Source organism: Agaribacter marinus (genome assembly GCF_030160655.1).
Taxonomy (GTDB): domain Bacteria; phylum Pseudomonadota; class Gammaproteobacteria; order Enterobacterales; family Alteromonadaceae; genus Glaciecola; species Glaciecola marina.
Map to the genome: position 1 here is coordinate 1 of NZ_BSOT01000009.1, position 57,671 is coordinate 57,671.

Below are 57,671 nucleotides of genomic sequence, written 5' to 3' on the forward strand. Positions count from 1 at the left end.
CTTTGCTGATATATTAGCGGAATTTTCTAGTTATAAGTGCTACTTTTTTCGGGGAGGATTACATAAGCACTCTGTGAAGTAAATCCTGCATAAAATAGGCTGAACCCTGGTGAGTGCGATGAGCTAGAATTTAAGCGTTCACAAGCAAATAATTTTAATTTCCGTACGGAAGGCGAATAGTTACTTTCAAGCCTGTTGGGGAAGCGTTTTTAAGCATCACTTTTCCGCTTCTAATTTCGCAATAATGTTAATATATAGCAGATATAAAGCTAGCTTTACTCATTCACTAGCAAAGTAAAGAAACATTAATTAGAGATTAAGAGCTGATATGTTTTCAAAAATGCTAATTTTTGTTAGCTAGATAGCGTGTGTTAAATACGCTTTAATTGTTGCAGAATACTCTTTATCAGCTAAAGCTTCGTCATGAACCTTACGCATTAAGAAATTTTTTGCATCTCCTTCAGGAAAAGCTAGCGCTCTATCTAAAAGTGCCTTGACTCTGTCAATTCTTTCTTTTTTCCTCTCAATTATTGCTGGACGACTCAAATCAAGTAAATCGACTGTAATTTGACCTCTTACGCTCCCCCCTTTTGCTAGCACTAGTGGTCCAAAAAAAATCAGGGAATCATTTGGCGAGTCTATAAAAGGGTTTAATAAGGGTATATTTAAATCATGGTAATCTGACTTATTCATGTTGCACTCTTTACAGACATAACCAAGATTTGTCCATTCTACAATTCGATTATAATCTTTCGAAGCTGGAATAATATGATCAGTCTCGCCCGGGAATGTGTGAGATATTTTACTCTCACAGAATATACACTTGTCATTAGCTTCGTCTCTAAGTGCACTTTTTATGTCTTTGTGGCGATATCTAAATCTAGCGATTTTAGGAATTGATTCATCTCCATTCATTAACTTGATGTATTCTTCAGTCCAAATTTGCTCGTTTATTTCAAGAATTTCAGGTTTATTTCCTTTTATTATTTTTATCATCTACCATTTGAACCCATAACTTTATCTAACGCTTCAGGAAAATAATCACTCAGACCTATTCTTGAGAGTTCGACTTTAAGTTCTTTAAGAAGTGTTTCGCTGATTTGTTGATTTTTTAGTTTCTGAACGGTATATTCAATTTTTTCTTCCGCCCAGAGCGGCAAGGTAGTTTCTACACCTAAAACATCTCTAAGAATTTCATTGGATGAGCCAGATCTGTCTAGCAAATCTAGTCGCGAACTATCTACTTTTCTAAAATTGTTGTAATCCAACATATAAACATTTGAATCTGGTACTGAAGTAACCATAAAAGGATTGTGAGTTGAGATAATGAACTGTACTGATGGAAATGCTTTAATTAAACTTGGTAGAAGAGACCTTTGAAGTTTTGGATGAAGGTGGTTTTCTGGCTCATCCATTACTATTACGAAATTACTATATACCATAGAAGCCATAAATATCTGCCAGGTCACGTCAATTAACGATGCTATTCCTCCAGAAACTGAATCAAAAGAAAAGCTTCCAGTCTCAGTTTCGAATAATACTTCTGGCATATGGATGATAATTTTTTGGAACCCTAAAGACTTTGGTAAGATCGTCCTTAGCGCTTGTTGGAAACCTTCAAACATTTCGACAGCTTCATCATCTCTTGCAACTACCTCATTACCGTAGCCAAATGTTGCTAAAGATATTATTGCCTCTTTAATTCTAAAGCTTGCAGAAGTATTTCTAGCGTTAAAGCTATATCTTTGTTTCAGTTCATTTAAGTATTTATCTAATATCTGATTCTTGGCATCGAGTTTGGCTGGTATAGTTTGTACTTGTTGGTAAAAGTAAACTGGTCGATGTGAAGAAATATATATGCCTTGTACCGGCTGCTGGTTTTCGATGTGAATATTATATTGTTGCTGCACAGACTTTGGTACTGATAGAAGACCATGGTTTTCGGTATTAGAATAAAAAATTTCCCCTATTTTAATTTGATTTTGATTCGAGGGGAGTGTCTTATTGTCATGTTTAGTACTTAAACCAGTAAGATAGTCTAATATTCCTTTTTTCGCCTTACGAGGAGTACTTGCGAATAGTATGTTCCAACCAAAATGCCTACTCAAAACGCTTAGAATTGTAGTCTTTCCTGCCCCATTGGCTCCGGTAATCACTGTAAGATTAGGATGAAATTCGATATCTATTTTATTAAATTGCCTCCAATTGCCGATTTTTATTCTTTTAAACATACCTAACCTATATTTATTCTCAATTTTTCGATATTAGCAGTTAGTGACCAATAGTACAGTTATTTACAGAACTCCAAGTTAGAGCAAAAAGCACTATTTTCAAACATATTTCTTCGTTCAATAGACCAAACGTGAAACCGAGTTATGATGTCAATACCTTTGTAAACAATCCCCTTCAGCTTCATCAGAGGGTCTTCATCAAACCAACTGCTTTTTATCCAACCACTTTGTTTATCGAGAGTATGAGAAAGATTAACGCTATTTACTATCCTCTTTTACAGCTGACTTTAAGGCTTGTTTCATGTGATGCAAATTGAAGTCTTGCAATAAAGAAGTGAACTAAATATCCTCCAGATGGCTAAGTGTACTGACTATTGGCACTGAAATATTTTTCGTAACATGTCAAAGGTAGTGCCTCAACATATTAATGTTCAAGCTGTATTGATGGTATGGTTTTTAAGCGCCAAAGTTGAAATCTCTCTGAATAACGTAATCGTTAATTGCCGTTATTTGTTTTGACTCAATAAGTGGGGGCGCTCTGCACAAATTGGCCGTTGTCGGTGGAACTTGTTGATCCAAATGCGAGAGTATCTTTTGGATGACGGCAACCTCTGTAATGCAGGCGACTATATTTACATTCGTCTCTGTGCACGCTTCACAAATGGTAATGTCAATCTTCAAAAATGATGAAAGGTGTAACTTTTCCGAAACGTACGCCAGCATTAATATAGTATGCTGTAGTTTCCGGAAAAATAGAATCTTCAGTAGTAGCGTAAGTATACTCGCCACCGATAAACCAATTATTTACATCAATATCAAACCCAGCACCTATGAATACGCCGGGATCTTCCTCCACACGTAAATCTTCGGCTAGCTTGTTATACCCAGCTAAACTTAATGCATTCAGAAATTAGACTAGAGTGTCTTGACCGATGTGACCTAAAAGTAAAGCGCCTATGAAGGTGACATATACCGTAGCGAGCAACCGCTAACGAGTGGGGGTAAATACGCTAATAGTATTTCATGGGTAACTCTTATTTTTACTTAACTAAGATGCTCGAGACACACATAACACATAAATGCAGAGGACACAGATTATTGAACGCCCTCCCCTATTTTTTAGGGGCCTTTTTAGTTTGACAAGCGCACACATTCTTATATGTTTGTATTGAATACTACACTAGGATCAATTCTTTGATTATCTCTGATGATTTCAAAGTGAAGATGCACTCCTGTCGTTTTTCCTGTCTTGCCTATTACGCCAATGTCTTGCTGTGAGCTAACCCAAGTACCAGCCTTGACTTTGATAGACTTCAAATGTGAATACAGGCTTTGATAGCCACCTTTATGCTGAATTACTACAGTATTTCCATAGTTAGGATCTAAGGTTTTGTTATCTGCAACAACGACAATCCCTTCTGCGACAGAAAGTACAGAACTATCATTTTTAGTAATATAATCAACCCCTTGATGCGGTTTGTAATTCCGAATTTTATCTACACTGCGAAACGGAGAACTTACCGTATGGCCCTTTAGTGGGGGTTGCCAAGTCAACTTATCTGTTCCCGCAGATTCTTTTATGAACATGTATAGACCAGTAATGACAAGTATCGCAGAACAGAAGGTTATAGTTAATTTGAGATGACTTGTATTTGCTGAGCCAACTATGTTTGTAAGCCTGGTTTTATAATCGTCAGCACAAAGTGCACCTGAGTTAAATTGCGCGACCGGCTTACTGCTATCAAATTGCGTACTTCTTTTTAGTGATTGTAGTAGCGTTTTCGCATAGTCGTATTTATTTAGGTTAAACCGGCAAATAGTATGCTTATCACATCTGTGTTCAATAGCCCTTATGAATTGCCATTCCATTTTTTTTATAAATGGATTTATCCACATGAGAGTGCTCAATATTCTCCACAAGAGAATGGCAATGTGATCGTTGTTTGCAATATGCGTCAGCTCATGTTTAAGCAAAATGCTTTGTTGCTCTTTTTCTAGCGAATTGAAATAGTGTGGCAATATGATTTGAGGCGTGGTAACGCCGAATACAAAAGGGCTGTGGTTATGAGAGGAAATTGCAACTTTAGCTTTATAACTTGGCAGAGCATTAATTAACTCGGAGGCGTGTGAAATACTTGTGAGTTTTTGCCAAACTGCCATCAATCGGGCTAGTTTTATACAGGTAAAACAAAGATACATAAATATTAATGCAATTGCGATTAAATCCGCATTGTTCAAACTCGCGTGAGTGATACTGGCTTGTTTTACTACCTGGGCATTTTCCAAGCTTGAATTTATGTATTCAAGGTGGGGAATCGTTATCGTCCCGAAATCAACCGAAAAAGGTATAAAGGGCAAAAAACTGGCGAAGAGTGTAAACCACCAAATATTAGGTGAGATATTGTTACGCTTAGTCAAATATGACGAGCAGACGTAGACAACGCTGGAAAATAAAAGCCAAGGAAAAACGCTATTTACAATGAATTGAATAACTGAAGAATCCACTAGCTTTCCTTTTCATCTCCAGACGATTGATTCAATAACGCCGCTAGCTCATCGATTTCCTCTCTACTTATTAAACGACTGTCAGCAAACATCGAAACTGGGAGTGGCTCATCTAATTCGAGGACATTAGTTGCAAATGCCTGCATACAAGATGCTAGCGTAGGTATTTTTTCGAGTAGTGCTTTAAACGTTTTTTTGTTGCCCAATGAATCAATTTCCAAAATTCCCTTGTTGCCCATTCTTTCTAATGTTTTACGTGTAGATGAATATGACCACCCATACTTTACGCTTAGATGCACATGGATTTCTTTAGCTGTTTGAGGTTGCTTTTTCCAGAGCAGCTTCAGTATTTCTAACTCGGTTGAATTGGGTGTCATATGATTGTCTTTATCTGTGACTTGTGTCGCATTTTAACGTCATGTATGTTAAAAAACAACTATGTGACATATGTCACACTTTGGGTTTTGTGATAAGTGTTGGGCATACCGCAACTAAATGCTAACAATAAACTTATAAAATTTAGATAAAGGAAAAAACTTATGAAATTGTCTTTTGTGCGGCGTGTTGCCTTGTTTCTTCTTCTGTATACAGGCGTTAGCAAAGCTTTCTTGGCAGAAAGTGATGGTTTTCAGATTGTGAACAGCAAAGTAGTAACTATTGATTCTACGGTGTTAGGCAGAAAATATGATTTGTTCATTAAACTACCTCATGACTATTTTTGGGAGAAAAGTAGACTTAAGAAATATCCTGTACTTTATTTGAATGACGGCCCGCATACATTCAAGGTCGCTGCGGGCGTCACTCATTTTCGTGAAATGGATAGAGTAATTGTTGTGGGTGTTTCTTTTGCACACGGCGAAAACGGTCAGTACAGCAGAGTACGCGATCTTACACCCGTCGTTGATGACACTTGGACAAAATATAAAACAGGTGGTGCGCCAAGCTATTTAGAGTTTTTTGAGGATGAAGTTATTTCATATATAGAAGACAATTATCGAGCAAATTCAGATCAAAGAATTTTATCAGGGCATTCGCTCGGAGGATCATTTGGCACATGGGTGTTACTTACGAAGCCAGATTTATTTTCTAACTACATATTAACTAGTCCTTCACTTTGGTACAAAAACAATTGGATTTTTGATGTAGAGAAGAAATTTTTTTCAAAAAGTAAATTGTTAGACGCGAATGTGTATTTTGCTACAGGCGCATTAGAGACCTTAAAGCATGGTATGCGCCATAACATGGTGAACGGCCAAGTTAAGTTTGTTAAGCAGTTACGTTCCAGAGACTATCAAGGGTTAACCTTAGAAGAAGACGTTGTTAACGGCACGGACCATTATTCGACTTATCCAGTGGGTTTGTCCAAAGGACTAATGTTCATATATAAACAGTTGAGCTTACCTTGATTGTCAATACGCCTGTATGGATACACGTCAATATGCTGCGCGTTTCCCCCATTCATATTTACCTTGTGATTGCTTGTTCTTTGCGGCTAAATTTTTGAGCATAGAATCAATTATTTTGTCGCTAAGCCAACGCCCGTTTACTGCGACTCCATAGATGTCAGTGGTATTTGAGATGTCTATAAAGGGGTTTGAGTTGAGTAATATTAAATCAGCTATTTTATTTACTTCAATGGTGCCCGATGTTTTATGAATACCCAACCATTGTGCGGCTAAATTCGTTGCGGAGTTGAGTGCTTCCTTAGGCGTAAGACCGGCTTCAACAAGGAGTTTTAACTCGTCATGGACTGAAAATCCAGGCATTACTCCAGAGACCATTGCGTCTGTACCTAAAACAATAGGGACATCAAGAGACTTTAAGGCGCGAACTAGCTTTTTATTAAAATCAGCAATACGGTCGACATGAGCGATGAACTCGGGTGAAGATTGATAAGAATTGTTATTTATCCACTTATCTTGAAAAATAGGGTGTAAATATTTCAATGATGATAGTTGTTTAATATCGTCTAGTGTTCTTGCTTGCTTAGTTATCCAATCCATTACGGTGAGTGTGGGCGTGACCCAAGTATTGTTATTTTTCACCAACGTGGCGAGTCGCAAGGCTTCTTCGTCTGTATTCTTTTTTGCCCATCTTGCAAGTTCTTCGGCGTGAGCAATCATACCGAAGTGCGGGATAAACGCGTCATTGATTCGTGTTTTGAAACTTATTGGAATATGCCCGACTACTTTCATCCCAAGTTGTTGAGCTTCATCAATAATCGCTTCGTAAGTGGCAATATTTAAAAACGAATACACTTTAATAAATCCATAACCATCAAATTTCGCTAGTCTGACGGCCAGTCTGCCTTCAACAGGGCTATTGACTTTGTTTATGCCTTCACCGCCATCTATGAACTTGGCCAACGCGATTCTTGGACCAATGACGTTTCCTTTTTTTATTTCATTTCGTTGTGCAAAATTTTCTGGTCGAGCATCTAAGTCAAATATTGTCGTAACGCCGTTAGCAATGTACGGCGTCATCACGTCTTGTGTATCAAAAAATAAGTTTGTTTCTCTGTTGAGTTCGTCCTCGCCAAAATTGAAATCGGCAACACCATGCACATGCATGTCAATAAGGCCGGGTATTAACCATTTACCACGTCCATCGATGACTAAAATGTTATCCGGTATCGGCTCAGCAATAGATACGATTTTTTTGTTTTTTATGACGATGTTTGTATTTATTAGTGCTTCTTTTCCTTTCACCATTGTATGTATATTTACGTTTTTTATGGCAAAGGTTTGTTCGTTAAATAGGTTATTTTCGGGCGGTAGTGCGGCATTTACCAAAGGCGAAGTTACGGAGAATATACTTAGTAAGAATACAAAAAGTGCGTTTAAAAAAGTCGTTGTTTTCATTATTGCTCAGCGTCTATAGGGTTGAAAGCTAATTAGACGTTAAAGCTAAGCCAATGGTTTGTAGTTGGATAATACTCCCGTGTAAACGTTTATATTTAGTTTCCAAAAAACATATATTACGTTACTTTATTAGTGAGCGGCGTGACGCATGATTCACAACATTCGTTTGATTCGCCTACTACTGTTCGCATTATTCGTTCTTGGCATACTGATCAGATATGTTAAGCTCGATGAACTTGACTTCGCGAGATATAAAAAAACATTCGTCAGTCAAATATTCTAAAACTATGAATTCTAAATTCATGACCCTGAGGTATTTAAGGCAAATACATAAATGAGCAACACGTTTTTAGGTGAAGACAACAAGCGCCGATGCACATGGTGTGAGGCAACCCAAGAATATCAAGACTATCATGATGACGAGTGGGGCTATCCAGTAGTAGATGATCAGCGCTTATTTGAAAAGATTTGTTTGGAAGGGTTTCAATCTGGCTTAAGTTGGCGAACAATCCTGGTCAAGCGTGAAAATTTTAGAGCTGCCTTTGCTAATTTTGATTTTAATGAAGTGGCGATGTTTACCCAAGAAGATGTTGAACGGCTGCTACAAGATGCGGGTATTGTCAGGCATAGAGGCAAAATAGAGGCCGTTATTAACAACGCAAAATGTGCTCAGACGCTCATTAAAGAGATTGGCTCACTTGCTGCTTTTTTCTGGCAATTTGAACCGTCACGCGACGAAAGTATCGAGCCTGAAGTCATGGCCACGTGCGACGAGTCTGTCGCCTTGTCAAAAGCGTTGAAAAAGCGAGGTTGGAAGTTTGTAGGGCCTACCACTATGTATGCATTTATGCAGGCGATGGGGATGGTGAACGACCATTGCCTCGATTGTCATAGCCATGCTAAATCGAGACAGTTGCGAGGGGCTTTAGTCCGTCCGAGTGCTAAATACCCGCCACATCAGGACAATTAAGGCGCTTAAATAGCATTTACCTTTTATGTTTTTAGGAACTTTTTGCTAAAGCATGTTGGTGTCAATACAGATATAAAGACATAAAACATAGCAAGGACGGAACTGCTTGGTAAAATGGGTATACTAAAATCAATAAAAAAGAAGTATGTCGCGCATAAATTTTCCTCTGAAAATTTGAATATTATTCAGGATATTCAAGGTGATACCTTTGTTGACATCCTCAGCGCGTATCGTTGTGATGGTTGGGAATTAGTAACTGATTACCGTGATTTCGATGCGTCAATCAACAAGTGGCAGGGCAAGCTACGCAAGGGTTCCATAGTGCTCGTACTGGATTGGAATCAACACAAATTAGGACAGGTTGTCGGCCCTGAACGAGTGATAATGCCACTGAGCAAGGCCTTTAGTTTACAGGCACTTAAACGACCCAAATAAAACTTGCTTGGCGCAAACATCATTTGATATTCAGGTCTCTGGGCGCTCGGACTCAATACACCGCAACAGCACTTGTCTATTGCGGTGTATTACAAATACATATTACGCGCTGCGTAAAATATTCAACATACGCCTTAGTGGCTCTGCCGCACCCCATAACAGCTGATCACCTACGGTAAAAGCAGTTATGTATTCTGGTCCCATAGATAGCTTACGTAAACGACCAACGGGCACTGACAATGTGCCGGTGACTTTAGTAGGTGTTAGCTCTTCTAAACTGGCATCGCGGTCGTTTGGCACGACTTTAACCCAGTCATTTGCGTCAGCAAGGATGCGTTCGATTTCTTCAAGCGGTACATCTTTCTTCAACTTAATAGTAAGTGCTTGGCTATGACAACGCATTGCACCTATACGTACACATATGCCATCAATGGGCACCGGTGTTTCGCTTGCAAGGATTTTGTTGGTTTCTGCTTCTGCCTTCCATTCTTCACGGCTTTGACCATTCTCTAACTGCGTATCGATATAGGGTAATAAGCTACCTGCTAATGGCGCGCCGAAATTATCCGTGGTCAAATCATTTCGCATTGCGTCGGCTACTTTGCGATCGATATCTAAAATGGCGGTTGATGGGTTTTCAAGGTCGTCAGCGACAGCGGCGTTTATTTCGCCCATTTGACGAATTAACTCTCGCATATTGTTAGCACCAGCACCGCTTGCTGCTTGGTAGGTCATAGAAGACACCCATTCAACAAGCCCTTCGTTGAACAAACCACCAATGGCCATCAACATCAGGCTAACGGTACAGTTACCGCCAATAAAGTTTTTGGTGCCATTTTTAATGCCATCTTTAACTACTTGGTCATTTACAGGATCGAGTACAATAATGGCATCGTCAGACATACGTAGGCTAGATGCCGCATCTATCCAATAGCCTTCCCAGCCTTTAGCACGTAGGTCACCAAATACCTTGTTTGTATAGCTACCCCCTTGGCACGAAATAATGGCATCCAAATTAGCAAGAGCGTCTAAGTCGTATGCATCTTGCAAAACCGGTACTTCAACACCGACTTCTGGCGCTTTTCCACCAACATTTGAGGTGGTAAAAAATACTGGCGAAATACCTACAAAGTCATTCTCTTCAAGCATGCGCCCCATCAATACTGAGCCAACCATGCCGCGCCAACCTACAAATCCTACTTTCATTCTTCTTACTACCTTAATCAATTTAACTCGTGCGTCTAAACCGAACCTTGCCATTTCTGCACTGGCAATTCACTAGGGCTATATGTTTAGGCCTAGATGCTCATTATTTATTTTGTTATTTGAGTAGGTTTTGAGCGTTTTTCTTAAGCCACGAAGGATAAAGGCTAATGGACTTCGATACAACCGTGTTTTCTGACCCTTTTTTTATAATTCATGCAGCATAGGAATGGTAAGGTTCTGTAGATATTATCTAAATTGATTGATGATAAGTCAGACCTGGCTATAATTCTGCGGGTCGATAACGTATATCTTTTCAAATACTACCCGGAGAACAGTGTGAAAATAATTACAAAACGGATCGCCAAAGATAAAGAAACGCTTGCTGCGTTAAAGTCACGCGGTGACGACGAAGAGTTAGTGAGAATTATCGACCATTCATTTGTTGCCGAAGCTCACGATGCTCTTGTGCCCTTGGCGGATAACTTGCTTCACATGGGGTTTTCCGGTGTATCAATTGACAAACACCCTGAGTCAGACATCTTCGTACTAGAGTGCACTAGCTTTGACTGTACTGAATTTCACAGTGTGGTGAAATCGAGTGTGCTAATGGCCTTGCTCGCAAAGACCTATACGGTTAAGTATGAAGGCTGGGGTTGTTCGGTGGCGAAGGAAAGCTAGAATATGGACGAAGGCAGATCCTCCTGCCTTCGTATTCACGCTATGCGAAAATTTACATAGCATGTGCTTATGTTCGTGTTAGAACTTGTATGATGCTTTCACATAGGTGAACCGACCTTGACCACTATGAACGGTATTCACATAGCCAAAAAAGTCATGGTGACTAAAGGGAGGTTCTTCGTTAAGCAAATTTGTTACGCCTAACGACAATGTTGTATTGTCGATGCCTCGGTAATTAGCGACAAGGTCGACAGTCGTCATCGAATCAACCGTTTTGTCCCCAAAACCTGAATCAGCATCGCCATCAAATTCGCCGATATAATTGATTGCCAGTGTGGCACTAATGTCATCTTGCGACCAATCAACAGATGTTGTGTGGCGCACTTCAGGCTGCTCAAACTGGCCTTCTTGTAAGCTTAAACGTTGTCCGCCATTTGCATCAGGTCGCAGTTCTTCATACTTCAATACATAGTTCATGGCGAAACGAAATTTAAAGTCGCCAACATCTGATGGCAAACGATAGCCAATATCAAAATCTAAACCGCTAGTATCTAGGTCACCAATGTTTTGGAACGAGTCAAACACTCTAACAACTTCTCCCGGGTCATTAGCTATGCCTGTGGGGATACGTTCAACAACACTAGGATCGGTACCAAAATTCGAAATCACGAATTGTGTGTCTGAATCGATAATATTCTCAATGTCGTAGCTATAATAATCGAGTGAGAAGTCTAGGTTTTCGTTGATTTCATATATAACACCAAGGTTATAGCTAGATGATTCTTCAGGCCCAAGATCGGGGTTTCCAGCAAAAATTGCTGTATATTCTGCAGGAGAACAACCTAAGTCGACGGCGGCACATCGCAAGGTGTCAACTAAGTTTGGTGATTCGTCAGTGCGTCCTAAGCCCAGTTGATGCAGCGACGGTGCTCTAAATGCCGTGCCATATGAGCCTCTAAACGACAAATTGTCGAGCGGAGAATACAAAAATGACACTTTAGGGTCTGTAGTAGTACCAAAGTCGCTGTAATCTTCATAGCGCACGGCCAGTTGCACTTCAAGGGTATCTAGTAGCGGAATGGCAAGTTCAGCGCTTACTGATTTGCTGTCTCTATCACCATTCGCTTGCGTGGCCTCAGTACCAAACACGTCCCCGCGTAGGAATTGATCATCTGGGTTGTCGGCGATGGCTTCTTCTCGATACTCTGCTTTAAGTGCAAGCATTAAATCACCGGCAGACATTTCTGCAATCGCGCCAGATAGCGTAAAATCTAAAGTTTTACTGGTTGATTTACCAACACGTGTGGTAACGGTCTCAATGAAGTCTAGCGCTTCTTGCGTATTCGTAGACGGTTCAAACGGATTCCATAAACCTGAATCAATCGCTTCTTGCGCACGTCTTGAATTAGGGAAGCCATCGACACCACGTTCAACTGATTCACTTTTTATATAGCTGTATGCTGCATCCCAACTCCAGTCTTGAATTTCACCACTTAAACCCATGACCGTGCGGAAATAATCCGTATCCACCCGTTTTTCGCGGTTTCCAATATCCACGGTTCTGCGGCGCATGGTCAAGTCTTGCATAAAGAAGGGGTGGTCCGGCATATCAGCGAAGGGGTGATTTACATTGTCGCCGTCCATAAATAGCTCATTAAAACTTGGGCTACCGGCACCTCTTACGAGTGATTTTGAGTTTTGACCGTTAAAATCTATATACCCGCGCAAGCTATCTGAAATTTCATAGCGCCCCAGGTAGTTAAAGCTGAATCGTTCAGCGTCGGGGATCATAGTCATGTGCGGCGCATAGTCATAGCGACAAAGGTTTGCACCTCTATCGATATCTTCTGGTGCGCAGCGGTCAGCGCCAAACTCATCGATAATGCGGTTTGTAGGATCTGAGCGTAATGCAATAGTACCCGGGATACCCGAAGAACTTCTAAAATCTTCTGCGCCCGCTATGTTGGGTCTTAAGGCGGCTTGGTTGGCTGAACGAGAATAACTGCGGTCGGCATATAAGACTTCTTCTCGATCAAAGTAGTCAAGTATAAAGGTGTGCTTTACTTTGTCAGAGTTGCTACCGAATACCAACGAAAAGTTTTGTTCTTGACCACCGCCATCAGCCGTTGTACCGACTCGGGCGGATACTTCAGCGCCTTCGAAGTCATCTTTTAGCACAATGTTAATTACGCCCGCTATTGCATCTGAGCCATAGGTTGCAGACGCACCATCTTTAAGAATATCTACGCGTTTAATAGCCGAGATCGGAATATTGTTGATATCAACGAATGCCGTATCGATGCCTTTGGCAAAGGGAGATACAGAGACTCTGCGGCCATTAATTAATATGAGCGTTGAATCGGCTCCTAAACCTCTTAGTGAAACACTCGAACCACCATTTGCGGTGTCGTCACTGCTATTGCCTTGGGTTGAAAATGTGCCTTGTCCAGAGATGGGAAGTTTTGCAAATAAACCAATAAGGTCGGTAACGCCCGTATTTTCTATTTGGGCTGCGTCAATGGAAGTAAGTGGTGATGGTCCTTCCATATCTATTCGTTTAATCAAAGAACCTGTGACTGCTATGCGTTCTACACTGTCATCATTGTTGCTTTCCTGAGCCATCAAATTGCTGTGGCCTAAGGCTAGGCTGACCGCTGCAGCGGTCAGCGCTATCTTACGTATTGTTTGTTTCATGTAAGTTCCCTATTTATTTTTTATTTTGTAAGTATATGAAAATACAGCAGGAATTAAGCTGATTTGCTTATTCCTGTATAGAGTTATAGCACAGCTAATATATCGAATATATGGGGTGGCTACGTTTTGTTACAAAATAGAATAAGTTATTCTTAGTGTTATAAGTATATGAAATACTTAATATAAATTTTAATAGATTAGACTTATGATAGTAGACGTATGTATCAATTTACGATGAAGCGATAAGAAAATAAGGTAAGCCGTTGGATACCAAAGAGAGTAAAAAATTTAAGGCAAAAAAAGGCCGATGACAATGTATCGGCCGTTTGTTGTAATGTGCTTATTCAACGTTAATTAGACATCGTAAGTGGTTGACGCAGTGTCACCGCCGCGGCCTGTCCAGTTAGTGTGGAAAAACTCACCACGTGATTTATCTAAACGCTCATATGTGTGAGCACCAAAGTAATCACGCTGTGCTTGCAATAAGTTTGCAGGCAAACGCGCTGTGCGATAGCCGTCAAAGTAATTGAGCGCAGACGTAATTGCAGGCATTGGAATACCATTTAACAGTGCCGATGCCGACACTCTTCTCCAACCTGCTTGCGCCGCCTCTACTTTATCTTTGAAGTAGTCATCAAGTAATAAGTTAGTAAGCTCAGGGTTTTTATCAAAGGCTTCTTTAATGTTACCTAAGAATGCAGAGCGAATAATACAGCCACCACGCCACATTAACGCAATACCACCGTAATTTAGATTCCAGCCGTGCTCTTTTGCCGCTTCACGCATTAACATGTAACCTTGCGCATAAGACACGATTTTCGATGCAAATACAGCTTGTTTAAGGTCTTCAATAAATGCTGCTTTATCGCCTTCGAACATAGCCGTAGGACCAGAAATGGTTTCTGATGCAAGTACGCGTTCTTCTTTTTGTGCAGACAAGCACCGCGCAAATACAGCCTCACCAATTAGTGTGAGTGGTACGCCAAGTTCAAGCGCAGCTACACCCGTCCATTTCCCTGTGCCTTTTTGACCCGCCGTATCCAAGATTTTTTCGACGAGTGGTTCGCCGTCTTCGTCTTTATACGCCATGATGTCTCGGCTAATTTCGATTAAGTAGCTGTCAAGATCGCCTTTGTTCCATTCGGCAAAGACTTCATGAATTTCATCTGCACTCATACCAAGCAGTTCTTTCATGACTTGGTAGGCTTCACAAATTAACTGCATATCACCATATTCGATGCCGTTATGTACCATTTTTACAAAATGTCCAGCACCGTCTTCACCTACCCAGTCGCAGCAAGGCGCGCCGTCGTCAACTTTTGCTGATATATGTTGGAAAATAGGTTTTACTTCTGGCCACGCTTCAGGTGAACCGCCAGGCATAATAGATGGGCCTGTTAATGCACCTTCTTCACCACCAGAAACACCAGTACCGATGAATTGAATCCCTTTCTCTTTTAAATACTTCACTCGACGATTGGTATCGGGGAAGTGGGTATTCCCACCATCAATGATAATATCGCCTTGATCTAGCAAGGGGATCAGTTGTTCGATAACGGCATCTACCGATGGGCCAGCTTTAACCATTAGCATAACTTTACGCGGACTGGCTAATGAGTCTACGAATTCTTCGATACTTTGGGCGCCACGAATCGATTTACCTTGTGCACGCCCGTTAATAAAGTTATCTACTTTATCTGTAGAACGATTATAAGCGGTGACGGTATATCCATGATTGGCCATGTTTAGGATAAGATTTTCGCCCATTACGGCGAGGCCAATAAGTCCAATGTCTGACTTGTCTTTCATAACGTTATTGCGTGTCCAGTAAGTTAGAAATAGTTTCTAAGCGTATCTTAACGATGTGTAGTGCATCGCCCCATGCAACCAAAATTATGTTTAATAAAACAGCGTGTGTTCTGTCATTATTAATGTCCCGTTTATTTTGGATGCTTATATTAACCCTTAAGCTTCAATTAATGGTTAAGCTAATCGTAAATTGTACACCACGGCGCATATTTTTACACATAAACTAAGACAGAAACCCGTGAAATGTCTTAGTTATGATTGTTCAACGGGCGTGCAGAATACCAATAAACATAGGTGCTTTTCAATTGTGCATGTGCTTATAACATATAAGCAGATGCATAGACGAATATGAGGTTAGTCGCTTTTTTCGTCTTGTAGTCCGATTAAATAATTGGCTACAGCCTCCCATTTAGGGTCTTGAGGATCGGATTGCATTGTCGAGCCTAGTATTTTGCCATCTGGTCCAATGAATAGGGTAGTGGGCGTGCCGTCGATGTTTAATTGGTCTATACCCAGTGATTCTCCGTTAACAAGTGTTTGCAGGCTTAAGCCCCTGCTTTCAAGTTCAGACTGCGGTTTTGCACCAGATTCCTCTTTTAGACTTACGGCTAACACATGTAGGCCTTTTTCAGAATACTTCTTTTGTATTGCATCTAAACCAGGTTGTAGGCGTTTACAATACGGGCACCATGTCGCCCAAAAATGCAATATTAACGGTTTGCCTGTGTAATCACTGGATTTTACTAGCGTACCGTCTTGTTTATACAACACCCAATCTGGCATCTGTGCGGGTTTACTGTTCTCTTGCGCATGGGCGGAATGCACAGCCATAAGTATTAACGCCGTTAAAAGCGGCTTCCATAGCGTAAAAAGTATTCTAGGCATAATTATCTTAGCATTGGTTTGCAAAGTCGTATGGAATAAGACCGCAAGCAAAAGTGAAATATTTCTAATTCCCAACTCATTCTTTTTATTTTCATGCCGATGCAGATAAAACATGTAAATAGATATAACAAGCGAATATACACCTGATTAGTATGCGACAAGATTTCTCAAACGATTTTCAATGGTGCCATTGTGCAACCACTGGCTGTATTGCGTTGTGTGTTATATGTATGTAAGTAATTCATTAATAAAGAGAAATACCTTTGAAGATGTTTTTCGATAAAGTAAAAAGTCTGAGTTTAAAGGCGCAAATTACGTTTTTGAGCGTATGTTTGGTTGCGATTACCGCAGGCGTGCTTATGTCTTCATATTGGCTACAAACGGCCAATTATAGTGCAGCTCATATTGAACGCAGATTAAATACGGCAGAGAACGTAATTAATCAGTATTTGGCGGCTAAAGGTTCCTTGCTTGAAACTGCCGCGAGAGTATTGACGGCCGACTTTGGTTTTAAACAGGCAGTGGCTACTCGAGATAATGCGACTATCGAAAGTGTGTTGTTTAATCATGGGCAGCGTATAAATGCCGATTTGATGGTACTTACTGATATTCATGGCGGAATTATGAGTACCAGTAGTATCATCAATATTCCGAAAGACAAGTTACAAGCTGCCGTAAAAGCCTTATCTTTTTCTTCTCAAAGCACACAAATTTTAGTGATTGAGGACAAAGTGTTTCAGTTAATTGTATTGCCAGTAAAAGCGCCTAGAACCGTCGCATATTCTTTAATTGGATTCAAAATTGACACGCAAGCATTGCAAGAACTCAAACGTTTGAATGAGATCGATATTACACTGCTTTCAGGTGCAAATATCGTTAATACTAGCTTTGAGTCTATCGCGGTCGCATCAGAAATTACGGCCTTATCTCAGCAAACTAAAAGCGATGTTTGGCGGCACAATGATTTTGCTAACCGCGCAATCGATTTTGCTGAGAACCAAGCGGTGGTCGCCATTTTGTCAGCATCTCTTGCGGCAGAAAAAAAGGAATTCCAGCAACTTATTCGCTCAATGTTGTTAGTTGGCGGCGCCATTTTGTTCGTATCCATTTTGCTGTCTAGATTGTTATCGAACACGATAACAACGCCGTTGAGTAACTTGATTGATGTCACTAAACGGATTGGAAAAGGAAACTTTTCTATTCATGAAAAAGTAAAGTCAAGTTCGACAGAGTTTGTTGAATTAAACAATGCGTTTAGCACCATGGGCGATGCCATTCAGCAGCGCGAGCAGGAAATAAAGTTTCAGGCAGAGCATGATGCGCTTACGGGATTGTTTAATCGCAGAATGTTGCTAATAAAAATTGATAACGCAATAAACGAACTACAAAGTTTTATTATCGTGGGTATTAATATTCGCCAATTTGCTCAGGTAAATGACACCATGGGGCCTCAAGCCGGTGACAAATGCTTACGCCTAGTAGCAAAAAGACTCGAGCAATATTTAACGCGGTTTGAAGACTCTAGCCTAGCGTATGCTGGGCGCATTGCGGCGGATGATTTCTTAATTTCAATTCCTTTCAATGTAGAATCTGAAGTGCCATACATTGTTCAAGATCTTAACGGGGCCTTATCTCGTCCTTATGTATTCAATGACTTGACTATTAATTTAAATTTTCGTTTGGGCGTGACCAATACCTTGGCATGTACTTGCAATGCAGAAACACTTCTGCGCCGAGTGGCTATCGCGATGAATTCTGCAAAGACTGAACAAAGCAGAATTCGCTATTATGTCGACGGTGAAGACGAAGAATACTTGGCGCGCCTCCAATTGCTGGATGAACTAAAAGACGCCATTAACGAAGATAATGGCGATCTGTTTTTTAATTATCAGCCAAAGTTGGATTTAAAAGGGCGTAAGGTCAATAAAGCAGAAGCATTAATTCGTTGGATAAACAAAAATGGAGATTTTGTTAATCCAGAAGTGTTTATCGGCTTAGCGGAACAGTCAGGTTTAATTGTGACCTTAACACGCTGGGTAATTGCAAAAATTATCGAGCAATTGGTGGAATGGCATAAGCAAGGGTATAGCTTTAAGGTATCGATTAACCTATCTGCGCAAGATATTCAACATCCCGACTTTGTTGATTTTTTATTGCAAAAGGTGGCTACAAATGATGTATCTGCAGCACAAATTACCTTGGAGCTCACTGAGCGAGATTTAGTTGAAAATGAAGAACTCGTGGTGGAGCGCTTAACTTACTTAAAATCACTCGGATTCGAAGTATCTGTAGATGATTACGGCATCGGGCAATCGTCTTTGTCTAAGTTAAAGCAACTACCAATAGATGAGCTGAAGATTGATAAGAGCTTCATTATGAAACTAGACCAGTGTGAAGCAGATCAAGATATCGTGAGTTCGACTATTGCCCTTGGCCATAAATTGGGTTTAAGTGTTGTCGCAGAAGGGGTAGAAAACAAAGAAAGCCTTATGTTGTTAAATGACTTTGATTGCGACCTTATTCAAGGTTATTTTTTATCTCGCCCGATGAAGCCAGAAGATTTTCTTGAATGGTATGACAATTATGAAATTACTGCGGTACCTTTGGATTAGTATCGCATCCTAACGTGGCGAGATTATTTATCGTAGTAATACTATCGGTTGTCATAATCCCTTGGTAACATCCTAAATACTATGGCTAATGCCTAAATATCAATACGAACAACTAACCATTGGTAAGCATAAATAATAATGATTGATTTAAGTAAGTATAAAGGCATTGTCTTTGATATGGACGGGACCTTGATAGATTCTATGGGGAGTCATTTACAGGCATGGGAACAAACGTGTCAGCAGTTTGGTTTGCCATTCGATCGCAATTACATGTATAGCTTAGGTGGCGTACCTACTATAAATATTGCGAAGCGTTTAAATGAAAAGCATGGCACAGCTCATAACCCATCAGAAATCGCCGCGTTAAAAAAGGCGAATTGGCAAGTGCTAGATCACAACCCCGATACTATTAGTGCGACAGTCGACATTCTCAAAGACAAACATGGCAAGATGCCAATGGGTGTTGGTACAGGTTCCGAACGCGCACACGCGCTTGAGCTTCTTGAGAATACAGGTTTACTTCCATATCTTGACACGGTTGTTTCGGCCTCTGACGTTACTCATGGCAAACCCGATCCCGAAACGTTCTTAACGGTCGCCAAAAATATCGGTGTCGCTCCTCAAGATTGCGTAGTATTCGAAGATACAGACATTGGACGAGAAGCGGCCGCGCGCGCAGGTATGGATTGTATAATGGTGCTCAACGGCGTGTTAGCTAAAGCCGGTTGATAGTCTATAGATTTATTTGGCATTAAGTCGGTCATCAATTGTGTCACTTATTGCTGTGATTTTAGCAATCATTTTTTCAGCACCTTCATCACCTAGGTGCTGATTTAACACTTCGTCAATGTCGGACAACAGTAGCCTAGCATCTGCCATCAGATATTCCCCAGTTTCCGTAAAAACAATCTCTTTTTGTTTTCCAATACCATCTCGTTGTTCAAGGTATTGCAGCTTACAAAGTTCTTTAACTGTTTTGGCAACCATCTGCCTTGTTACTCCCAAGTTTCGGGCGATTTCAGCACCATAGTTTACGCCACACTCCAGAATACTAAGAAACGATAAAAGGGAGGGAGTGAGTGAGGTATATCCTTTTTCCACTAAGCGCTTTGAAATGTATTTTGTAATAATGTTGTTTACTTGAGATGTGGATTGAATAAGTTGCAACGACTGAGATTCAACTAAAGGTGTGCCTCTTTGTGTAAACCTGGTTGACATGGGTAAATACTGCGCTTATAGTTATGTCAACCAAGTATACACAGGGAGTTTAACTATGTTAAGCCTACAAAACGTTATGCGCGCAAACGCGCTTAGTTGCTTAGTGTTTGGACTATTGTTTTCTATTTACCCAAGCAGCGTCGCCGAGTACGTTGGTGGTACATCACCTGCGCCTCAATCGGTGGTTATGGTGCTAGGTGTCACGTTAGTATTCAATGGCTTTCACTTGCTTTGGGCTTCTAACCTTGCTTTACCCAATAAGCTACTAGTCCTGTATTTTTCAATGGGTGATTTTATTTGGGTCATTGCATCGCTAGGGCTAATGATGGCGGGGTTTTGGGTTACGACCATAAATGGTATTGTTGCCGCTAGTGCGGTCGCAGTAATGGTAGGTATTTTTGGTGTATTGCAGCTATATATAAGAAAGGGAGCTTCGCACAGTAAGGCAATACATTCATAGATATTCGGGCGTGAACGGCCGGGTTTAATTTTTATTAGATTTGTGAATATAAACCCGCGTGCCTACTGCGACAGCTAGTATAGCGATACCAATATAGTCAGCGGTAATTACGTTATTGATGTTTGCATTGTACTCACCCGTTAGGTGGGCCAATATTACAAAACCAATCATGCTAATGCCAGCCATTACCATAGCGATAGTTTGGTAAAAAGTATAAAAAGCTGCGTAAATTACAAAACTGCCTATAATGCCAAATAAGAGCGCTCGGTGGCGCATAAGAATAATAAGCTCATTGGTGTTTAACTCTACGCCATAAGCACTTTCTAGATTCTGGGCAGAAAGAATACCGGTAAGTGGCAGAAAATTAATTAGTCCAACAATAATTAAGCAAAAAAAGACGACTCTGGTCATTTTATTTCCTATTAATTGACTAAATATAAGTCTTGCCTATAAACAATGGCAATGTTGTTATCCTCTAAGTCTATCAAGTATGCCTCAAATATGAGTTTCTAGAAACTGTAACAATCAATGCCACTAGCACAATATTCTTATTTCATGCTTATACCTTAATGATAATCTTCCCCCTAGCGTGGCCGGTTTCTAGATGGCGGAAGGCGGCAGCTATTTCGTCTAATGGATATATTGTATCGATAGCAGATCGCATGGCGCCTGATTCGAGCAATTCGCTGAACAGTGCCAGATCACTTGGGGTTTGTTGAGCCATGAACACAGCCGCATGGCGCGTTCCGAACTTAAAGGCTAAAAGTGCTTTTAACATATGCGGCACAGGCCCTAATATCCGACCTTTTGGTGCACCCACTGCAATGTAGCTACCAGAGGGAGTGAGGCAACGTTTGTAGTGGGATATCTGACGATTTCCGATATTATCGAGAATAAGGTCATACTCAATACCGCGTGCGGTAAAGTCGTCCATTATGTAGTCGATGACGTGATCCGCGCCGAGTGCTCGCACCATCTCAACATTTTTTGTACTGCATACGCCGGTCACTTCAGCGCCGAAATACTTAGCCAACTGCACAGCGTACGTGCCGACGCCGCCAGAGGCTCCGTTAATGATTACGCGTTGCCCGGGTGTGAGATGTCCGTGGTCTCGAAGCCCTTGCACAGCGGTGAGCGCAGCGACAGGAACTGCTGCGGCCTCTTCGAACGAAATATTACTTGGTTTACGAACGAGTGTGTCAATATTTGCATTGACGTATTCGGCAAAGGCACCCGCGGCACAGCCGAATACTTCATCACCTAAAGCAAATTTGGTGACGTTCCGACCGACTGATTCGATCACGCCAGCCACGTCAAGACCGAACAAATTAGATTTTGGTGCTTGCCATCCACCACCAATACGCATAAGTAGTGGCGTGCCCGTCATGTTATGCCAATCGTAAGGATTTATTGAGGCTGCTCGAACGGCAACCACCACGTCGTCAGGTCCGCATTTCGGACGCTCAATCTTTTTCAGCGTGAGAACGTCGGCCGATCCGTATCGGTCGATGGTTGAAGCTCGCATGATTGCTTGGTTGTGAGCTAAATCTTGTTCACTAGTAGATGTCTGCACAGTCATTACTCTCTCCGAATTAGATTTATTTTAGCCTTACGTACACTGTACGTTTGTTGACTTAGAGTAACGTACGCGGTACGTTTGTCAACCTTGATTTAACAGTTTTGCGGTAAATGGCTACTCAATCATCAACACTCGTAAAGCCCTTAGGTAAGCAGCGCATACTTGAAGCCGCTATTGCTTACGCAGATGAGCATGGCGTCGAAATGCTCACAATGCGTAAGATTGCTGACAAGCTGGGGTGTGGCGTTATGTCGTTGTACAACCATGTGGCTAACAAAGAAGAGATGCTAGTTGGCATGGTCGATATTGTTGCAGGCGAAATTGAGCTACCACAGGTCAATGACGACTGGAAAGGTTCTTTGCGAGCCAGCGCGGCAAATGCCCATAAGGTTCTATTGAGGCATAAATGGGCGCCTGCACAGTGGTCACTACGAATGCCGGGCCCAGCGCGTATCCGTTACATGGATGCTATTCTGCAGGTTTTGACCGAAGCTGGGTTAGAGCCTAAGCTTGTTTACAGCGGATATCATGCAGTAACAATGCACATCATCGGATTCACATTGCAAGAGATTGGTTACTTACAAGTCCTTGACGCCGATTTCGATGAACTGGCCAACGAATTTCTCAAAGAACTTTCTGGTGACTTTCCTTATATGGCTGAGCACGTGCGGGCTCACTTGAATGAAGATTGTTGCGGTAGCGACGAGTTTGGATTTGTACTCGACCTGATCCTTGAGGGTCTTGAGCGTATAGACCACTAGCTACTAGGCCTGAAAAATAGGTAGCGAAAATTTTGTCATGTAGCAATCTAGCACATCGTAACATGTGGAAAGGAATCAAAGATTTAAAGATATATAATACTTGTTAGGCATTTTTTAAACGAGCCGTTACTTCTATTTCCAATTTCATTTTATCATCATAGAGCTGAGCGATGAACATCGTTGCAGCAGGTTTAGCAGTACCTAAATATTTTTTAAATATAGGCCAACAAGGTTCAAAATCAGATTTTTTTGGAAAAATGTAATTGACTCGAACAATATCATTTACACTGCTACCTGCCTCATGCCGCGCCTTTTCTATATTTTTAAAGCATTGTTCAGCTTGCTCAATAACCTTATCTGAAATTGACATTGTTTCATAATTAAATCCTGTAGTACCTGAAACAAAAACGTAATCACCATCAATAACTGCGCGAGAATAGCCTATTTGTTCCTCAAATTGAGAACCGCTTGAAATAAATTTACGTGACATAACCTTCCTTGTAAGAGAAATACTCAATACTTAAATACAGACATTAACACGACGTGGAAAATAGCTAAAGGTACTCTAAGTTTTGTCTTTAGTTCTTATGAGAACGCAAATAATCCGTGTACAAACCTATCGGGTTATTGTGTAGCTGGCTGTCCAAAACAATAAATAAATTGATAGCAGTCCGCAGTTCTTCCGCAGATGTATTCTTATCTGCGATTTTTGCAGAAACTATTTGATGTAAGCGCCTCCAATCATTTCCAATAAGGCTTGATATTGCGGAAAAACTACCTTTCATGTCGTGCGTGATATGGTATAGATGAAATACCTCATCACTGGACAACTCCCATGAAGGACGTGCAAAAATCGTCTGATCCACAGCATTTAATACTTCACTATCCCAGCTAAATAGCTCTTCTGAAGCATGTGCTTTTGTGAATAGAACAAACATTAAAACTGAAAACAAAGAAAACTTCATACAAATTCTCCTCTAAAAACTAATGTTCAAAATGGTCAGCAACTATGCGTATATAACAATTTCGAAGCGACGCACAAGTCAGAACTGAAAGTGGGTTTGACACTCATGTTAAGCGCAGGCATTGTGGTTGACAATACATATTTTATTTGAATCTAGATCTTTAAAATATGCCCCGTAGTAGCCTTCATGATACTCGGGCCGAAGACCTGGTTTACCTGCACATTGACCACCATTTCTCACGGCTATTTTGTATGTAGAGTCAACCATGGCCGGGTCTTTAGCTAATAAGGCGATCATTTGCCCGTTTCCCGCAGATTGGAGGTCTCCATTCACCGGTACTGTAATAATGAACAACGGCCGAGCATTTTCATTACTTTGCCACCCAGCCCAAGGCCTTTGATAGTCGCAAAATCTTTGCTTAAAACCAAGGTTACTCATTATTTCTGAATAAAACTTCAGGGCGTTTGTGAAATCTTTAACACCTATCGTCACATGAGAAATCATGAAATTTCAATTCTCCCATTTTATTGCCTTTCACGAGCCCAAGATTCATTCCAAGGGGCAGGTGAAAAGATTTGAAAAAAATAGAGTAGCACATGCTTCAATATCGTCTTTTAGAATATTACGAATCACCATAATTTATATTTAGTGAGGCTCCTCGTTGCTCTCACGAATGGCGTTTACATCAATGGGTGAGCAAGCCAAGGAAGAAAATTCAATGATATTTTTTGACAATTACCGGATTGAGATCACTTGAAGACGGCGTGACTGTTTATCAATACAAGCGATAACTGGCACCAGTAAGCTGCTCCGAGATGCGCCATAAGTGCTCCGATTTGTTCATATCTTTAGCATGTTTGGCAATAGTAGCAACGCCTGAAACACCGCTCATTTCCAGAAAACCTTGAGGTCCGTAATATTGGCCTCCTTCGGCGTCTTGGGCTAAAGAAGCCTCTAAAATAGGCAGGGCGCCATTTGATGCTGGGTGCGTAATAAATGGCAATATGGTGCTTTTCATTAGCGTTAACAACCATTTAGGCATATTGCGGCCTAGGTTAGTATGAGCTCCACCAGGGTGTGCACTATTAGATTTAATCTTCTTACCGGCTTTTTTTAACTTTTTGTCTAGCTCCAAAGCGTACATTAGGCAAACTAGCTTGCTTTGTCCGTAAGACGACATTTTGCTATATTTTTTTGTAAAGTTTATATCGCTTAAATTAAGTCTTCCTGTTTTGTGTGCGCTACTACTGATCCAAGTAATACGTGAAGCAGGGTCGTTAGGCACAAGGTCGATTAGTAAGGATGTCAATAGAAAATGTCCAAAGCAGTTGACGGCCATTTGGCTTTCAAAGTTATCTTCAGTTTTCTTATAGGGTGGGTACATAATACCGGCGTTGTTAATCAAAATATCTAAGCGATCGTGTTTATTGCGAAACTCTTTGACGGCATTTCGCACTGATGCCAGCTTGCTCAAATCAAGCAGCAAAATTTCTAGCGTTGCCTTAGGCTCCACTACTAATATTTTTTGCTTCGCTTCTTCGGCCTTGTCTAAGTTACGGCATGCCATCACAACTTTTAAACCTTTTTGACTCATGGCCAATGCCGTTTCGTAACCAAGACCGCTATTTGCCCCGGTAACCATTGCTATGCGACCGAATTGACTAGGTACCTTCTCCATTTTAAACGTCATAGCTTGAACCTTTTATTAAAACTTAAGTTTCTGTTTGTCATCGCTGTTTGAAGACTCTTCTTATTCAAAATCTGCACTTATTTGCCCACTTCAACAACAATACGATCAACTATATATTTCGCTGTTGTGATTTTACTTAAATCCTTGTATAGCTCGCCTGTTTTTCCAGAGTGGTGGCCATGACCAACGAGCTCAAGAACGTAAATTGATCTGTTTGAATCACTATTGATAGTGGTCTCGTATATGAGTGATGGCTGACCGGAAAAACCGTTGCCTGAATAGACTGGGTCATCTGGAAAGCGGTCGCTACTGTAATATTCGTTGAAATCGAAGGACTGATTAATTTCTAGCTTTAACTTTACATTTTGAGGGAGGGCTTGCTTACTATTGCCAAGATAGATGAAACTATTGCTGGCAGTGGCGCCAGTGAGACCGTCAATATCGAGCTTACTTAGTTGTTTGGGGTGTATTCCCAGCTTGTGTAAGAATACAGGCAGAGATTCTGGTCGGGCTCGTGTGGCGGCAGTCTGTGGCTCCCAGCCGTCATTAAAGATCGCATTCCACGGCTGACTGTCCAGAGGATTTTCGCTAAAGCTTTGGTTAGGGTTCTTAAGTTTTACTTTATTTGCAAAATGATTATTGGCGAGCTTAGCGGTGACAAAAAGTGGTTGGATCATTTTGCCATCCAGGGTTTCAAGCCAGAAGGCGTATTGTGGCCAAGCAAAACGAGATCCTGTGCGGAAATCGAGCCTAAAGTGCGTACCATCAGCACTTTGCGTTGTCATATCAATGACCTCGTAGGCGTATGATTGCTTATTGTGTGTATTGCTACTGCGAAGGCTCTGTCCCCAAGCATAAAACTGTTTGAACGGATCAAAATCAATCAGGCTTAAGCTGATTAGTGTCGCGACTCCAAAGAAGGCCACTGCTAATTCAAAATTGAGTCGTTTAGCCGTCCGCAAGCGCAGATGATTAATAAGCGCGAGCAAGTTGTTTTTGACATGCCAAAGAGCAAATGCAATAAAGCTAAAACCTGCTAGTGAGTGTATGGTCGATACCATCCGATGATGGCCTTGACTGAACATCAAAACGGACGTCAGCGCCAGAGTACAGAAAATAAATGCGACGCAAAGTGTTACCAAGCGGCGTAGTAAGTGTGATTTTGGCAATGGCATAGTAGACTCCGTAATATTGCTGTTACCAGTCTCTAATTTGCTGGATTGGAAACCAAACCAAAACTTCTAAAATTTTATCAAATTTATGTTTTATATGATTATTTTAGGCCTATGTCTCTGGCAATCTGGGTTGCCCTGTCGAGAGCTTGCTTAGCTTGTGCATAATTGTTTTGAGTCAAAAAAAGTTGGTGAAGTTGCATTAGCACGCTGTTCTGACCTACAGGGCAGTGAATTGATTCGTGCAGAGCCAGCGCTTTATCTAAGGCTTCTTGTGCTAAGGAGAAGTCGCGATTCTGTGCCAGTATATGACCATTAACTTGCCAGTTGTAAGCTTGGTAGAGCGGATCTTGCCCACTCTGCAATAGCTGCTGAGAGAGCTCTATATTATCTTGCGCTTGAGAAAATTCTCCTTGAGCGGAGTGGGATGTTGCTAACCAGTGCAATAGCCTTGGGTGCAGGGGGGATGAGGGAGTGCTATAAGCTAAAGCTTGTTTTAATTCGTTTTCTGCTGCCTGATACTTGTGTTGGTATATAAGGCACTGTGCTAGTAGGAGCCAAGCGTGTTTATTGTTTTTGTTGAGAGCTAGCGCGCTTTTAAAAAGTGGCACAGCTTGTTGGCACTGATTGTCGTTTTTATAGTCTAGTGCGGTAGCCATAAGGGTGCTACTAAAGTCTTGTCTAGCCTCGTTTTCATCTGGTTGATCATTACCAAGTAGACGTGATAATTCTGTAGCAAGTTGAGTTGATAGAGCACGCAAGTCGTTCCCAAATAAGACGCCCTTTTTCTCATGATCGCGAAAAATGAGTCGGTAACTCAGTTGATAATCGCCCACGGAGCCAGCCAGTTCAGCAACGACGCTTGCATAAGGTTTTAATAGTTGAAGAAATTTATGTATGTCTTTATTTGAGTACTGGCGCTGAAGGTTCAGGTAATCAATATATTGTAAGACAAATTCAGTCGATAGCATTCGTAGCGGCGAAGGAGGTTGAATTTGACTATTAAGTTGATCTAGTAAACCGTAATAGGTCCATAAGTGATCGCTGCCAGCTATGTGATTACGCACGGGCAATACCAATACGGTATTAGTAGTTAATTTATCTTCCAGCTTGGTCATCGGCCAGTAGTGGGTTGCCAAAGCGCTAATGAACGCTAGAGCAATTGCTGCAACAGCTAACCAAGCCTTTTTTAACTTTAGCCGCGCTCGAGGTGATTTATCTATGGGGAGGGTGGCTATTTCTTCCGTCAAACCTATTTGTTTAGCTGCAATGGTTTGTGAGAAGTCAGCTTCTATGAGGCTAGAGACTGCGAGTTGCCAGCGATAACCTTTGCGCGGAAAGGTTTTTATAACCTGCTTGCCTTTAAATATCTCCCTCACTTCGGCGATGGCTTGGAATAGGTTTTTCTCTTGTGCGTGAACGTCATCCCACACTTTGTCGATCAACAATTGTTTACTCAAAAGTGTTTGAGGTTTTCGCATAAACACCAATAACAGAGCAAAGGTTTTGGGGCGTACCGCAAGCACCTTCCCATCAGGTAGGGTTACAGTGAGCTGGTTGGCATCAACAAAGTGGCCACCTGTTTCATAAATCATGTGATTAAGATTTGTATGTAAAAATATAGATTGTGAATGAAGTACAGTGAGGTGCTACCATGTGCATGTGTGTAATTATCCTATTCTTAAAACAGTTGCTTTTGTTCCTAGGGCCTCTTGCTGACGCACTTTAACTATTTTTTTCATGCCCATAACTAAGCACTCGAGTAATGACCCATTTGTTATCTATATTACGCCAAACCGCAACAAACTTTGCCATACATACGCATGTTTAGCAGTTCTTTGTTACAGAAGGGAAGTTTTATGTGCTTGTTAAATGCATTGCTTTCCTTTCATAGCTAATCACTATAACCTGTGGGTCTTCGTTTTGTCATTTATCCTTGATAGTTGGCTGAGCGCCCAATCACTGAGGCAGCCAAATGACAAATCTTCGCCTATGCTACCAAACCATAGAGTTTGGAAAAATAGATATTCACCTTTGTACGCTTCGCAGTAAGCAAGAATTCCACGACCCTAAAGGCATTGCTGAAGCACTGGGAATTTGTTCAGCTGCATGGCCTATTTTTGGAATTGTTTGGCCATCGGGTTTGGTTCTGGCACATCATATTTCTAACTACGACATCGGCTCTAAACGTGTTTTAGAGATTGGGTGTGGCACTGCCCTTAGTAGTTTACTGCTGAATAAACAGCGCGTGGATATTACAGCAACGGATTACCATCCAGAAGTCGAGGCCTTTCTAACTAGAAACTCTGAGCTTAATGGAGACGCGCTTATTCCTTTCGAGAGAACAGGTTGGGGGGATAGCAGCGATAATTTAGGTCGCTTTGATTTAATTATTGGTAGTGATCTATTGTATGAGGATGAGCATATCGGATTGCTTTCAAATTTCATTCGAGAGCACTCAAATCCAGAGTGCGAAGTGATAATTGTAGACCCAGGTCGAGGACGAAAAAATAAGCTTGCGAAAAAACTGCTTGAGTTTGGCTATATTTCTACGTTCTCTAAACCTGAGAATACAGACTATTTGGATAGTGATTTTAAAGGTTATATTCTAGAGTTTGCGCGCACAGAATAGGTATTTGACTCAACGTTAGAGCTAGTTTTTCTCCCAATGCTCTGATTCTTTCATCTTAGCTCTAGCCTCTTCAGCTGCATAAAATTTAACGCTACCACAATCGCCACATACTACCGGCACAAATTTGGCACTAGAAAAAGCACTCGGCGCTAATTTGGGAAGTGGGTCAGGACCGTGACCTCTCATTTAACCTTTAAAAGAAACGGCAACTGTATTTATGCCAAAATCGCGCGTGCGGCGCACCCGTTGCTGCACTTTGCGACCACCGCAAGGTTTAATTTGGTTGTTGTGACAATATATGTAGGTACTCAAAACCATGATAAAACTGTCCCTGATGTTCGAAGCTATTGGGTATACATAGATCTAAATGAAACCCATTTTTAAGCAACACTTTTTTCGATGCTGGATTGTTATCAATAACAAATGCCGAAAGATGCTTGAGGTTAAGATTTTCGCTGATGCACACAAGGTGATTCACACATAACGAACCAATCCCACGATTAGATGCCCCAATTCCAACTCGATAACCGATTTCTGCACTTCCGTTTAGCTGAATATTTTTAATATTGGCACGAGCAATAACGCAACCTTCTTGCATCAAAACAAACGACATAGCTTCTGATTTTTGTTGAAGATCTTGCAATTCTTGAATGTGATTCGAAACACCGGTAAGAGAGTAAAATGTCTCTTCTCTCGAGGCGATAAACGATTCGAAGTACTCTCGGTTTTCTAATTCGAACGCAAGTAATTTGTCGGTATGCGTTTCATTCAAAGATTCGAAAAGCATGTTTTTACCTTGGTACAAGCTATAGCTCCCTTTCATGGTTAAAGAGATGTTCTATGTGCTTGTTACCGATCAACCTCGACGAGTTCTGCATTTGGGAGAGTTTCCTGTATATTTTTAATTACGAGTTCCAAATGTTTTTTGCGGATCCATACGTCGGTAGCATTGCCACTTTTTGTGAAAAGAGAAATACAAGTGCCAGCTACTTGTATCGTCTTAATGCTGATGATTTCAATTTTTAACGGTCTGAGAAACCTGAAACTCATATGCTTGGTTGGGTACACGACAATAAAATGATCCTCGGCCTCAAATACATTTTTGTCTTTATGTTTGAAATGCGTATATCCGCGCAATGCGACATAAATAAACAAAATGACTGTAAATATTAAATATGAATCCATAATTTTACTTGATTGTTATACCTCAATGCGGTCCCCATGACTTATCGGAACTGACGTTACGATAAATTCTAATGCATTGAAGCCATTATTTTTAATTTGATGAGGCATGCCTTTGGGAACATGCAACCCCTGTTGACTAGTCAAGTTATGAATAATGCCATTTAGCTCAAGTTCCGCCTCGCCACTCAATACGAAAAAGAATTGATTTGAAAATTCGTGATAATGCCTGGATTCAAAAGTACCTGGCGGCATCCGTTCTTGTATTACGCTCATTTCTCTCGATTTCACGAGATGCCAACCGTCACAATTATTTCCCCATTTATAATGTTCTGCATTGTCCTTCTGAATCAAATATTGCCTCCTTGCGATCCGCGCAGCCGATTGCGACTTGGACGTTTGTTAGTTTTCGCTTGTAGTTTGTAAGTGCCTACTTACTCATTGAAATGAAACTTCCACAGTATAGTCGTTCGTGTATGTTGAGCCGGGAACTAAGGTTTGAATAACTTCCATCTCGCCAAATACCGAAATACCAAAGTTGTTTGCGTTAGCGCCAACATATACTACTACTGGGGTGTTGTCTGCAAGGGGGATTTGGAGTGCGCCCAGTTGGATGTTGCTTTGTGTGGTGAGTGTTACAAACTCAGAAGAGCCACCCGTAACGCTAACACTTACAATTGAGTTATTTGTAATGCCGCTAAAATTGATTTGTCCTGGAGATGCACTTGCCCCACCAGAATCGCAATTACCGCTTACTGTACCATCAGCACCTAACGAGCAAGCTGCCCCTACAAATGTGGCAATTCTGCCAAAGTTAACTGCCTGAGTTTCGTTGAACTCTGTGTCTGGGTGAGCGGTGACTGTCGCTTGAAATGTTTGGTCTGATGCATGTGACACTCTCGCCAGAATCAGCACGAAAAAGATTGACGTAAGACGAGTCTTAAATGTAGACATCAAGCGTCCTTATCTCCTATTAAACGGTTGAACAATCAAATCGGAAACGCATATATTAACAACGTATCCCATACATCCCTGATTACAACATATTGTCTGCGCTATGTCATCAAAACTATACTAAAGGTTAGTATGAATTAGAACAATTGCGTATACCCAGTAAGTGCAATAAATCCGCCTTACTTTGCTCTGGTGTCTTAGCCGCAGTGTCTAATACTATATCTGATGAAGACCATGGCTCATACTCCCTCGTAATTACGCTGTCCCAAGGCGGTAGCGTCAACTTAGGAATATCAGACCGACGTTTCTCCACTCGACGGCGATGTTCGCTTTTGTCTGAGCATATTATTTCGATTTCTTTGTATTGCACTTTTGCGTCTTTTGCCAACGTGCGCCACGCCAATCTAGATTCTTCAACAGGGTTCGTCGAGTCTGCAATGACGGGCAAGCCATTCTTCAAATTGTCTAAGGCCACTGAAAACGCCACTTGATATCCCTCGTCGTAAAGGTTATCAATGCCTTTATTTTTCAGTACTTGCTCTATGGTATCAATACGAATGTATACACCGGCGATCGTTTGCGCAAGGTAGCGGGACAATTCTGTTTTATCGGTGCCGGGTAAACCCCCAAATATATAAAGCATACTATTTTAAGTGATCTTCCAAGTTGAAGCCCTCTTTTGTTCACATTGCTTGATATTCAACACATTGGCAATGTTTTTGCTATATCCCTTATAAATTATTTAATTTCTTGCGTATGTCCGTTGTAAAACAACGGTAATTTGACGCAAGGGTATGTATGCAATAGAGGTGTTGGTCGCAATGTTGATCAGTTGGAAAGACTACTTAACGCGCAAATTCATGAAGCCACCTGTGGGTACGGTGGTTGGTTTAGCATTTACTGCTGAACAGGTTTTGTGCTCTGTCCTGCGTCAAAAAGATGGAAACGTCTTTTGGGAAGTCGACGCCAGTTTTTCTCATCATTCTTGGACGAAATCGTTAGCTGATTTTGTTAAACAACATAAGCTCCAAGGCGCGCCTTGCTATTTTGCACTTACTGCACATTGGTACAAAATGCACAATATCGATCGGCCAGATGTTGCCGATGCGGAAGTCTTCAATGCCATAAAGTGGCCCCTTCAAGAATTAACCAGCCAATCTGCTGACTTGATTTATGACTATGCCGATTTACCTGCAAATGTAGGTGGGCAGAAAAAGTTACTCGTTGTTGCACTCGCTAGGCAAGAGGTGGAGAAGTTAAGTCGAGCAATATTTGATGCCGAATTAGAGTTGGCCTCTGTCTCTATTGAAGAGTTTGCCACCGTTGAATTAACACCATTGCGTCAAGACGCCATTATTACACTTGTGCAAGAACATGGAGAAGAAGTCGTACTAAATATTGTTAAAAATCGAACCTTGTATTTTAGTCGTCGTTTAAAAGGTTTTGAGAACATTGGTACTTTCTCCGAAGTGGAATTAGACATGGGCATCATTGACTCTTTGTGTGTGCAAATTCAGCGTTCAATGGACTATTTTGAAAGCCAATTGCGTCAGGCACCTGTCAAAGAGTTACTACTAAAATTAGATACTCAGTTTACGGACTTTGTGTCGCAAAAAATCTCAACTGCAATGGGCATACCTTGTCGCAGTTTTACGCCAAATATTGAATGTGGTGATAAGTTAAATTTCAAGATGGCAAGCTTTAGTTGTCTAGGTGCTAGTTATTCGCATTTTGTAAAACAACAGAGCGAAACTGCTGATATAGCGCCAAAAAGGCATGCGGAGGAGCAACGTGAAGTATCGCATTAACCTCTATCACGAAGCATTTAAGCCCAAGTTTGATGTATTTGCATTTGGACATTTGGTGTTGCTATCGAGTGTTGCGTTTGGGCTTGCGATACTAATTTATGGCTGGACGGCATATGCGATTTCAAAAAGCCAAACGGATTTACTAGCAGTTAATAAGGCCACAGATGCGGCAGAAGCGCAAATAGTTGAGTTTACGCAAGCGATTCAATTGAAAGCTGGAGATCCCCGACTTGCAGCAAAATTGACAAGGGTTACTGATACCGTAAATGCACAAAATGAATTGCTGGTGAGCTTACAACAGTTATCCACCCAGCATAATAATCGGTTTTCTTCAGTCTTAGATGCTTTTTCTGTGGCGGCAACAGATGAACTTTGGTTAACGTCATTTTCTCTTTCGGGTAAAGATGTATTAATCCACGGCCAACTATCAGCGCCCAGTGCATTGCCGCTATGGGTAGGAAAGTTAGCTGAAACTGGGACGTTTAGAGGTCAAAATTTCCAAGATGCAGTGCTTGAGCGTAGCGACGACGTGCTCTCTTTTTCGCTGACTAATATCGTGTCAAACGCGGAATTTACCCAAGGAGCAAATAGGCGAGTTAGTGAAAATAATATAGCGATGAGGCAGGCGAATGATACAGAGTGATGACAACGTATCATGGATGCAACGAATTCGTGTTGCATACACTGGTTTAGCAAACAGAGAAAAACGCTTAGTATTCATTGCGATACCGTCATTGATTCTATTTTTGGCGCTTATGTGGTTTGTTGAACCACAGTTTAAAACCTTGGCGAAGGTTGAACGTCAAATAGTCTATAAGGAAGAACAGCTTTCTCGAATTAATGCAACGCAAGCAGAGCTGGTCGCAGAGTTAAAAATTGATCCAGATGAAAAAACTAAAAAACGTATTGCTAGTCTACAAGGACGGTTGACTGCACTAGAAGAAAAATTCAAGCTTGAGCTTGGACAGTTGATTTCTCCTCAAGCAATGCCACTGCTTTTGCAGCAACTATTTCACAATGCCACATCATTGACCTTGTTAAAAATGGAGTCAATTCCACCCACTCAGTTGTTTGCAGAGCTAACGTCAAATCAAACACTTTTTGAGCATGGTATTCGCTTGTCATTCGAGGGTGAGTACTTTGCGACTAGAGATTTTCTCAAAAATGCCGAAAACCTAGGGTGGAAGCTCTATTGGCGGAAGTTGGACTATCGTGTTGATGAGCATCCAATAGCGGCCACGGAAGTGGAGTTATTTACCTTGAGTACTGAAGAGGCGTTCATCGGTGTTAATTAGTAAAAAACGTGCGTCATTGACATGCCTTTTGTTGCTTCTAGCGGCGAGTGTTTGCGCAAAACAAGAAAAAGATCCGACAAAACCGCCAGCTGCAGCTTTAGCGCAACTTATTGGTACAAATACGCTTAACAAAGACATTGTGTTGAGTGCAATTTTTACTCGGGGACAACAACGATATGCCGTTATTAATAAACGCATTATGCGTATCGGTGATGATATTTTAGGTAAACAGATAGTGAGCATTGACGCACAGAGCATAAAGCTGCGAAATATGACTGGTAGCGATACCGAAAATGACGACATGGTTTTTACCCTTCATGAACAAACTAAAACCTCAGGGAACATGGGTAAGCAGGGGATTAAATGAAAGTGAATACGCGTCATCATTTCGTTATCTCCGCTATTCTAACGGGAATTCTAGCGGGGTGTAACGCTACCGAACAAAGCCACGTTGAAAAAGCGCTTGCGCATGACTTGAGTCACATTGAACAACGAGAAGAAAAGGATACTAGGTTAAAAGCGTTGCCACGTTCAGTTGCTAGCACCTTGTTGTCTGAAAACGTAACAAATAGAACGGCACTTATTGAAGAAGAAAAATATGATATCGACGCAAACGAGGTCGATGCGGCAAGTTTCTTTTCTGGCTTAGTTCAGAACACGCCGTTTTCTGTGGCTCTTCATCCGCAGGTGACTGGCACAATTACGTTGTCTTTAAAGCAAATCGGCCTTGACGATATTTTTTCAATTTTGACTGATCTCTATGGCTACCACATTGAAAAAGTGGGCAGTGTTTATCGAGTGTTTCCCGCGGGTTTAAGGACCGAGACATTTTCTGTCAATTACCTAATGATGCAGCGTGACGGGCAAACGCAAACCAGTATCGTATCGGGTGGAATCACGCAATTTAGCGGTAACAACAATAACCGTGGCCAGAATGGCAATTTTTCGCAGCGTAACAATAATCGCAACAATTTTAATCAAAACAATGGCAATAACAATTCGGGTACCTTAAATGGCGCAAGCAACGGCACGTCAATTAGCACGCGCAGTGAGTCCAATTTTTGGCAGAACCTACAAACATCACTGACGACAATGTTAGGTGAGGGAGACGGTAAGTCTGTATTCGTATCGCCTCAAGCCGGTTTAGTTACGGTGCGCGCTTTCCCCGAAGAAATTAATACTATTAAACGTTTCTTAGATATTTCTGAACAAAACCTGACCCGACAAGTGATAATTGAAGCGCGTATTTTAGAAGTAGTATTGAACGACGAATATCAGCAAGGTATTAACTGGCAACAGATTGTGGGCAACATTGGTGCCACTGATATCACCTTTTCGTCCGCGGCGGCGGTACTTGGTAACAGCTTAAGCGCGTCTTTAGGTGGTGTGACTAGCCTAAATTTTGCGAATCAAGACTTTATCGGGGTATTAGATTTACTTGAAACACAAGGTAATGTGCAGGTTCTTTCTAGTCCTCGCGTGACTGCAGTTAACAACCAAAAAGCCGTAATCAAAGTGGGAGATGACGAATATTTTGTCACGGAAGTATCGAGCCAAAATACCATTACACCTACTGCCACATCTATTATTCCTAACATTGAGTTAACGCCATTTTTCTCTGGTATTGCGCTTGATGTTACGCCTCAAATAGATGACAAGGGCAGCATACTATTGCATATCCACCCGTCAGTAATAGAAACCGAAGAACAAGAAAAAGTGGTTACTTTAAATAAAGAGCAGATTGTGTTGCCGTTGGCCCAAAGTACCATTCGAGAGTCTGACACCATAATACGTGCGGATTCGGGTGAAATAGTGGTAATTGGCGGTCTAATGCAGTCTATCGTGAGTCTGGAAGAATCAAAAACACCGGTATTGGGCGATATTCCAGTGCTGGGCAATTTGTTTAAAAACAAACGTGAAAAAGAAATTAAAAAAGAGTTGGTCATATTGCTAAAACCCACTGTGGTTGAGAGTGGTACCTGGCAGCGTGAATTAGAAAAAAGTCGTACGCAAATGGCCGACTGGCTCTATGTGGAGTAATGTATGTATTTATACCATTTCGGCATTAATCAATTACCTTTTACACTCACGCCTAATACACAGTTTTTTTTCGGACTACCAAGTCATAACGAAGCAATCAATGTATTAACAACGGCACTGTTTTCTGGTGAAGGCTTTATTAAAGTAACAGGTGAGGTGGGCACCGGTAAAACGTTGATTTGCCGAAAGTTACTGAATGAACTGAGTGACGGTTATGTTGCAGCCTATATTCCCAATCCCTATTTATCTCCGGCTGAATTGAGAAAGTCAGTGGCGGCAGAGTTGAATGTTGAGTTGTCTGAAGGCAGTGACCAGCAAGAGTTTACGCAAAAAATTCAACAGCGCTTAGTCGAGATTCGTCAGAACAATCAATCTGCGGTCTTGATCATCGATGAAGCGCAGGCCTTGCCAGACGAAAGTATTGAAGCACTGCGCTTAATGACTAATTTAGAAACAGAATCAAACAAGTTGCTGCAAGTCGTTTTGTTTGGACAGCCAGAACTCAATGATAAAATTGCTAAACCTGAGTTACGCCAGTTAAAGCAAAGGATTACCTTTTCTTATCAATTGTCACAAATGGACGTTGATCAAATACAACAATATGTAAAACATCGTATGAGTGTGGCTGGGAACAATTCTAACAAGCTATTTAGCCGCGGTGTGTGCCGCAGATTGTTTAAAGCGACCTTAGGTACGCCGCGTCTAGTAAATGTTATATGTCACAAGGCGTTAATGTTGGCTTATGGCGAAGGTAAACAACGCATTTCTAAACGGCATATCAAACTTGCTGCAAAAGACACTGAAGCTGCGTTTGCCGTGCCTCGCGCAACATGGTTTTCGTGGGCATTTCCGTTGACGGCGCTAGCGATCGTGGCTGTATCCGTGTTTTCGATTGCATTTGAAGGACAGTTATTAGACAGCATTGGGCCTTATGAACACGTCATTAGCCTTGTGGCGGAGTGGCGTAGATGAGTGTTGTTAACAAAATGCTCAAAGATTTAGAGGGGCGGCAGCAAGCACAACACGTCAGTGCTGATTACGTGCCGCCAAATACCGGTAGAACAAAGCAACTGTTATTGAGTGTGGTTATTGTAGGATTGGCCGCAAGCACGCTGACACTAGGTATTCAACAATTCACTGCAAATTCTCATGAGCCTAATCAGCCTGAATTTAAAGCTGATGAACCCGCATATGAGCCGAAGCAAGGGGACTTACTAGCAAGTGAGGCCTCGTCTGATGCTGAAACGCAGGAAAAAATCAAACTAGTGACCTCAGACGAGGTTGATACAGGGCAAAATACGCGACAAACAACAAATCATACAGGTCATCAAATAGTTGCTGAACATACAAGTTCCTTGAGTGAGGAAGAGATTCCGTCAAATACTACACCCGACACGTCGCTTGAAAATACACTGGAAATTAAAGCCAGTAGTGGCATTAGTCATAGAGTCTCAGAAATGCGAGCTCGGGCACATATGGCCTTGGAAAATAGGCAGTCGCAAAAAGCGATATCTATTTTGGCGTCACTAACATCACTAGACAAAAAAGATGTGCAAGCGCGCAAGCAATTGGCCTCCCTCTTATTTGCAGAAAATCAAATTGCGCAAGCCTTCAATACACTCCAAGTGGGGTTAACTGACTTTCCAGAAGACAGCAGCATGCGCCTAATGCAAGCAAGAATTGCCTTTAAACAAGGTGATAAGCGCTTAGCGATGAATATTTTAAGAGCACATCCAGACAAGAGTATCGCCAGTGCTGACTTTATGAGTTTTAGAGCAGCATTAGCTGAAAAGAACGGAGAATATAAACAGGCCTATAGCGACTATTCGATTTTGGTTAACCGAGAGCCACAAAATGCAAAGTGGTGGCTTGGATTGGCAGTGAGCCAAGATAAATTATTGATGCAAGATGAAGCGGTGAGTTCTTACATGCAAGTAAGAGAACTAAATCAACTACCCCATCAAGTGCATAGTTTTGTTGAGGAACGCTTACAACTGCTTACGAGACGTTCTTAATGAATCAACGAATTAAGTTACGCCTCGGGGATTTATTGGTTCAAAATGCCCTCATCAGTGACGAACAACTGCAACAAGCCTTAGCTGAACAGCGACAGTCTGGCCGAAAACTCGGTGCTACCTTAATTGCCATGAAGCTTGTGACTGAGCCGCAATTATTAGGGTTATTGTCTCAACACCTTAAAGTCCCACTCATCGATCTAGATAATCATCATGTAAATCCGAATGCAGTAAGGCTGTTGCCCGAAATTCAAGCACGACGGTATCGCGCCTTGGTGATTGAAGATAAGGGAGACAAATTATTGGTTGGGATGAGTGACCCTGCCGACATTAATGCTCTGGATGAACTTAGCGCGAAATTGGCAAAACCTATAGACGTAGCGGTTGTAAGCGAAACGCAATTGTTTTCAGCGTACGAAAATTTCTACCGGAAAACAGAAGAAATCGCCTCTTTCGCGCAAGAGTTGGCGGACGAATATGAGGATGATGTTGAGTTTCAGCTAGATACAGGTGTGGCTGATGAACAAGAAAATGTGGTGGCTAAGCTACTGCAATCAATTTTTGAAGACGCCGTATTAGCTAAAGCCTCAGATATACATATTGAGCCCGACGAAAAACAACTCAGAATTCGCCAACGGGTTGATGGAGTATTGCAAGAGAATATCATTCCTGAGGGCAATATCGCGGCGGCCTTGGTGCTGCGACTAAAGCTCATGTCGGGCATGGATATTTCTGAAAAGCGCCTGCCTCAAGACGGCAGAACGCGTATTACTGTTAAGAATCATCCGATTGATGTGCGTGTGTCTACTATGCCCGTGCACGGCGGTGAATCGGTAGTTATGCGGTTGCTTGATCAATCACAGGGGATCTTGTCTTTGGAACAAACGGGTATGCCTGCTGACATGATCAAACGTTTCAGGGCATTGTTGCATCGTCCACATGGCATGATTTTAGTTACCGGACCAACAGGCTCAGGAAAAACAACTACGCTCTACGGTTCACTAAATGAGCTTAACAAGCCAGAAAATAAAATTATTACGGTAGAAGACCCAATAGAATATCGGCTGCCGCGAGTAAACCAAGTACAGGTGAATCATAAGATTGACCTAACCTTCGCAAATGTGTTGCGTACTACGCTACGACAAGACCCAGACATCTTAATGGTCGGTGAGATGCGTGACAAAGAGACGGTACAAATTGGTTTACGCGGCGCGTTAACAGGGCATTTGGTATTGTCGACGTTACACACCAATGATGCCGTTAGTAGCGCTATTCGTCTCATCGATATGGGCGCCCCTAGTTACCTAGTTGCCAGTTCGCTAAAAGGGGTTGTGGCACAGCGTTTAGTCCGAAAAGTCTGTGATAGTTGCATTTCGGATGTGCAACCTACTGATGAGCATAAAATTTGGCTTGCACATATAGAACCTGAGCTCAGCAATTATTCGTTTAAACAAGGGAAAGGGTGTCAACGATGCAATTTTACTGGGTATCGAGGGCGTATTGGCGTATTCGAACTTCTCGAATTTACCGAGCCATTAATGAATGCGTTAAAAAGTAATGATACTAGCGACTTTAATATTGCAGCTCAACACTCACCTAACTACAAACCGCTTTCTCATGCCGCTTTAGATTATGCTAAAGCTGGGTTAACTAGTCTGGATGAAGTGCTTAAGTTGGTCGAAATGGTGTCTGATGGTAAAGATGAATTAGATGCCGATAGTACGGATAAAATTGACGAAAAAGATACAGGCAGCCAGCAGGAATTAGAAAGCCGCGCTGGGCTACCAACAGACCAAGCTGTAAAACCCAAGAGCCCGCCCTCCAAACCAACGGGTGGTTTAAGCCTTGAGGATATAGATTAATGCAAGCGTTTTTCTATGTGGGTCGCAATAAACAGGGAGATGAGGTCAAAGGTAAAATTGAAGCGTCTGATGAGGGGGCTGCCGTGAAACTTTTGCGTGCTCAACATATAACGCCGATTGATATCGGCACTAAGACGCAGAAAAAAGCCGCGGTAACTAGCGGTACTAAAAATGCAGACGTTAATTTTTTAACGCCATCAGTCAAACTGGGTGATTTGATTATATTTTGCCGACAAATGTACTCGCTGACTAAATCTGGTATCCCAATCATTCGCTCAGTCGCAGGACTTGCGACAACGAAGTCTTTACGTTTGCAGCATGCGCTTAAAGACGTCGTTGAACATTTAGAAAAAGGACGCAATTTATCATCAGCCTTATCGCAGCACCCAAAGATATTCGGTCAGTTATTTGTCAGTATTGTGCATGTCGGGGAGAACACCGGGCAGCTAGACAGTGCTTTTCTGCAATTAGCTTTATATTTGGAGCGTGAACAAGAAACACGAAAGCAAATTAAGTCGGCTACGCGTTATCCGAGCTTCGTTATTATGGCATTGGCCGCGGCATTTATTGTTATGAATATATTTGTCATTCCGGTATTTGCCAATATGTTTACTAAGTTTAATTCAGAACTGCCACTCATGACGCAGATCTTATTAGGCACGTCAGATTTCATCTTGAATCAGTGGTATATCCTAGCATCCATTTTATTGGTATGTATTTTTATAACAAAGCAATACATAAATACCCAAAACGGCAGAATTAACTGGGATCATTGGAAGATCCAAGCACCTGTTGTCGGTGACATCGTTGAGCGCTCACTTTTGGGACGTTTTGCGCGGAGTTTTTCAATGATGCTGCGCTCTGGGGTTCCCTTGACAAGCGCATTAAGTCTAGTAGCTGACGCGATGGACAACGCATACATGGGAGACCGGATACTCCTTATGCGCCGCAGTATTGAAAAAGGCGAAAGCTTAAGCCGAGTCGCTAAATCGAGTGGTTTGTTTACTCCGCTTGTGTTGCAGATGATAGCGGTGGGTGAAGAAACCGGCCGAGTTGAAGAGTTACTTGCGGAAGTGGCGGATTTTTACGAACGCGAAGTTGAATATGATATTAAAACCCTTACGTCTAAAATTGAACCCATTCTTATTTCTGTTGTGGCTGTCATGGTTTTAATTTTAGCACTAGGTATTTTTACGCCAATGTGGGACATGATGGGTGCAATCCGCTAAGTCGTTTGCGATTCAATATTTTTCTGACTGCCAGCGTTTATCTTGAATGCGCAACACCTATTTAGGTTCATTCTTGTCGTGTTGTTGATTGCCTTGTTTATGGCCGGATTTATGCGCTACTTACTCGGGAACAACACACCGATAGATGTCACATTTGCCAATGGTTTTGTCGTTAAGATGAATCACGAATTGCATCAAATATATTGGCAATGGCAACGACAGGGGCGACCAAGCAGCGTTGTGTATGTGCAAAAACGCTATGGCTTTAATACGGAAGCCAAAAACGGTGATGAAAATACGGACGCAACGTTTAGCGTACAACTAAACAAGACAGGCAGGCCAATACTTGGTGATGGCAAGCTAACGCAACATGCATGTGCGGAGTTTATCGGCATATTTGTCGAGCAAGAATTGCTAAATAATGGTTGGAAGGTGTCGACAACCTATCTGAAGAGCTCAAAAAATACCGTCGTAGGTATCGAGCATGAATACGAGATTAGCGATACCAGCTATACAGAAAATCGAGCGCGCAATGACGTGGCCGTGTGCAAATACGAAGTATTAAACAGAACGTTTGTGTATGTTCCTGAGATGGCTAAATTTAAAGAGCTTTAAACTAAAAAGCAATATTTTGATGAACTAGGGTAATTGCATTTATGCAACATAAAGCAATGAACAATAAGAGATTACAAGCTAGCGTGCATCCCCAAAACGCGGGGTTTACGTTAATTGAATTAGTGATTGTTGTCGTGATTCTCGGGTTACTCGCCGCGACCGCTATTCCACCCTTTTTAGATGTTACTGAAGATGCCGAAGATGCGACGGTTGAAGGTGTTTCTGGCGGGTTTGCCACTGGCGTCGGTCTTGTCAGAGCACAATGGGAATTAGATGCAAGACCTAGGTTAAACATCGGCGCAAATCAAACATCTGTCACTATCGACAGAATCGCTATTGGCATTGACAAAGACACTGGCTATCCCACAGGCCAAGTGGATAATGACAGCAGCACAGAAGATGACGCGATATCTGCACCAGATTGTCGCAGTATTTTTACCTTGATTATGCAAAGTTCACCAACGATCACGAATATCTGGGATCCGAGTATTGCTGAAGAATATAGCTATTTCACAAATGTTGAAGCTACCGGTGGGATCGGAGGCAACGATATTTGTCGATATTATTTGCTGCAAACGGTAAAGAATCTTACTTCAGAACCGTTAAATAGTAATACTGGAAATGGATTCGTTTACGATCCACGCATTGGGCAAGTCACGGTGTTTAGCAACAACTAGTCAGTAGTATTGCACCAACTATTCGAGGGTTTTTATTCATGAAACAACAACGCGGTTTTACGCTAATTGAACTTATAATCGTTATTGTCATATTGGGCATTTTAGCAGTCACCGCTGCGCCACGATTTATAGACGTCCAGTCAGATGCCAGAAGGAGTTCGCTTGACGGTGTCGCGGCAGCGATTCAGGGAGCCTCTCAGTTAGTATATGCAAAAGCGGCTATTGCAGGTGTACAAAATGAGGCGGATGATACTGTTACATTAGTCGCCGGGACGCCTGGAGTAAGTGTCGCAACTGTTTATGGTTACCCCGATGCGGATGCTGTTGGCGCAGGTGGTATTGCTTACTTACGACGTTTTGTGGACATAAACGATAGTGAATTTACTATTAGCGATGGCACGACAACCGACAATCAGTTTGTTGTTGTCTTCGAGGGCGGCAGTGCAACTACCACCACCGCCGAACAGTGTCAGCTTACCTTTGCTGATGCAACGGCAAGTGCGCCACCAACAATTACCGTGCAGGGCACGGGTTGTTAATTTTAAGGCTACATCTCACTTAGTTGGCTTACTGCGGTGAATGCAAAATTTATCTCTAGGCAAATCAAATAACAATATAGCTCAATCGGGTTTTACCTTGGTTGAGCTTGTTCTTGTGCTCATTTTATTGGGTATTTTGTCGGTATACGCCGTGCCTCGAATGTTTACCACCGACGGTTTTTCAGAATTCGCGACTCAACAGCGTCTTATTAGTGCGTTAAGGACTATTCAAATTAAGTCCATGCAAGACACATCTTCCAATTATTGCTATCGCGTGATTTTCGATACATCTGCCACCCCTGCTATTGGACCAAGCGTGGCGGCACACGTAGATGGTAACCAAGCCCTTTCATGTGGAAATACAATTGACGCCAATGCCTCTGAATATTTACGCATAAGTGAGGCTGAATTTAGTGATTTTAATTTGAGTCTATTGGCGAGCGACGACGGTGCAGCTATCTCATATCTAGAATTCAATTCACTAGGTCAACCACTTTCATCGGGTGGGCGGTGTGTCAATGCCTGTCGCATTTCATTGAGTGGTCAATCGACCACGCATGTTTGTATTGAGTCCGAAGGTTACGTGCATGCGTGCTAGTCCACTAGGTTACTGCCAAGGTATGCGTCAGAAAAACGCAGGCTTCACACTGGTTGAAATAGTGATTGGTATGGTCTTATTTTCTATTGCACTGGTATCTCTAACAAACGTATTTGTGCCGCAAGCCAAACGTGGTATTGATCCAATTTGGCAGTTGCGAGCGGTAATGCTGGGGCAATCATTGTTAAGTGAAATAGAGGCGAAAGCGTTTGATGAATTTTCTGACCTCGCAGGTGGCACATCGCGTTGCAATGAAGGAGTAAGTTGCACGGCAAGTGGCGCTTTAGGTGCAGAGGAGGTAAGCCGAGATGATTTTGATGATGTAGATGATTTTAATGGTTTGCGCTTAAGTGATTCTGATATTGTCGGCTTACTTGGTGGTTCGCTTACGTTTCAGGGAAACGATATTTACAGGGGGTTCTCAGCGTCAGTCGACGTTTTTTATGATGATAACTTAGACGGTATCAATGACGACGACCTAGATCAAAATGGTACGCTAGACACAGGCTCGCTTGTTGCTAACCGAAAACTGATACGTATAAGCGTGAATACACCTGGTGATCAAAACATTGCCTTTACTGCTGTAAAGGATAACTTCTAATGTTTAATAGCGGCAGAATAAGCGCGGGTTTTACACTTGTTGAGTTAGTTATTGTGATTGCATTGCTCGGCATTGTTGGTGCAGGTACAGCCAAGTTTATTCGCAGTGCATCGGATATATACGTAGATGTGACTGAGCGAGACAGTTTACTCAGAAGCGCTAGTTTTGCAGTTGAGCGATTTACGCGTGAAATATCTAGTGCAGTGCCTAATTCTGTGCGTTTATCTGGCGATGCTAATACACATTGTATAGAATTTGTGCCAGTGAATTGGAGCGCATTTTATTTATCATTACCTATTGTAGGTGAACCTAGTCCAACGGTTGATATCGTCAAAATGACCGATATTGATGATCAAGTCTATACGCCCGACGCTGATGATTTTGCTATGGTATATCCGCTTAATGCCACACATGTCTATGACGCTAACGCAAATAGGCGGCAAATGATTTTAGGCTGTTCAGATGATGGCGATGGTGATTGCAGCACCGATGACGATATAGATTCGGTCGTGCGATTAGAAGTCAGTGAGGGGTTTGCCTTAAGCTCTCCCACCAGTCGACTATATATTGCGGACAATGCCATTAGTTATTGCACACGAAACAATGCCTTGTACCGCCACGTGTCTGGACTATCCAGTGACCAAATACTGTATACAAGTGGGGGACAACTAATGGCAGAAGGTATTAGCAATGATTTGTCATCAAACCCAAGTGCAACCCCCGCCTTAACTGACCCCTTTCAAGTGGTTGGTGCAACACTGACTAGAAACGCTTACGTGCGAGCCAATTTCTTGTTTACGCGCAGTGATGAGCAAATGAGTATCGTCAAAGAGGTACATATTCCCAATGTGCCATAGTCAGCGTCAAAAAGGCAGTATGATTGTTATTGCTATCTTCATTATGGTGGTGCTTACGGTGCTGGCATCGACGATGATATCCGTCATTTCGAATTCGTCGTCGTCAGCGCTTAAAGAAGTATATGGGTTGCGTGCACAGCAATCAGCAAAGGCCGGGTTACAGACCTTAGTTTCGCAGAGTTTCCCTATTGGTAACCCCGTTCAAGTGTGCAATACGAATGTGACGAGTCCAGCCAGTTTTAGCCAAATTGAAGGGTTTTTAGCGTGTCGTTTTGAAGCACGTTGTACCACTGACGTGATTAGTTTTGGTGGTATTACCTACAACTATTATAAATATTCAAGTACAGGTCAGTGTGACTTAGCAGATAGTACCATTAGCCGCACCCTGTCAGTTGACGCAATGGAGGCTTTGTAGACGTGATGTTGGGTGCCAAATACCTACGAACGCTTGTGGCTTTAATCACCAGTTTATTATTTCTGCATCAGGCCAATGCAGCAATATGCTCGGCTGTATTTCCTGACGTTGCCAGTTCATCCAGCCGTGCTGGCGGTATCAGCTTTGATGCATTTGCACAACTTATCGGTACTGATGAATTCATCGATATTCCTATCACCAGAGACGACGCCACTCGAAGTTGCAATACTGACGCTTGTCAATATTCGGGTAATACCTCACAAGCACTTACCTTGCCCAACTTTGCTTATACAAATAGCTCGCAAGATTATTTTGTCCCAATGAATAGCAATGATTCGGTTGCGCAGGGCAATAGAGACCAAATCTTTGTCTATCAAAATTCTACATTGCACATGACCAACAATAATATTGAGTCACGTATTGATGAAATGCACATAGATGATAATAGTACTTTGATACTCGATGGTGGCGTGTACTGGTTCAATTATCTTGATATGGACAGTAACGCAAAAATTGTCGTATCGAACGGTGAGCAAGCCATCATATATATAAACACCAGTAATTTTGAACAAAACTTACGATTTAATTGGGATGGTTTGCCCAATCAATTAGTTGTTGTTACTTACACTAATTTTTCTCCGGCGACTAACACGTTTTTCAAAGGTTATCTGTATTCTAATGCTGATGTTATTTGGGATAATTTTGGTGAATTGGTTGGTGGCGTAAATGCGATCAATATTAGCATTGGTGAGTCGGGGGATTTTTATTTCGATGCCAGTGGCATTAGTACTGCTGAGTTTAATGGTACATGCGTATTAGATGCGAATGTCCCTAGTCCCATTCTATATTATTCGATGGACATGTGTGCGGCATCATCGGCGATCAACGACGATATTTCTGCCAATGACGGCAATGCCTCTGGTGGCACTGGTGTTGGATATACGTCACCCTATTGCCAAGCCGCCTCGTTCGATGGAGCGGATAGTCTTATAGATATTCCTGATGGCCCCATTTTTGATTTGCCCAACGGCAGTATTTCTTTTTGGGTGTATACGAGTGACCTTCGACATTCCGGTTCACCTTCAGCGGGGCGAATGGCGATTTTTTCCAAAGATGCAAGAGGCTTATGGGTGAGCGGTAACCTCACTCTATGGATAGATGACAACGGTAGCGTGCGTGTGCGGCACCAAAATAGCAGTCAAGAGCAATATTTAAATACCACGAATCTCATTCAAGAAAATCGTTGGCATCATATCGTATATTCTTGGGGCGCGCAGGGTATGCATATATTCGTGGATGGGACGTTGTCACAATCATTCAGTGCATTTACTAGCGGCATCGCTTCGGGAAGTATACCCATGGCACTTGGTGCGAGCAGTTGGCAATACGAACCTGTGTCATCGAGTTCTAGAACATCACAGTTGCGTGATTTTTTTAAAGGTTTCATTGATGAGTTTACCTTGTTCAATGTGCAACTGAATGAGGCACAAGTCGCATCAATAAATACAATGTCCAGCCAAGCATGCACGGATTGTACGAACGATCCGGTACTTATTTCTCATTGGAGTTCAGATGTCTGCAGTTTTAGCAATGATGCCCTTATTGACGTGATATCTGGTCACAACGGTGTTATTCGTCAAGGAGTTTCGCTAAATCATGCAAGCCGCTTTTGTCAAGGTTTACGGTTTACTGGTTCATCTTCTTACGCAACGGTTGCGCATCATGATGATATGAAAGTAGCCAATGGCGCGATATCACTTTGGTTTAAACTCGATGATTTAAGTCATTCTGAGCGCAGCCATGCGGGTGGAAACGGTCTATTATCTAAAGACACCATTAATTTTGCAGACGGCGGTCATCTTACTATTAATGTGACGGCGGCGGGCGAGATTAATGTTCGTCATCAAAGCCAATCAGCATCTACCACCTTTACCAGCGCTGACGTAGTACAGGAAGGGCAGTGGCATCACCTCGTATATAGTTTTGGTGCCTTAGGTACACAAATATATTTGGATGGTCAGTTGGTACTTGCCGATAGTTCGCATACCAATGGTTTGCAAAATAATGCAGATGATTGGGTGATTGGTGCAACGTCTAGGCGACGTTCGAGAGGAAACTTCAGTGCCAACCAATACAATGATTTTATGTTGGGCGACATTGATGAAATCAAACTCTACGAGAACCAACCCAGTGGACAAGATGTTGTCGCATGGTACAACGAAAGTGCTAATACATGTACGACATGTAATAGCCTGTTAGCGCATTATTCTTTTGATGAAGTTGAATCTAGTGCTATTCAGGTATCAGATATATCGGGGAACAATCGAGAGGGGGAGTTGGACAGTCTACTCGACGTAATATTGCCTACAGATAATGTGTATTGCAAAGGGTTTCAAGCCGATGACAATACTACCTCGGCAGAACAGGTGTATTTTGATACCAAGGTCGACGCAAATGAGTTGGGTGATCAAGGCGCTATTTCGTTTTGGTTCAGATACCCTAATAACTGGAATGATGGTCAATCGGTCATGCTGTTTGATGCCTCGAATCCATCTGCAAGTGGTGGTGCAAAGTACTTATTTTTAGCTAAACGCAATTCGGGTGCCTTACGTTTTGGCATTGAAGATATCGACGATATTGGGTTTGATATCGATACTACAGCATTTACGTATCCAGCCAACGAATGGGTGCATATTGGTGTGCAATGGAACATGGATGCGCGGCAGTATCGTGTTTTCGTAAATGGGGCTGAGGCCATCGAGGCTTCATATAGTAGTGGTCGAGGGATTGCTGATCTAACGTCAATTGTCTTTGGTGATAACAAAAGTACCTATATTGTCAATGAGATGTCTGATAATGCGGCGGGCGGTATTTTTGATGACATTCGTTTGTACAGTCAAGCCGTTGATGAGGCGCAGTTTAAAGCGGATTATGATGATGCTACGCCATGTGATGCAGTAAATCACTACCGCATTGAGCACCCAGAAACCGCAACAACGTGCACGGATCCTTCGATTGTCATTAAAGCCTGTGCAAATGATACCTGTTCTGAACTAGTGAATGACAATGTGACCTTGCAGATGACGCCCTCAGACGCATGGCACAATTCCATTGTTAGTTTTAGTGGTTCGACAACAATCAGCTTACAGCATCGCACGGCAGGTAATCTAACGCTGGGAAGTGATAGGCAATCTCCCATTGCGCCAATTCGATGTTCATCAGATTGTGAAATTACATACCAAGATGTTGGTTTAGAATTTTTTAATCGTAGCACGGGTGGCACAGATTTTTCAGCCGCTGCGTTTGTTGCAGAAGCGGCATTGACGCAGGTTGGCGTGCGCGCGATTGGCGGCTCGGGGGGGAGTTGTGAGGCGCTTGTCGATGGTGATCAAACGTTGGATTTAACGTACCAATGCATCGCTACACCCGATGCGCCATATACGCCCTCAACCTGCAACGTACCATTTGCCGGCATCTCATTGTCGAGTGGGAGCAGCCATTCAGGCACTATTACCTTGCGCTTCGATGAAAATGGGGAAGCAGATTTCGGCGATTTTAGTTTTGCAGATGTCGGGCAGCTACAACTATCAATTTCTGGAGAGGTTAATGGTGCAGTAATCAGTGGTGCGAATACCACTTTGAAGCTTATTCCCGATACCTTACAAATCACTGGTGACAATACTTCAGTGATACCAGCGGGAACTGCTTTTAATTTACGTATCGAAGCGCTTGGCGCTAATGCCAATGTCTTACCAGGCTATCAAAATGCAGCATTTGGCGCCGCGGTTGTTCGACAACTGCCCATGGGCAGCAGCGCTGTGGACGCAGCATTTTACTTAGATGAAGATAATAATTTGCAAAGCGCGATTGCCAGTGCGTATACCAATTTGCCTGCAATTCATTTTTCGAATGGAGCGTACACGTCTAGCGAAGCGTTCATGGAAGAGTCTGGACAATATGAGTTGAGTGTGCGAGACGAAAACTACTTGGGCAGTACAATTGGTTCAAATACCTTACAACTTGGTCGCTTTACACCAGCCTATTTTGATGTTCAGGCCAATCAGCCAGAATTCACGGATAGTTGTTCTGCCGCATTTACATATGTCGGGCAAACGTTTGCTTATAGCTTTGCAACGCAACCGGCGTTAACGGTTACTGCTTACAACACACGAGGGCAAATCACACAGAATTATGCGAATACCGAATGGCGTCTAAATCCTACGCAATCAACCATTAATAGCGCATTTTTTTATAGCAGTGACGCCGTTTATTCTGGGGATTTAATTGTAGAAAACATTGGGCAAGGCCCGCGCCAGTCAAATATCAATGTATATGATGGCATAGGAACATTCGAAATAGATAATACAACATTTCGCTATGAGAAAGTTGCATCGCCGACAGGGAATGATACCTCGCCATTTGACGCAATTGTCAATTTAAATATTAGCGCCAACTTTTTTACAGACAGCGATGGTATTTGTTATCAGACCTCATACCCTAGTGTTTGTTCCGCTTTAGATATTCAAGATATAACGGGCACGCAAATGCGATACGGGCGTTTGCTTGCAGAAAATACGTTCGGACCTGAAAATACAAGCCTACATGTGCCATTAAAAGCCGAATATCTAGATGGCGGACAATGGCGAGTGAATGACCTGGATAGTTGCACTTCCATCGATTTAGCAATGTCTAGACTTGATATTCGTTTGAGTCATGACACAGAAAGCAGTAACAATCTGGTGTCTCGAATAGACGGTTTGACGTCAACTGGCAACCTTACCTTTGGCTTATCTGATGCCAGTGACCTCCAGATTGCGCCTGTAATAGCGAGTGGTGAGGCTGTCGCGGGTTCTTTTTTCTTGCATTTAGTGCCGCAAAATAGCCTTGAACACTGGTCTGAACATCTAAATATAGACTGGGATCAGGACGGAGATATTGACGATGAAGACACGCCAACGGCGGCAGTGAGTTTTGGGCTTTTCAGAGGAAATGATAAAACCATTCATTGGCGAGAAGTGTTCTAAGCTCTGTCTATAGACAAAAGCTTAGCAAAACAGTAAGCATCGCTTGCTCTAAGGCCACTGCGTTGGTAAAGTTAGGAAATTATGTCAACTTAACATTGGCCGTCGAATATTTAGTCAATGTGAACCACAAACAAACAATAATAAAGGCATTCCATGTTCAAAAAGCTTCGAGGCATGTTCTCAAACGATTTATCAATCGACCTCGGCACAGCGAATACGCTGATTTACGTCAAAGACAACGGAATAGTATTAAATGAGCCCTCGGTTGTTGCCATTCGTCAGGAGCGGGCCGGTGGCCCCAAGAGTGTTGCAGCGGTAGGGCACGAAGCAAAACAAATGTTGGGAAGAACGCCTGGTAACATTAAGGCTATTCGTCCAATGAAGGACGGCGTGATTGCCGACTTTTATGTGACTGAAAAAATGCTTCAACATTTTATTAAGCAAGTACATGACAACAACTTCTTAAGGCCTAGCCCAAGGGTATTGGTTTGCGTACCTTGTGGTTCTACCCAAGTTGAAAGACGAGCAATACGTGAATCAGCATTAGGGGCAGGTGCTCGTGAGGTATATCTGATTGATGAACCTATGGCGGCGGCTATTGGTTCTGGCTTACCGGTATCAGAAGCAACCGGTTCAATGGTTGTTGATATTGGAGGGGGTACTACCGAAGTCGCTATTATTTCACTGAATGGCGTTGTGTATTCATCGTCGGTGCGTATTGGTGGTGACAAGTTTGACGAAGCAATCATTAACTATATTCGTCGTAACTTTGGTTCACTTATTGGTGAGGCAACTGCTGAGCGAATCAAACACGAAATTGGCGCTGCATATCCCGGTGAGGAAGTTAAAGAAATCGAAGTCCGTGGTAGAAATTTAGCTGAAGGTGTTCCACGAGGGTTTAACCTTAATAGCAACGAAATTCTAGAAGCGCTACAAGAGCCGCTTTCTGGCATAGTAAGTGCTGTGATGGTTGCGTTAGAGCAGAGTCCTCCTGAGCTAGCGTCAGATATTTCAGAACGTGGGATGGTGCTAACAGGCGGTGGTGCACTTTTAAAAGATTTAGACAGGCTTCTCATGGAAGAAACCGGTATTCCTGTAGTGATAGCCGATGATCCTCTTACTTGTGTTGCTCGCGGTGGTGGTAAAGCATTCGATATGATCGATATGCATGGCGGTGACCTGTTTAGTTACGAATAAGCAGCGATTAGGCTGCAATTTGTATTATGAATGAGGTGTTTCCAAGAGGCCCATCATTATTGACCAGATTCATTTTGATTCTGGTCTTCTCTATTATTGCAATGATAGTAGACACTAAAGTTGATAGTGTTAAAACCTTAAGAACTTACCTTACTTCTTTTGTTAGTCCTCTTCAGTATATTGCAGATATGCCTGGCGAAGTGCTAAATTGGAGTGCATCTAGGTTTACGTCTAGACAAAATATGCTGGAAGAAAATGAGCTTCTTACATCACAAATCACCTTATTAAACGGCGAACTTCAGCGTTTAGCGGCGTTACAGCAAGAAAACAACAACCTACGTAACTTGCTTGATGCCCCTGTCAGAGTCGACATGCATAAGATGATCGCCGAATTAATGTCGATTGATAACAACCCTTATTCTCATCAAATTGTCATCAACAAAGGTACACTGAATGACGTGTATCTTGGGCAAGCAATTCTTGATGACAATGGCATTGTCGGACAGGTTGTCGAAGTGGGAACAACGAATAGCCGTGTGCTATTAATATCAGATGTTACTCATGCAATCCCTATCAGAATAAGTCGAAATAATGTGCGTTTGGTGGCATCTGGCACGGGTACTCTAAATGAGTTAAAGCTGCAACATGTGCCACATAGTGCTGAAATCAGAGAAGGAGATCTGCTGATATCGTCAGGTCTCGGTAACGTTTTTCCAGAAGGTTATCCGGTGGGTATCATTGACAAAATCGTAAGTGACGAAAGCCAGCCGTTCGCGGAAGTGAGTGTAAAACCTGCTGCACGTCTAGACCGCCTTAAATATCTACTTTTACTATGGCCAGAAGATATAGCGCCAGAGGAGGCTGTTGCTTCTAGTGATTTATATCAGCAGTTAGAGAGTCAAGATGCCCGGTAATAACACCTTTATTTATATATGTATTATCGTTGGCTTAATACTTCAAATTATCCCGATGCCGCCGCAAATCGATATTTATCGTCCAGATTGGTTATTAATGATTTTATGCTATTGGTCGATGGCCTTGCCCAATCGAGTAAGCGTTGGTGTTGCTGCAATTTGCGGATTAACCTTAGACATACTGTATGGGACAGCCCTGGGCGTGCACTGTTTTGCCTTAACGATACCTATCTTTATTGTGTCTGCAAATTATCAGCGTTTACGTAATCAGTCGATGCTGCAACAAGCGTTTACAATTATGGTACTATCCTTGTTGTACCACCTAATTGTTTATTGGTTACAATACTGGCTAATAAATACCGAATTCCGTTGGCGTTTCTTTTGGCCTACCGCCGTCACTATCGTATTGTGGCCATGGCTGTTTTGGTTGCTTAGAAAGTTTCGACGCAAGTTTAGGGTCTCATGACAATAGGCTTTCTGAAAGTATAGAATTTTATATGGGCAAACTAATATTGGCGTCGGCATCCCCTCGCCGTGCAGAACTACTAAGCCATATTGTCCGTGATTTTGATGTGCGCGCTGCGGATATCGATGAATCTGTGCAGGCTAATGAGTCTCCAAGAGATTTAGTCAAAAGGTTAGCGATTCAAAAAGCTAAGGCAATATTACACAGAGAACCCGCTTCTTCCTCAAATAGTGGACTAAGGTCTGATGCGCTGGTCTTAGGATCTGATACCGTTGTTACAATAGATAGCCTAATTCTTGGAAAACCAAAAAACTATGACGATTTTTGTTACATGATGTCCATGCTGTCTGGAAGAGCGCACGACGTATACACAGGTGTGGCTGTTGTTAGCAAACATATTTGCGAAAGTATAGTGATAAAGACAGAAGTGCAATTTTGCGAGATCTCTGACCCAGATAAAGTACTTTATTGGGGGTCTAACGAACCACAAGACAAAGCCGGTGGTTACGCTATCCAAGGGATCGGTGGACAATTTATTGTCGCAATAAAAGGTAGTTTCAGTGCCGTAGTTGGCTTGCCTTTATACGAAACAAAACAATTACTTAACAAGGTAGGTTTACTTTAATGGCGGCCGAATTATTAATCAATGTTACGCCTTCTGAATCGCGTGTAGCGCTAATCGAAAATGGTATTATGCAAGAAATCCATATCGAAAGGCACACTAAAAAAGGTATCGTTGGCAATATCTACAAAGGCAAAGTTAGCCGGGTGTTGCCAGGCATGCAAGCCGCTTTTGTGGATATTGGACTCGATCGTGCAGCATTTTTGCATGCCTCAGATATCGCCATTGACGAAGAAATTGCGGATGATGTCAGTCCATCGCAGCTCGAGAAAAAGGACATTCGTGAATTAGTTCGCGAAGGACAACCAATTATTGTTCAAGTCGTAAAAGACCCGCTTGGTACTAAAGGCGCAAGGTTAACGACCGACATTACCTTGCCGTCTAGATATTTAGTATTCATGCCGAGTGTGACACACGTTGGTGTATCTCAAAAGATTGAAGATGAAGAAGAACGAGAGCGTCTCAAAGATATTGTGTCTAATTTTTGTGATGAAAATGGTGGATTTATCTTAAGAACTGCCGCCGAAGGTGTTTCTGAAAACGAATTGAAGCAAGACGCTGAGTTTTTAAGGCGTCTTTGGCATAAAATCGAATATCGAAAAAAATCAGGTAAATCAAATGTACTGTATGAGGATTTACCCGTAGCAAGGCGTGTACTTAGAGATTTTGTTGGTACTGAATTAGAGCGAATTCGCATTGATTCAAAATTGACTTATCAAGAGTTGATGTCTTTTACTCAAGAGTACGTACCTGAATTAGAAGCAAAATTGCAATACTATCAGGGCGAGCTGCCGATATTTGATTTATATGATGTGGAAAATGAACTGCAACGAGCGCTTGAAAGGCGCGTAGATTTGAAATCCGGCGGATATATAATAATTGACCAAACGGAAGCTATGACCACTATTGATATCAATACTGGGGCATTTGTAGGTCATCGAAATTTAGAAGAAACGATTTTTAATACCAATATAGAAGCGACGTTGGCGATAGCGAGGCAGCTTAGGTTAAGAAATTTGGGCGGCATGATACTTATCGACTTTATTGATATGATTGAACCTGATCATAAAAAGCGTGTCTTAAACTCACTAGAACAAGCGATGATAAAGGATCGGGCGAAGTCGAGCATCTATGGTTTTACGTCATTGGGGCTAATTGAGATGACGCGCAAACGCACACGGGAGTCACTGGAGCATCAATTGTGTGGCGAATGCCCAGCGTGTAAAGGGCGAGGCTCAATTAAGACAATCGAAACCATTTGTTTCGAGATAACCAGAGAAGTGGTACGTGTTAACCGAGCATATCGAGCGGATAAGTTTGTCATTTATGCTTCGCCGCCAGTGGCGGATGCTTTGCTTGGTGAAGAGTCGCACTTATTAGCTGAATTGGAAGCTTTTGTAGAGAAACAAATAAAAGTGCAAACGGAAACCTTGTATCATCAAGACAAATTTGATGTGGTAATGATGTGAGTAAAACCAGCGAAACCTTAACCTTCATTTTAAGAAAACTATGGACGTTGATTGCCATTAGTTTGGTTTTGGTTGCGCTGTTAATTAGTGCGTTACGCTATTCACTTCCGTATTTGGACGATCAAAAAGACAACATTGAAGCGTTCGTTTTGCAAGAATATGGCATTGATCTTGTCATCGGTAAAATTGACGCAACATGGCATGCATCAGGCCCAAGTTTGGTATTAAATGATGTGAAAATGCGTCAAGGCGATGCTTCACCCATAATGCTAGAAGTTGGCGATTTATATTTACTTATCGACTTTTGGCCAAGCATTAGCAGTGCGAGTTTACAATCGACTAATGTAAGACTGTCAGAACTTCATCTGCATATTAATTTAGCTGAAATGAAGTCTTCCGATGAAAATGTCGCTATTGTTCAAGCCTTGGAAACTGTATTTTTAGATCAGTTAGAAAACTTTTCTGTGGACGATAGTAAACTAACACTGGTCACGAATGAAAGTGAGCGGACGATTCATATCGATCAACTGTCCTGGTTAAATAAAGACAGTCGACACCAAGGCTTAGGGCTATTTTCACTCAACGATTACTCTAACAACAACGCCAAGTTTATTATAGATTTATATGGTAGCGTTGAAGATTACACTGGCAAATTTTATGCTCAAGGCCAACAGATTGATATTGCGCCTTGGATCAATGAACTTGGCGTATTGCAAGCCGAACTTGAAAACAGCGATGGAAATTTTGAATTGTGGGCAGATATCGCTGACGGTGGTATTACCAAAATTCAAGGCGCTATTTTACCCAGTCAATTTAGTTGGAAAGGTGAAAATGAGCTTGTATCTAACAGCCTAAGTGCAGAGTTCTTTGCCTTACCTACGGACAGCAACGGAGAAAATTGGCAATTTACATTTAAAGATTTATCCCTTGGTATCCAAGAAGAAAAAGTTAATAGTGCTTGGCTGGGGTCATATAACCAAGCGGGTGATATCTACATAGAAAATACGACGCCATTTGAATTAACTCAGGCACGAGGCTTAACAAAACTGGTCAGTAAGCCCTTAGCGCAGACGCTCGAGGATATTGATTTAGCCTTTTCGTTAACAAAAGCGAAAATTGCGTATTCTAACAATAAAGGCGTTGCGTTGAGTATACGCGGTGGTGAGTTGTCCTATCATGAAAAGGGTATTCTTCCGGGTATTGAGCAACTCCATTTTGATATTGATTGGGCTGGCAACAAAGGTTTAGTAACCATTGAACAGCCTGAAGTGAAATTGACGTCTGAGATGTTACTCGAAAAAAATATTTCTTTAGAGGATGTTTCACTGCCGATTGCCATAGAAAAAAATGCTGATGGATTATTGTTCTCGGTTGATCAAATGTCGATGGTTGCCGACGGTTTAGAGATTGACGGCAGTGTTGAATATGCCGCTAAATCAAAAGAGATGTCTCTGTTTCTTAATACAGAAGTCTTGGAGTTGAGTAAATTAAGAACCTTGTTACCTAATCAATTAATGGGACAAGAAACAAAGCAATTTTTGACCCGAGCGTTTTCTGGAACAGGCCGTGTCGAATATGCAAATATTCTGTGGCATGGAGCTATACCCGATTACCCTTTTGTACAAAATGAAGGTGTCTTCCAAACAGCCGTTAGAGTTAACGAAGCTGAGCTTACTTTTTCTTCTGAATGGCCAGCCGTCACTCAACTTGATGTCGATTTACTCTTTGAGAACAATGCATTGTATATGCGCAGTGACTCGAGCTATCTCAAAAACGTTCATATTACGAATTTTAGAGCGGAAGTTCCGGAGTTAAAAAGCGCATCAAACCTAATCATCAATGCAAGAGGCAGTGGCTCTGGGGAAGACTTATCAAACCTATTGCTTGATAGTTCTTTAGATGACACTTTGGGGCGAATTTTGTCGCAAG

The 57,671-nt window shown here is 42.0% G+C and carries 57 protein-coding genes (1 of these 57 running past the window's edge); 32 read left to right on the forward strand and 25 right to left on the reverse strand.

What is annotated here, in order from left to right:
• Positions 1-357 precede the first annotated feature (357 nt).
• The 5 genes from QQK00_RS15675 to QQK00_RS15695 form a co-directional block, all read right to left on the reverse strand.
• Positions 358-996 carry an HNH endonuclease gene (locus QQK00_RS15675; protein WP_284218584.1) on the reverse strand — a complete coding sequence of 213 codons (639 nt, stop codon included), beginning with the start codon at positions 994-996 and terminating at the stop codon, positions 358-360.
• Positions 993-2,231 carry an AAA family ATPase gene (locus QQK00_RS15680; protein ID WP_284218585.1) on the reverse strand — a complete coding sequence of 413 codons (1,239 nt, stop codon included), beginning with the start codon at positions 2,229-2,231 and terminating at the stop codon, positions 993-995. Before QQK00_RS15680 ends, QQK00_RS15675 begins: the two co-directional genes overlap by 4 nt.
• A gap of 670 nt (positions 2,232-2,901) precedes the next feature.
• Complete coding sequence (locus tag QQK00_RS15685) at positions 2,902-3,087, reverse strand: hypothetical protein (RefSeq protein ID WP_284218586.1); 186 nt, start codon at positions 3,085-3,087, stop codon at positions 2,902-2,904.
• 299 nt (positions 3,088-3,386) lie between these two features.
• A complete protein-coding gene (locus QQK00_RS15690; protein ID WP_284218587.1) occupies positions 3,387-4,736 on the reverse strand; it encodes a M23/M56 family metallopeptidase in 1,350 nt (449 codons plus the stop codon).
• A complete protein-coding gene (locus QQK00_RS15695) occupies positions 4,736-5,113 on the reverse strand; it encodes a BlaI/MecI/CopY family transcriptional regulator (RefSeq protein WP_284218588.1) in 378 nt (125 codons plus the stop codon). The genes QQK00_RS15690 and QQK00_RS15695 overlap by 1 nt, the downstream gene beginning before the upstream one ends.
• Positions 5,114-5,275: 162 nt before the next feature.
• Between QQK00_RS15695 and QQK00_RS15700 the strand changes: the two genes are divergently transcribed.
• Entirely contained in the window at positions 5,276-6,142 is an 867-nt protein-coding gene (locus tag QQK00_RS15700; protein WP_284218589.1) for an alpha/beta hydrolase, read from the forward strand.
• Positions 6,143-6,169: 27 nt separating this feature from the next.
• On the opposite strand, the gene QQK00_RS15705 is transcribed toward QQK00_RS15700, so the two are convergent.
• Entirely contained in the window at positions 6,170-7,597 is a 1,428-nt protein-coding gene (locus tag QQK00_RS15705) for an amidohydrolase family protein (RefSeq protein WP_284218590.1), read from the reverse strand.
• A 334-nt stretch (positions 7,598-7,931) separates the two neighbouring features.
• Between QQK00_RS15705 and QQK00_RS15710 the strand changes: the two genes are divergently transcribed.
• A complete protein-coding gene (locus QQK00_RS15710) occupies positions 7,932-8,567 on the forward strand; it encodes a DNA-3-methyladenine glycosylase I (RefSeq protein WP_284218591.1) in 636 nt (211 codons plus the stop codon).
• A gap of 114 nt (positions 8,568-8,681) precedes the next feature.
• Positions 8,682-9,002, forward strand: coding sequence for a hypothetical protein (locus tag QQK00_RS15715; protein WP_284218592.1), 321 nt, complete (start codon positions 8,682-8,684; stop codon positions 9,000-9,002).
• Positions 9,003-9,104: 102 nt separating this feature from the next.
• Here the strand turns inward: QQK00_RS15715 and asd are convergent, their stop codons facing one another.
• Entirely contained in the window at positions 9,105-10,208 is a 1,104-nt protein-coding gene (gene asd / locus QQK00_RS15720) for an aspartate-semialdehyde dehydrogenase (RefSeq protein WP_284218593.1), read from the reverse strand.
• A 336-nt stretch (positions 10,209-10,544) separates the two neighbouring features.
• Between asd and QQK00_RS15725 the strand changes: the two genes are divergently transcribed.
• Positions 10,545-10,886 (forward strand): ribonuclease E inhibitor RraB, encoded by a 342-nt coding sequence (locus tag QQK00_RS15725; protein WP_284218594.1) that lies wholly within the window; start codon positions 10,545-10,547, stop codon positions 10,884-10,886.
• A 78-nt stretch (positions 10,887-10,964) separates the two neighbouring features.
• Here the strand turns inward: QQK00_RS15725 and QQK00_RS15730 are convergent, their stop codons facing one another.
• The 3 genes from QQK00_RS15730 to QQK00_RS15740 form a co-directional block, all read right to left on the reverse strand.
• Positions 10,965-13,580, reverse strand: coding sequence for a TonB-dependent receptor plug domain-containing protein (locus tag QQK00_RS15730; RefSeq protein WP_284218595.1), 2,616 nt, complete (start codon positions 13,578-13,580; stop codon positions 10,965-10,967).
• A 354-nt stretch (positions 13,581-13,934) separates the two neighbouring features.
• Positions 13,935-15,389 (reverse strand): decarboxylating NADP(+)-dependent phosphogluconate dehydrogenase, encoded by a 1,455-nt coding sequence (gene gnd / locus QQK00_RS15735; RefSeq protein WP_284218596.1) that lies wholly within the window; start codon positions 15,387-15,389, stop codon positions 13,935-13,937.
• A 354-nt stretch (positions 15,390-15,743) separates the two neighbouring features.
• Complete coding sequence (locus QQK00_RS15740) at positions 15,744-16,274, reverse strand: TlpA family protein disulfide reductase (protein ID WP_284218597.1); 531 nt, start codon at positions 16,272-16,274, stop codon at positions 15,744-15,746.
• Between the two features lie 269 nt (positions 16,275-16,543).
• On the opposite strand from QQK00_RS15740, the gene QQK00_RS15745 reads away from it, so the two are divergent.
• Positions 16,544-18,886, forward strand: a complete 2,343-nt coding sequence (locus QQK00_RS15745; protein WP_284218870.1) for a bifunctional diguanylate cyclase/phosphodiesterase — start codon at positions 16,544-16,546, stop codon at positions 18,884-18,886.
• Between the two features lie 138 nt (positions 18,887-19,024).
• Complete coding sequence (locus QQK00_RS15750; protein ID WP_284218599.1) at positions 19,025-19,615, forward strand: beta-phosphoglucomutase family hydrolase; 591 nt, start codon at positions 19,025-19,027, stop codon at positions 19,613-19,615.
• Between the two features lie 12 nt (positions 19,616-19,627).
• On the opposite strand, the gene QQK00_RS15755 is transcribed toward QQK00_RS15750, so the two are convergent.
• Positions 19,628-20,104, reverse strand: a complete 477-nt coding sequence (locus QQK00_RS15755; protein ID WP_284218601.1) for a MarR family transcriptional regulator — start codon at positions 20,102-20,104, stop codon at positions 19,628-19,630.
• Between the two features lie 55 nt (positions 20,105-20,159).
• Here QQK00_RS15755 and QQK00_RS15760 point away from each other — a divergent pair, with 55 nt between their 5' ends.
• On the forward strand, positions 20,160-20,564 hold the full coding sequence (locus tag QQK00_RS15760) for a hypothetical protein (protein ID WP_284218603.1): 405 nt from the start codon (positions 20,160-20,162) through the stop codon (positions 20,562-20,564).
• 24 nt (positions 20,565-20,588) lie between these two features.
• Here the strand turns inward: QQK00_RS15760 and QQK00_RS15765 are convergent, their stop codons facing one another.
• Together QQK00_RS15765 and QQK00_RS15770 are read right to left on the reverse strand one after the other, a co-directional pair.
• Positions 20,589-20,975 (reverse strand): hypothetical protein, encoded by a 387-nt coding sequence (locus QQK00_RS15765; RefSeq protein ID WP_284218605.1) that lies wholly within the window; start codon positions 20,973-20,975, stop codon positions 20,589-20,591.
• Positions 20,976-21,123: 148 nt separating this feature from the next.
• A complete protein-coding gene (locus tag QQK00_RS15770) occupies positions 21,124-22,002 on the reverse strand; it encodes an NAD(P)-dependent alcohol dehydrogenase (RefSeq protein WP_284218606.1) in 879 nt (292 codons plus the stop codon).
• Between the two features lie 251 nt (positions 22,003-22,253).
• Here QQK00_RS15770 and QQK00_RS15775 point away from each other — a divergent pair, with 251 nt between their 5' ends.
• Positions 22,254-22,904 carry a TetR/AcrR family transcriptional regulator gene (locus tag QQK00_RS15775; protein WP_284218607.1) on the forward strand — a complete coding sequence of 217 codons (651 nt, stop codon included), beginning with the start codon at positions 22,254-22,256 and terminating at the stop codon, positions 22,902-22,904.
• A gap of 103 nt (positions 22,905-23,007) precedes the next feature.
• Here QQK00_RS15775 and QQK00_RS15780 read toward each other — a convergent pair whose 3' ends face one another.
• The 6 genes from QQK00_RS15780 to QQK00_RS15805 form a co-directional block, all read right to left on the reverse strand.
• Complete coding sequence (locus QQK00_RS15780) at positions 23,008-23,394, reverse strand: RidA family protein (protein WP_284218608.1); 387 nt, start codon at positions 23,392-23,394, stop codon at positions 23,008-23,010.
• 88 nt (positions 23,395-23,482) lie between these two features.
• Complete coding sequence (locus QQK00_RS15785; RefSeq protein WP_284218609.1) at positions 23,483-23,869, reverse strand: hypothetical protein; 387 nt, start codon at positions 23,867-23,869, stop codon at positions 23,483-23,485.
• Positions 23,870-23,977: 108 nt separating this feature from the next.
• Positions 23,978-24,373 carry a VOC family protein gene (locus QQK00_RS15790; RefSeq protein WP_284218610.1) on the reverse strand — a complete coding sequence of 132 codons (396 nt, stop codon included), beginning with the start codon at positions 24,371-24,373 and terminating at the stop codon, positions 23,978-23,980.
• 271 nt (positions 24,374-24,644) lie between these two features.
• Positions 24,645-25,559 (reverse strand): oxidoreductase, encoded by a 915-nt coding sequence (locus QQK00_RS15795; protein ID WP_284218612.1) that lies wholly within the window; start codon positions 25,557-25,559, stop codon positions 24,645-24,647.
• A 77-nt stretch (positions 25,560-25,636) separates the two neighbouring features.
• Positions 25,637-26,734 (reverse strand): hypothetical protein, encoded by a 1,098-nt coding sequence (locus tag QQK00_RS15800; protein WP_284218614.1) that lies wholly within the window; start codon positions 26,732-26,734, stop codon positions 25,637-25,639.
• Between the two features lie 98 nt (positions 26,735-26,832).
• The gene (locus QQK00_RS15805) at positions 26,833-28,326 is read right to left on the reverse strand and encodes a tetratricopeptide repeat protein (protein ID WP_284218616.1); all 1,494 of its coding nucleotides are present in this window, start codon (positions 28,324-28,326) and stop codon (positions 26,833-26,835) included.
• 380 nt (positions 28,327-28,706) lie between these two features.
• Between QQK00_RS15805 and QQK00_RS15810 the strand changes: the two genes are divergently transcribed.
• Positions 28,707-29,363 (forward strand): class I SAM-dependent methyltransferase, encoded by a 657-nt coding sequence (locus tag QQK00_RS15810; RefSeq protein WP_284218618.1) that lies wholly within the window; start codon positions 28,707-28,709, stop codon positions 29,361-29,363.
• A gap of 21 nt (positions 29,364-29,384) precedes the next feature.
• Here the strand turns inward: QQK00_RS15810 and QQK00_RS15815 are convergent, their stop codons facing one another.
• The 6 genes from QQK00_RS15815 to QQK00_RS15840 all read right to left on the reverse strand — a co-directional run bounded on the left by QQK00_RS15815 (position 29,385) and on the right by QQK00_RS15840 (position 32,142).
• Complete coding sequence (locus QQK00_RS15815; protein ID WP_284218620.1) at positions 29,385-29,549, reverse strand: hypothetical protein; 165 nt, start codon at positions 29,547-29,549, stop codon at positions 29,385-29,387.
• 88 nt (positions 29,550-29,637) lie between these two features.
• On the reverse strand, positions 29,638-30,150 hold the full coding sequence (locus tag QQK00_RS15820; protein ID WP_284218622.1) for a GNAT family N-acetyltransferase: 513 nt from the start codon (positions 30,148-30,150) through the stop codon (positions 29,638-29,640).
• Between the two features lie 62 nt (positions 30,151-30,212).
• Positions 30,213-30,548: a hypothetical protein gene (locus QQK00_RS15825; protein ID WP_284218624.1), complete on the reverse strand. Its 336-nt coding sequence runs from the start codon at positions 30,546-30,548 to the stop codon at positions 30,213-30,215.
• Between the two features lie 15 nt (positions 30,549-30,563).
• Positions 30,564-30,899, reverse strand: coding sequence for a cupin domain-containing protein (locus tag QQK00_RS15830; RefSeq protein ID WP_284218626.1), 336 nt, complete (start codon positions 30,897-30,899; stop codon positions 30,564-30,566).
• 84 nt (positions 30,900-30,983) lie between these two features.
• Complete coding sequence (locus QQK00_RS15835) at positions 30,984-31,499, reverse strand: hypothetical protein (protein ID WP_284218628.1); 516 nt, start codon at positions 31,497-31,499, stop codon at positions 30,984-30,986.
• A 127-nt stretch (positions 31,500-31,626) separates the two neighbouring features.
• The gene (locus tag QQK00_RS15840) at positions 31,627-32,142 is read right to left on the reverse strand and encodes a P-loop nucleotide/nucleoside kinase family protein (RefSeq protein WP_284218630.1); all 516 of its coding nucleotides are present in this window, start codon (positions 32,140-32,142) and stop codon (positions 31,627-31,629) included.
• A 151-nt stretch (positions 32,143-32,293) separates the two neighbouring features.
• Between QQK00_RS15840 and QQK00_RS15845 the strand changes: the two genes are divergently transcribed.
• The 23 genes from QQK00_RS15845 to QQK00_RS15955 all read left to right on the forward strand — a co-directional run.
• Positions 32,294-33,307 carry a biogenesis protein MshI gene (locus tag QQK00_RS15845; RefSeq protein ID WP_284218632.1) on the forward strand — a complete coding sequence of 338 codons (1,014 nt, stop codon included), beginning with the start codon at positions 32,294-32,296 and terminating at the stop codon, positions 33,305-33,307.
• Positions 33,291-33,950 carry a hypothetical protein gene (locus QQK00_RS15850; RefSeq protein WP_284218635.1) on the forward strand — a complete coding sequence of 220 codons (660 nt, stop codon included), beginning with the start codon at positions 33,291-33,293 and terminating at the stop codon, positions 33,948-33,950. The genes QQK00_RS15845 and QQK00_RS15850 overlap by 17 nt, the downstream gene beginning before the upstream one ends.
• Positions 33,937-34,602 carry a type II secretion system protein M gene (locus tag QQK00_RS15855; protein WP_284218636.1) on the forward strand — a complete coding sequence of 222 codons (666 nt, stop codon included), beginning with the start codon at positions 33,937-33,939 and terminating at the stop codon, positions 34,600-34,602. The genes QQK00_RS15850 and QQK00_RS15855 overlap by 14 nt, the downstream gene beginning before the upstream one ends.
• Positions 34,592-34,969 (forward strand): hypothetical protein, encoded by a 378-nt coding sequence (locus QQK00_RS15860; protein ID WP_284218638.1) that lies wholly within the window; start codon positions 34,592-34,594, stop codon positions 34,967-34,969. The genes QQK00_RS15855 and QQK00_RS15860 overlap by 11 nt, the downstream gene beginning before the upstream one ends.
• On the forward strand, positions 34,966-36,642 hold the full coding sequence (gene mshL, locus QQK00_RS15865) for a pilus (MSHA type) biogenesis protein MshL (RefSeq protein WP_284218640.1): 1,677 nt from the start codon (positions 34,966-34,968) through the stop codon (positions 36,640-36,642). Before QQK00_RS15860 ends, mshL begins: the two co-directional genes overlap by 4 nt.
• A gap of 3 nt (positions 36,643-36,645) precedes the next feature.
• The gene (locus tag QQK00_RS15870) at positions 36,646-37,614 is read left to right on the forward strand and encodes an ExeA family protein (protein ID WP_284218643.1); all 969 of its coding nucleotides are present in this window, start codon (positions 36,646-36,648) and stop codon (positions 37,612-37,614) included.
• Entirely contained in the window at positions 37,611-38,657 is a 1,047-nt protein-coding gene (locus tag QQK00_RS15875; RefSeq protein WP_284218644.1) for a tetratricopeptide repeat protein, read from the forward strand. The genes QQK00_RS15870 and QQK00_RS15875 overlap by 4 nt, the downstream gene beginning before the upstream one ends.
• On the forward strand, positions 38,657-40,519 hold the full coding sequence (locus QQK00_RS15880; RefSeq protein WP_284218646.1) for a GspE/PulE family protein: 1,863 nt from the start codon (positions 38,657-38,659) through the stop codon (positions 40,517-40,519). The genes QQK00_RS15875 and QQK00_RS15880 overlap by 1 nt, the downstream gene beginning before the upstream one ends.
• A complete protein-coding gene (locus QQK00_RS15885; RefSeq protein ID WP_284218648.1) occupies positions 40,519-41,748 on the forward strand; it encodes a type II secretion system F family protein in 1,230 nt (409 codons plus the stop codon). The genes QQK00_RS15880 and QQK00_RS15885 overlap by 1 nt, the downstream gene beginning before the upstream one ends.
• Positions 41,749-41,790: 42 nt before the next feature.
• Positions 41,791-42,363 carry a hypothetical protein gene (locus QQK00_RS15890; RefSeq protein WP_284218650.1) on the forward strand — a complete coding sequence of 191 codons (573 nt, stop codon included), beginning with the start codon at positions 41,791-41,793 and terminating at the stop codon, positions 42,361-42,363.
• A gap of 56 nt (positions 42,364-42,419) precedes the next feature.
• Positions 42,420-43,040, forward strand: a complete 621-nt coding sequence (locus QQK00_RS15895) for a pilus assembly FimT family protein (RefSeq protein WP_284218652.1) — start codon at positions 42,420-42,422, stop codon at positions 43,038-43,040.
• Between the two features lie 38 nt (positions 43,041-43,078).
• On the forward strand, positions 43,079-43,579 hold the full coding sequence (locus tag QQK00_RS15900) for a prepilin-type N-terminal cleavage/methylation domain-containing protein (RefSeq protein ID WP_284218659.1): 501 nt from the start codon (positions 43,079-43,081) through the stop codon (positions 43,577-43,579).
• A 40-nt stretch (positions 43,580-43,619) separates the two neighbouring features.
• On the forward strand, positions 43,620-44,177 hold the full coding sequence (locus tag QQK00_RS15905) for a prepilin-type N-terminal cleavage/methylation domain-containing protein (protein WP_284218661.1): 558 nt from the start codon (positions 43,620-43,622) through the stop codon (positions 44,175-44,177).
• Complete coding sequence (locus QQK00_RS15910) at positions 44,167-44,778, forward strand: type IV pilus modification PilV family protein (RefSeq protein ID WP_284218662.1); 612 nt, start codon at positions 44,167-44,169, stop codon at positions 44,776-44,778. Before QQK00_RS15905 ends, QQK00_RS15910 begins: the two co-directional genes overlap by 11 nt.
• On the forward strand, positions 44,778-45,635 hold the full coding sequence (locus tag QQK00_RS15915) for a type II secretion system protein (protein ID WP_284218664.1): 858 nt from the start codon (positions 44,778-44,780) through the stop codon (positions 45,633-45,635). Before QQK00_RS15910 ends, QQK00_RS15915 begins: the two co-directional genes overlap by 1 nt.
• Positions 45,625-46,050 carry a type II secretory pathway component gene (locus QQK00_RS15920; RefSeq protein WP_284218665.1) on the forward strand — a complete coding sequence of 142 codons (426 nt, stop codon included), beginning with the start codon at positions 45,625-45,627 and terminating at the stop codon, positions 46,048-46,050. The genes QQK00_RS15915 and QQK00_RS15920 overlap by 11 nt, the downstream gene beginning before the upstream one ends.
• Positions 46,051-46,085: 35 nt before the next feature.
• Positions 46,086-51,074, forward strand: a complete 4,989-nt coding sequence (locus QQK00_RS15925; RefSeq protein ID WP_284218666.1) for a laminin G domain-containing protein — start codon at positions 46,086-46,088, stop codon at positions 51,072-51,074.
• 153 nt (positions 51,075-51,227) lie between these two features.
• Positions 51,228-52,271, forward strand: coding sequence for a rod shape-determining protein (locus tag QQK00_RS15930; protein WP_284218667.1), 1,044 nt, complete (start codon positions 51,228-51,230; stop codon positions 52,269-52,271).
• A gap of 26 nt (positions 52,272-52,297) precedes the next feature.
• A complete protein-coding gene (mreC, locus tag QQK00_RS15935) occupies positions 52,298-53,185 on the forward strand; it encodes a rod shape-determining protein MreC (protein ID WP_284218668.1) in 888 nt (295 codons plus the stop codon).
• A complete protein-coding gene (gene mreD / locus QQK00_RS15940) occupies positions 53,175-53,651 on the forward strand; it encodes a rod shape-determining protein MreD (RefSeq protein WP_284218669.1) in 477 nt (158 codons plus the stop codon). Before mreC ends, mreD begins: the two co-directional genes overlap by 11 nt.
• Positions 53,652-53,682: 31 nt before the next feature.
• Complete coding sequence (locus QQK00_RS15945; protein WP_284218670.1) at positions 53,683-54,276, forward strand: Maf family protein; 594 nt, start codon at positions 53,683-53,685, stop codon at positions 54,274-54,276.
• Entirely contained in the window at positions 54,276-55,742 is a 1,467-nt protein-coding gene (rng, locus tag QQK00_RS15950) for a ribonuclease G (RefSeq protein WP_284218671.1), read from the forward strand. The genes QQK00_RS15945 and rng overlap by 1 nt, the downstream gene beginning before the upstream one ends.
• Positions 55,739-57,671, forward strand: partial view of a YhdP family protein gene (locus tag QQK00_RS15955; RefSeq protein WP_284218672.1) — the 5' portion only. Its footprint extends 1,967 nt past the window's final position; only the first 1,933 of its 3,900 coding nucleotides appear in the window; its start codon is at positions 55,739-55,741; its stop codon lies off the right edge, out of view. Before rng ends, QQK00_RS15955 begins: the two co-directional genes overlap by 4 nt.

Excerpts from the sequence above, each read along its gene's own strand:
- QQK00_RS15755 (WP_284218601.1), bottom strand. The coding sequence starts at position 20,104 with ATGTCAACCAGGTTTACACAAAGAGGCACACCTTTAGTTGAATCTCAG.
- QQK00_RS15815 (WP_284218620.1), bottom strand. The coding sequence starts at position 29,549 with ATGAGAGGTCACGGTCCTGACCCACTTCCCAAATTAGCGCCGAGTGCT.
- QQK00_RS15820 (WP_284218622.1), bottom strand. The coding sequence starts at position 30,150 with ATGCTTTTCGAATCTTTGAATGAAACGCATACCGACAAATTACTTGCG.
- QQK00_RS15700 (WP_284218589.1), top strand. The coding sequence starts at position 5,276 with ATGAAATTGTCTTTTGTGCGGCGTGTTGCCTTGTTTCTTCTTCTGTAT.
- QQK00_RS15695 (WP_284218588.1), bottom strand. The coding sequence starts at position 5,113 with ATGACACCCAATTCAACCGAGTTAGAAATACTGAAGCTGCTCTGGAAA.
- QQK00_RS15795 (WP_284218612.1), bottom strand. The coding sequence starts at position 25,559 with ATGACGTTTAAAATGGAGAAGGTACCTAGTCAATTCGGTCGCATAGCA.
- QQK00_RS15880 (WP_284218646.1), top strand. The coding sequence starts at position 38,657 with ATGAATCAACGAATTAAGTTACGCCTCGGGGATTTATTGGTTCAAAAT.
- QQK00_RS15825 (WP_284218624.1), bottom strand. The coding sequence starts at position 30,548 with ATGGATTCATATTTAATATTTACAGTCATTTTGTTTATTTATGTCGCA.
- QQK00_RS15835 (WP_284218628.1), bottom strand. The coding sequence starts at position 31,499 with ATGTCTACATTTAAGACTCGTCTTACGTCAATCTTTTTCGTGCTGATT.
- mshL (WP_284218640.1), top strand. The coding sequence starts at position 34,966 with ATGAAAGTGAATACGCGTCATCATTTCGTTATCTCCGCTATTCTAACG.
- QQK00_RS15765 (WP_284218605.1), bottom strand. The coding sequence starts at position 20,975 with ATGACCAGAGTCGTCTTTTTTTGCTTAATTATTGTTGGACTAATTAAT.
- QQK00_RS15740 (WP_284218597.1), bottom strand. The coding sequence starts at position 16,274 with ATGCCTAGAATACTTTTTACGCTATGGAAGCCGCTTTTAACGGCGTTA.
- QQK00_RS15715 (WP_284218592.1), top strand. The coding sequence starts at position 8,682 with ATGGGTATACTAAAATCAATAAAAAAGAAGTATGTCGCGCATAAATTT.
- QQK00_RS15845 (WP_284218632.1), top strand. The coding sequence starts at position 32,294 with ATGTATGCAATAGAGGTGTTGGTCGCAATGTTGATCAGTTGGAAAGAC.
- QQK00_RS15710 (WP_284218591.1), top strand. The coding sequence starts at position 7,932 with ATGAGCAACACGTTTTTAGGTGAAGACAACAAGCGCCGATGCACATGG.
- asd (WP_284218593.1), bottom strand. The coding sequence starts at position 10,208 with ATGAAAGTAGGATTTGTAGGTTGGCGCGGCATGGTTGGCTCAGTATTG.
- QQK00_RS15785 (WP_284218609.1), bottom strand. The coding sequence starts at position 23,869 with ATGAAGTTTTCTTTGTTTTCAGTTTTAATGTTTGTTCTATTCACAAAA.
- QQK00_RS15885 (WP_284218648.1), top strand. The coding sequence starts at position 40,519 with ATGCAAGCGTTTTTCTATGTGGGTCGCAATAAACAGGGAGATGAGGTC.
- QQK00_RS15905 (WP_284218661.1), top strand. The coding sequence starts at position 43,620 with ATGCAAAATTTATCTCTAGGCAAATCAAATAACAATATAGCTCAATCG.
- QQK00_RS15805 (WP_284218616.1), bottom strand. The coding sequence starts at position 28,326 with ATGATTTATGAAACAGGTGGCCACTTTGTTGATGCCAACCAGCTCACT.
- QQK00_RS15930 (WP_284218667.1), top strand. The coding sequence starts at position 51,228 with ATGTTCAAAAAGCTTCGAGGCATGTTCTCAAACGATTTATCAATCGAC.
- QQK00_RS15945 (WP_284218670.1), top strand. The coding sequence starts at position 53,683 with ATGGGCAAACTAATATTGGCGTCGGCATCCCCTCGCCGTGCAGAACTA.
- QQK00_RS15915 (WP_284218664.1), top strand. The coding sequence starts at position 44,778 with ATGTTTAATAGCGGCAGAATAAGCGCGGGTTTTACACTTGTTGAGTTA.
- QQK00_RS15780 (WP_284218608.1), bottom strand. The coding sequence starts at position 23,394 with ATGTCACGTAAATTTATTTCAAGCGGTTCTCAATTTGAGGAACAAATA.
- gnd (WP_284218596.1), bottom strand. The coding sequence starts at position 15,389 with ATGAAAGACAAGTCAGACATTGGACTTATTGGCCTCGCCGTAATGGGC.
- rng (WP_284218671.1), top strand. The coding sequence starts at position 54,276 with ATGGCGGCCGAATTATTAATCAATGTTACGCCTTCTGAATCGCGTGTA.
- QQK00_RS15680 (WP_284218585.1), bottom strand. The coding sequence starts at position 2,231 with ATGTTTAAAAGAATAAAAATCGGCAATTGGAGGCAATTTAATAAAATA.
- QQK00_RS15750 (WP_284218599.1), top strand. The coding sequence starts at position 19,025 with ATGATTGATTTAAGTAAGTATAAAGGCATTGTCTTTGATATGGACGGG.
- QQK00_RS15910 (WP_284218662.1), top strand. The coding sequence starts at position 44,167 with ATGCGTGCTAGTCCACTAGGTTACTGCCAAGGTATGCGTCAGAAAAAC.
- QQK00_RS15840 (WP_284218630.1), bottom strand. The coding sequence starts at position 32,142 with ATGCTTTATATATTTGGGGGTTTACCCGGCACCGATAAAACAGAATTG.
- QQK00_RS15675 (WP_284218584.1), bottom strand. The coding sequence starts at position 996 with ATGATAAAAATAATAAAAGGAAATAAACCTGAAATTCTTGAAATAAAC.
- QQK00_RS15875 (WP_284218644.1), top strand. The coding sequence starts at position 37,611 with ATGAGTGTTGTTAACAAAATGCTCAAAGATTTAGAGGGGCGGCAGCAA.
- QQK00_RS15920 (WP_284218665.1), top strand. The coding sequence starts at position 45,625 with ATGTGCCATAGTCAGCGTCAAAAAGGCAGTATGATTGTTATTGCTATC.
- QQK00_RS15870 (WP_284218643.1), top strand. The coding sequence starts at position 36,646 with ATGTATTTATACCATTTCGGCATTAATCAATTACCTTTTACACTCACG.
- QQK00_RS15895 (WP_284218652.1), top strand. The coding sequence starts at position 42,420 with ATGAACAATAAGAGATTACAAGCTAGCGTGCATCCCCAAAACGCGGGG.
- mreC (WP_284218668.1), top strand. The coding sequence starts at position 52,298 with ATGAATGAGGTGTTTCCAAGAGGCCCATCATTATTGACCAGATTCATT.
- QQK00_RS15810 (WP_284218618.1), top strand. The coding sequence starts at position 28,707 with ATGACAAATCTTCGCCTATGCTACCAAACCATAGAGTTTGGAAAAATA.
- QQK00_RS15790 (WP_284218610.1), bottom strand. The coding sequence starts at position 24,373 with ATGATTTCTCATGTGACGATAGGTGTTAAAGATTTCACAAACGCCCTG.
- QQK00_RS15760 (WP_284218603.1), top strand. The coding sequence starts at position 20,160 with ATGTTAAGCCTACAAAACGTTATGCGCGCAAACGCGCTTAGTTGCTTA.
- QQK00_RS15775 (WP_284218607.1), top strand. The coding sequence starts at position 22,254 with ATGGCTACTCAATCATCAACACTCGTAAAGCCCTTAGGTAAGCAGCGC.
- QQK00_RS15745 (WP_284218870.1), top strand. The coding sequence starts at position 16,544 with ATGTTTTTCGATAAAGTAAAAAGTCTGAGTTTAAAGGCGCAAATTACG.
- mreD (WP_284218669.1), top strand. The coding sequence starts at position 53,175 with ATGCCCGGTAATAACACCTTTATTTATATATGTATTATCGTTGGCTTA.
- QQK00_RS15705 (WP_284218590.1), bottom strand. The coding sequence starts at position 7,597 with ATGAAAACAACGACTTTTTTAAACGCACTTTTTGTATTCTTACTAAGT.
- QQK00_RS15855 (WP_284218636.1), top strand. The coding sequence starts at position 33,937 with ATGATACAGAGTGATGACAACGTATCATGGATGCAACGAATTCGTGTT.
- QQK00_RS15730 (WP_284218595.1), bottom strand. The coding sequence starts at position 13,580 with ATGAAACAAACAATACGTAAGATAGCGCTGACCGCTGCAGCGGTCAGC.
- QQK00_RS15800 (WP_284218614.1), bottom strand. The coding sequence starts at position 26,734 with ATGCCATTGCCAAAATCACACTTACTACGCCGCTTGGTAACACTTTGC.
- QQK00_RS15900 (WP_284218659.1), top strand. The coding sequence starts at position 43,079 with ATGAAACAACAACGCGGTTTTACGCTAATTGAACTTATAATCGTTATT.